40 protein-coding genes are annotated in these 57,671 nt (G+C 53.4%); 26 read left to right on the top strand and 14 right to left on the bottom strand.

Going from position 1 to position 57,671, the window contains the following annotated elements; all coding sequences use genetic code 11:
• The first annotated feature begins 114 nt into the window (after positions 1 to 114).
• The 20 genes from GRF59_RS20545 to GRF59_RS20450 all read left to right on the top strand — a co-directional run bounded on the left by GRF59_RS20545 (position 115) and on the right by GRF59_RS20450 (position 28,978).
• A complete protein-coding gene (locus tag GRF59_RS20545; protein ID WP_237391959.1) occupies positions 115 to 1,038 on the top strand; it encodes an ABC transporter permease in 924 nt (307 codons plus the stop codon).
• Positions 1,039 to 1,056: 18 nt separating this feature from the next.
• Positions 1,057 to 1,920, top strand: a complete 864-nt coding sequence (locus GRF59_RS20540; RefSeq protein ID WP_160499575.1) for a carbohydrate ABC transporter permease — start codon at positions 1,057 to 1,059, stop codon at positions 1,918 to 1,920.
• Positions 1,921 to 2,066: 146 nt separating this feature from the next.
• A complete protein-coding gene (locus GRF59_RS20535) occupies positions 2,067 to 3,647 on the top strand; it encodes an extracellular solute-binding protein (RefSeq protein ID WP_160499574.1) in 1,581 nt (526 codons plus the stop codon).
• Positions 3,648 to 3,722: 75 nt separating this feature from the next.
• On the top strand, positions 3,723 to 4,745 hold the full coding sequence (locus GRF59_RS20530; protein WP_160499573.1) for a response regulator transcription factor: 1,023 nt from the start codon (positions 3,723 to 3,725) through the stop codon (positions 4,743 to 4,745).
• Entirely contained in the window at positions 4,745 to 6,658 is a 1,914-nt protein-coding gene (locus GRF59_RS20525; RefSeq protein ID WP_160499572.1) for a cache domain-containing sensor histidine kinase, read from the top strand. The genes GRF59_RS20530 and GRF59_RS20525 overlap by 1 nt, the downstream gene beginning before the upstream one ends.
• Before the next feature lie 216 nt (positions 6,659 to 6,874).
• A complete protein-coding gene (locus GRF59_RS20520; protein ID WP_160499571.1) occupies positions 6,875 to 8,437 on the top strand; it encodes an extracellular solute-binding protein in 1,563 nt (520 codons plus the stop codon).
• A gap of 48 nt (positions 8,438 to 8,485) precedes the next feature.
• Positions 8,486 to 10,894, top strand: coding sequence for a glycosyl hydrolase family 95 catalytic domain-containing protein (locus GRF59_RS20515; protein WP_160499570.1), 2,409 nt, complete (start codon positions 8,486 to 8,488; stop codon positions 10,892 to 10,894).
• A gap of 59 nt (positions 10,895 to 10,953) precedes the next feature.
• The gene (locus GRF59_RS20510) at positions 10,954 to 12,147 is read left to right on the top strand and encodes a glucuronate isomerase (RefSeq protein WP_160499569.1); all 1,194 of its coding nucleotides are present in this window, start codon (positions 10,954 to 10,956) and stop codon (positions 12,145 to 12,147) included.
• Positions 12,147 to 13,193 carry a glycoside hydrolase family protein gene (locus GRF59_RS20505; protein WP_202128775.1) on the top strand — a complete coding sequence of 349 codons (1,047 nt, stop codon included), beginning with the start codon at positions 12,147 to 12,149 and terminating at the stop codon, positions 13,191 to 13,193. Before GRF59_RS20510 ends, GRF59_RS20505 begins: the two co-directional genes overlap by 1 nt.
• 3 nt (positions 13,194 to 13,196) lie before the next feature.
• Positions 13,197 to 15,347, top strand: coding sequence for a TIM-barrel domain-containing protein (locus GRF59_RS20500; RefSeq protein ID WP_160499568.1), 2,151 nt, complete (start codon positions 13,197 to 13,199; stop codon positions 15,345 to 15,347).
• Positions 15,348 to 15,383: 36 nt separating this feature from the next.
• Entirely contained in the window at positions 15,384 to 16,556 is a 1,173-nt protein-coding gene (locus GRF59_RS20495; RefSeq protein WP_160499567.1) for a glycoside hydrolase family 88 protein, read from the top strand.
• Between the two features lie 74 nt (positions 16,557 to 16,630).
• On the top strand, positions 16,631 to 18,466 hold the full coding sequence (locus GRF59_RS20490) for an alpha-L-fucosidase (RefSeq protein ID WP_160499566.1): 1,836 nt from the start codon (positions 16,631 to 16,633) through the stop codon (positions 18,464 to 18,466).
• A 561-nt stretch (positions 18,467 to 19,027) separates the two neighbouring features.
• On the top strand, positions 19,028 to 22,843 hold the full coding sequence (locus GRF59_RS20485) for a discoidin domain-containing protein (protein WP_237391934.1): 3,816 nt from the start codon (positions 19,028 to 19,030) through the stop codon (positions 22,841 to 22,843).
• Positions 22,844 to 23,081: 238 nt separating this feature from the next.
• Entirely contained in the window at positions 23,082 to 24,098 is a 1,017-nt protein-coding gene (locus GRF59_RS20480; RefSeq protein WP_341480117.1) for an ABC transporter substrate-binding protein, read from the top strand.
• 49 nt (positions 24,099 to 24,147) lie between these two features.
• Positions 24,148 to 25,137 carry a FecCD family ABC transporter permease gene (locus GRF59_RS20475; protein ID WP_423802970.1) on the top strand — a complete coding sequence of 330 codons (990 nt, stop codon included), beginning with the start codon at positions 24,148 to 24,150 and terminating at the stop codon, positions 25,135 to 25,137.
• Between the two features lies 1 nt (position 25,138).
• The gene (locus GRF59_RS20470) at positions 25,139 to 25,930 is read left to right on the top strand and encodes an ABC transporter ATP-binding protein (RefSeq protein ID WP_160499565.1); all 792 of its coding nucleotides are present in this window, start codon (positions 25,139 to 25,141) and stop codon (positions 25,928 to 25,930) included.
• Positions 25,931 to 26,040: 110 nt separating this feature from the next.
• Entirely contained in the window at positions 26,041 to 26,544 is a 504-nt protein-coding gene (locus GRF59_RS20465; RefSeq protein WP_160499564.1) for a HugZ family pyridoxamine 5'-phosphate oxidase, read from the top strand.
• Between the two features lie 145 nt (positions 26,545 to 26,689).
• Positions 26,690 to 27,139: a DinB family protein gene (locus GRF59_RS20460; protein ID WP_160499563.1), complete on the top strand. Its 450-nt coding sequence runs from the start codon at positions 26,690 to 26,692 to the stop codon at positions 27,137 to 27,139.
• A gap of 79 nt (positions 27,140 to 27,218) precedes the next feature.
• Entirely contained in the window at positions 27,219 to 27,455 is a 237-nt protein-coding gene (locus tag GRF59_RS20455) for a DUF6953 family protein (protein WP_160499741.1), read from the top strand.
• A gap of 293 nt (positions 27,456 to 27,748) precedes the next feature.
• Entirely contained in the window at positions 27,749 to 28,978 is a 1,230-nt protein-coding gene (locus tag GRF59_RS20450; RefSeq protein ID WP_160499562.1) for a family 8 glycosyl hydrolase, read from the top strand.
• 199 nt (positions 28,979 to 29,177) lie between these two features.
• Here GRF59_RS20450 and mraY read toward each other — a convergent pair whose 3' ends face one another.
• The 6 genes from mraY to GRF59_RS20420 all read right to left on the bottom strand — a co-directional run bounded on the left by mraY (position 29,178) and on the right by GRF59_RS20420 (position 35,568).
• On the bottom strand, positions 29,178 to 30,119 hold the full coding sequence (mraY, locus tag GRF59_RS20445; protein ID WP_423802972.1) for a phospho-N-acetylmuramoyl-pentapeptide-transferase: 942 nt from the start codon (positions 30,117 to 30,119) through the stop codon (positions 29,178 to 29,180).
• Positions 30,120 to 30,273: 154 nt separating this feature from the next.
• Entirely contained in the window at positions 30,274 to 30,843 is a 570-nt protein-coding gene (locus tag GRF59_RS20440; protein ID WP_160499560.1) for a DUF4825 domain-containing protein, read from the bottom strand.
• Positions 30,833 to 31,513: a hypothetical protein gene (locus GRF59_RS20435; RefSeq protein WP_160499559.1), complete on the bottom strand. Its 681-nt coding sequence runs from the start codon at positions 31,511 to 31,513 to the stop codon at positions 30,833 to 30,835. The genes GRF59_RS20440 and GRF59_RS20435 overlap by 11 nt, the downstream gene beginning before the upstream one ends.
• Complete coding sequence (locus GRF59_RS20430; RefSeq protein WP_160499558.1) at positions 31,510 to 31,860, bottom strand: helix-turn-helix transcriptional regulator; 351 nt, start codon at positions 31,858 to 31,860, stop codon at positions 31,510 to 31,512. Before GRF59_RS20430 ends, GRF59_RS20435 begins: the two co-directional genes overlap by 4 nt.
• Positions 31,861 to 32,020: 160 nt before the next feature.
• Positions 32,021 to 33,826, bottom strand: coding sequence for an ABC transporter ATP-binding protein (locus GRF59_RS20425; protein ID WP_160499557.1), 1,806 nt, complete (start codon positions 33,824 to 33,826; stop codon positions 32,021 to 32,023).
• Complete coding sequence (locus GRF59_RS20420) at positions 33,823 to 35,568, bottom strand: ABC transporter ATP-binding protein (protein ID WP_160499556.1); 1,746 nt, start codon at positions 35,566 to 35,568, stop codon at positions 33,823 to 33,825. The genes GRF59_RS20425 and GRF59_RS20420 overlap by 4 nt, the downstream gene beginning before the upstream one ends.
• A gap of 500 nt (positions 35,569 to 36,068) precedes the next feature.
• Between GRF59_RS20420 and GRF59_RS20415 the strand changes: the two genes are divergently transcribed.
• Positions 36,069 to 36,746, top strand: coding sequence for a response regulator transcription factor (locus GRF59_RS20415; RefSeq protein WP_160499555.1), 678 nt, complete (start codon positions 36,069 to 36,071; stop codon positions 36,744 to 36,746).
• The gene (locus GRF59_RS20410) at positions 36,743 to 37,876 is read left to right on the top strand and encodes a sensor histidine kinase (RefSeq protein ID WP_423802969.1); all 1,134 of its coding nucleotides are present in this window, start codon (positions 36,743 to 36,745) and stop codon (positions 37,874 to 37,876) included. Before GRF59_RS20415 ends, GRF59_RS20410 begins: the two co-directional genes overlap by 4 nt.
• Here the strand turns inward: GRF59_RS20410 and GRF59_RS20405 are convergent.
• Positions 37,782 to 40,394, bottom strand: a complete 2,613-nt coding sequence (locus tag GRF59_RS20405) for a winged helix-turn-helix domain-containing protein (RefSeq protein WP_160499554.1) — start codon at positions 40,392 to 40,394, stop codon at positions 37,782 to 37,784. The genes GRF59_RS20410 and GRF59_RS20405 overlap by 95 nt on opposite strands.
• A 189-nt stretch (positions 40,395 to 40,583) precedes the next feature.
• On the opposite strand from GRF59_RS20405, the gene GRF59_RS20400 reads away from it, so the two are divergent.
• Positions 40,584 to 44,429 (top strand): RCC1 domain-containing protein, encoded by a 3,846-nt coding sequence (locus tag GRF59_RS20400; RefSeq protein ID WP_160499553.1) that lies wholly within the window; start codon positions 40,584 to 40,586, stop codon positions 44,427 to 44,429.
• A 74-nt stretch (positions 44,430 to 44,503) separates the two neighbouring features.
• Here GRF59_RS20400 and GRF59_RS20395 read toward each other — a convergent pair whose 3' ends face one another.
• The gene (locus GRF59_RS20395; RefSeq protein WP_160499552.1) at positions 44,504 to 45,166 is read right to left on the bottom strand and encodes a DUF2642 domain-containing protein; all 663 of its coding nucleotides are present in this window, start codon (positions 45,164 to 45,166) and stop codon (positions 44,504 to 44,506) included.
• Between the two features lie 273 nt (positions 45,167 to 45,439).
• Positions 45,440 to 46,186 (bottom strand): hypothetical protein, encoded by a 747-nt coding sequence (locus GRF59_RS20390; protein ID WP_237391933.1) that lies wholly within the window; start codon positions 46,184 to 46,186, stop codon positions 45,440 to 45,442.
• A 324-nt stretch (positions 46,187 to 46,510) separates the two neighbouring features.
• Here GRF59_RS20390 and GRF59_RS20385 point away from each other — a divergent pair, with 324 nt between their 5' ends.
• A complete protein-coding gene (locus GRF59_RS20385; protein ID WP_160499550.1) occupies positions 46,511 to 47,566 on the top strand; it encodes a CotH kinase family protein in 1,056 nt (351 codons plus the stop codon).
• Between the two features lie 133 nt (positions 47,567 to 47,699).
• Here GRF59_RS20385 and GRF59_RS20380 read toward each other — a convergent pair whose 3' ends face one another.
• The 4 genes from GRF59_RS20380 to GRF59_RS20365 all read right to left on the bottom strand — a co-directional run bounded on the left by GRF59_RS20380 (position 47,700) and on the right by GRF59_RS20365 (position 52,192).
• The gene (locus tag GRF59_RS20380) at positions 47,700 to 49,646 is read right to left on the bottom strand and encodes an FtsX-like permease family protein (protein WP_160499549.1); all 1,947 of its coding nucleotides are present in this window, start codon (positions 49,644 to 49,646) and stop codon (positions 47,700 to 47,702) included.
• Positions 49,621 to 50,391, bottom strand: a complete 771-nt coding sequence (locus tag GRF59_RS20375) for an ABC transporter ATP-binding protein (protein WP_160499548.1) — start codon at positions 50,389 to 50,391, stop codon at positions 49,621 to 49,623. The genes GRF59_RS20380 and GRF59_RS20375 overlap by 26 nt, the downstream gene beginning before the upstream one ends.
• 116 nt (positions 50,392 to 50,507) lie before the next feature.
• Complete coding sequence (locus GRF59_RS20370; RefSeq protein ID WP_160499547.1) at positions 50,508 to 51,491, bottom strand: sensor histidine kinase; 984 nt, start codon at positions 51,489 to 51,491, stop codon at positions 50,508 to 50,510.
• A complete protein-coding gene (locus GRF59_RS20365) occupies positions 51,488 to 52,192 on the bottom strand; it encodes a response regulator transcription factor (RefSeq protein WP_160499546.1) in 705 nt (234 codons plus the stop codon). The genes GRF59_RS20370 and GRF59_RS20365 overlap by 4 nt, the downstream gene beginning before the upstream one ends.
• A 269-nt stretch (positions 52,193 to 52,461) precedes the next feature.
• Between GRF59_RS20365 and GRF59_RS20360 the strand changes: the two genes are divergently transcribed.
• Complete coding sequence (locus GRF59_RS20360) at positions 52,462 to 53,916, top strand: catalase (RefSeq protein ID WP_202128774.1); 1,455 nt, start codon at positions 52,462 to 52,464, stop codon at positions 53,914 to 53,916.
• A gap of 132 nt (positions 53,917 to 54,048) precedes the next feature.
• Here GRF59_RS20360 and GRF59_RS20355 read toward each other — a convergent pair whose 3' ends face one another.
• Complete coding sequence (locus GRF59_RS20355; protein WP_160499544.1) at positions 54,049 to 55,161, bottom strand: glycosyltransferase; 1,113 nt, start codon at positions 55,159 to 55,161, stop codon at positions 54,049 to 54,051.
• A gap of 271 nt (positions 55,162 to 55,432) precedes the next feature.
• On the opposite strand from GRF59_RS20355, the gene GRF59_RS20350 reads away from it, so the two are divergent.
• On the top strand, positions 55,433 to 57,671 hold a 2,239-nt coding region (locus GRF59_RS20350), incomplete at its 3' end, for a collagen-like repeat preface domain-containing protein (protein ID WP_160499543.1).

Here is a 57,671-nt window from a genome sequence, read left to right as displayed (position 1 = left end):
TCAATAAACGTGAAACTGAACCGGCCGCAAACGACAAGCGCCGCGCATTCCGGTTCATAAGCAGAAGGAGCGATGACGATGTCAGGACAGGCGCCCACAGTCAGCCAGAAAAGCATGAAGGCCCGCAAGCCTCTCGGCAAGCAAAGGAGTAATTTCCGCAAGTACAAAGCGCTCTATTTCATTACGATCCCAGGCATTCTCTATTTTATTATTTTCAAATATTTGCCCCTCATGGGCTCAGTCATGGCCTTCCAGGACTACAACATTTTCAAAGGCTTCACAGGCAGTCCTTGGGTAGGATTGGACCAGTTCAAGCGGATGTTTACCTATACGGAATTCTTGAGGATTCTGGAAAACACGGTGCTGATCGGCTTGTATGATATACTCATTGCTTTTCCGGTGCCGATCATCCTGGCGCTGCTGCTCAATGAGCTGAGGAAAGTGCTCTACAAACGGATACTGCAAACCATCGTTTATTTGCCCCATTTCCTTTCCTGGGTCATTATCGGCGGTATCATGATCGGCATTCTGTCGCCGACGACAGGGATCGTGAATCAGATGCTGAACGCGGTTGGCATCAAGTCCATTTATTTCCTCGGCGAAGATTCCTATATCCGAAGCATTTTGGTCGGTACAGGCATCTGGAAAGACAGCGGCTGGGGCACGATCATTTATCTGGCTGCGCTCGCGAGCGTCAATCCGGAGCTTTACGAAGCGGCCCGCATGGACGGCGCCAACCGATGGAAACAGACCTTGTCCATCACCATTCCAGCCATCTTACCAACGATTACGATCATGTTCCTGCTGCATATCGGCAACTTCCTGGACTTCGGCTTTGAACGGGTATTCGTATTCGTCAACTCGCTGAACGAACATAAAGGCGACATCCTTGATACGTATATTTATCGGGTTGGACTTATCGACCAGCAGTACAGCTACACCACCGCCATCGGCCTGTTTAAATCCATTGTCGGTTTGATGCTCATCATGATCGGCAACACCCTGAGCAAGAAGACAAGCGGAGAGGGACTTTACTAGAGAAAGGAGCAAGTCGAAATGAACATCAAAGGACGATGGTTTGACTGGTGCAATACGGTTTTTCTGACGCTTGTCGGCTGCATCATGGTATTTCCGCTGCTCCACGTGCTTGCCAAATCGTTTAGCAGCAGCAAAGCGATCAACGCCGGTCTCGTCAAGGTGATTCCGGTGGACTGGACCCTCGTGAACTATAAAGTAATCTTGGCGGATACTTCGATCTGGCGGGCATTTCTGGTCAGCGTCATCATTACTGTCGGGGGTACGGCGATCAACCTGATCATGACGGCATCGCTGGCCTACCCGCTGTCCCGTCCGGAGTATTCCATGCGCAAGGTCGTCCTGATCTTCATCCTCATCACGATGATTTTTCAGGCGCCGCTGATCCCGAACTACCTGGTCATCAAAAACCTGCACATGCTGAATACGCTATGGGCGCTCGTCATTCCGTCAGCCATCAGCGCATATAACCTGTTCATCATGCGATCGTTCTTCGTCGCGCTTCCGCCAGAACTGATCGACAGCGCGCGGATTGACGGAGCAGGTGAAATGCGCACGATGTGGAGCGTCATCCTGCCGTTGTCCAAGCCGGTCATGGCGACCATGGGGCTCTTTTACGCCGTATCCCACTGGAATTCGTATTCCACGGCACTGTATTTTATCAACAACCGGGCTTTGTATCCGCTCCAGCTCCGGCTGCGGGAGATCGTGCTCAGCAACGATCTTGGTCAGGCGGAAAGCCTGCTGGACGGGGTAAATGAAGTGTCCCCGGCGGGCGTGCAGATGGCCGTTATCATCGTCTCAGTCTTGCCGATCATTATCGTGTATCCGTTCTTGCAGAAATATTTCATCAAAGGGATGCTGGTAGGCTCGATCAAGACCTAGAAGCTGGCTTTAAGAATAAGACTTATGAACCCCATTTTGAATTCGTTTTCATATGGACGAAATATGGTAATATAGAGGTGTTCCAAATCGAATAGCGCCCATCACGTCCGAAAAGTCACAGGCAGGACGAGAAAGAGGGGGAGGCAATGAAAAAGTGGTTCTATCTGATGTTGGCCACGTTGATGACTCTCGCTGGCTGTTCTTTTCCGGAAATCACGTTATCTCCGGGCACCTCTGAACACTCCCCTGGACAAAAAGCCGGCAGCGGCTCTTCCCCGGGGGCTTTGTCTTTTTCCATCGTACTGTCCACCGCCTCCAATCCCTACGCGGCCAAGGTGCCCGATATCGGGGAGGATAAGTGGGTCAAAAAAATGGAAGCGCTGACAAATACGAATATGCAAATAACGATGATCCCGCTCAAGGATGTTGACAAGCGACTGCCGGTGCTCCTGACGGGAGATGATTTTCCGGACGTGATCCAAACCGTGGGCGGGGCAAGCTCGGCGGCGATGTCGGGGACGGTTGAAGCGGGCATGTTCATGCCCTTGGATGATCTGATCCGTACCTATGCGCCGCGCATGCTGGAGCGGATTCCGGAGGAAGCCTGGAAGGAAACCAGCTATCATGGGAAAATATACGGCATTCCGGCCTGGCTGGACAGTCCCTCGCGGCGCGGCACGTATATCCGCACGGATCTGCTCGAGCAGACGGGACTGCCGATTCCGCGGACGGTGGATGAATTCCTGGATGTGCTGCGCGCCTTCAAAAAGCTGGGCGTAGAGAATCCGTACCAAATGCGTGAAAACTTCAAATACGCCGATGTCATTTTTGGGGCTTACGACGTGCTGGGATACCAGTTTGAACTCAAGAACGGCGAGGTCGTGCCGAAGTTTTTTGAGGAAAAGCCCATGATGGAGGCCATCTCCGTGTATAAAACGATGCTCGATGAGGGCCTGATCGCGAAAGATTTCGCAACGGTAAGCTCGAGCGAATATACCCATAACATTTACGGCGGCAAAGCCGGTATCTGGACGGCGAACGCCGCCGGTCTGCTGGATTTCCGGGCTCAAGTGAACGATTCGGTTCCGGAAGCGAAGGTCGACATCATCCCGTCACCGGCCGGACCGGACGGCAAGAAGGGCTACGGGCTGTACAGCTCGGTTATCAATTCCTATTACATCAATAAACATGTCTCCAAAGAAAAGGCCATCGGGATCATCCGGTTTTTCGACTGGATGCTCAGCGATGAAGCCGAGCGGTTCTTTTCCTTCGGAATTCCCGGCGATACCTATACCGTGAGCGGCGGCGCCATCAACTATCGGTTTCCGCAAACGAAAGAGGAGCAGGACGAACAAGGGTTTCGAGAGTTGCTGTGGCTGAGTCATGATTTGACGATCAACCGTGAAAGAACGAAGCTTCTCCCCGGCGGCGGGGACGTGCTCGAAGCGATCGACTCGACGCTTTCCGGGGAAGGGCGGGGCAATATCGTTTTTATCCCGGATCTGGAAGCCTTCAATATCTATCCGGAGCTGGCCCCGAACAATCCGAATCAGCCGCCTCCCTTTATCGTCGACCACATCGTACGGATGATGTACGGCAAGGAGCCAATTTCGAACTGGCCGAAGGTGATTCAGGAATACCGAAGCCGCGGAGGAGACGAAATTATTCGCGAGGCGACGCAGCGCTATCACGCGAACGAGGGCGTCATGGTGCTTCCGGGCCGATAAAGACATGCTTTTGGCAAAACGCAGCACGCTGCCGATTGCTTCTTCAAATTCGGGCGAGAAAAGAGGTTATGATCCATGCGAGTGCTGATTGTGGAAGATGAACCTGTCATTCAAAAGGGTTTGGTGAAAATGGTGCAGCGGTATCCCGCGTCGTTCTCGGCCATCTATACGGCAGATGACGGGGAAACCGCCCTGGAAATGATCCGCAGCGAGGAGCCGCATCTGGTGCTGACCGATCTGCGGATGAAGCGAATGGACGGCCTGGAGCTGTGTGAGCGGATTCATCGCGAATTCAGCCATGTTCAGGTGGCGGTGATTTCGGGCTATAACGATTTTCAATATGCCCAGCGGGCTATCGCCTATGGCGTGAAGCGTTATTTGCTGAAGCCGGTGACTCAGCAGGATATCCATAACGCGCTGCGCGAGATCATTGCGGGGATGAGCGAGAACATTGTATCCTTGCAAAAATACGTGGAGTGGTCGGAGAAGCTGGAGCAAAGCATCTGGATGCTGCAAAAGAGCGATATGCACCGTCTGCTTAAGGAAGGCGAGGAAAACAGCCTGTTTAGCGGGCTGCATGTACTCGGAATGAAATCGGTGTTGGAAGATTGCCTGAACATGATTGTGGGAAGGCTCGTGCAGCGGGGGTGGCAGCCGCAGATCAGCGTGGACAAGAACGGGACCGATATCAGCAAAAAGGAAGCGCTGGAAGCCTTCGGAGCCGTGCTGGACGACATTTTTACGCAACTGCAGCAGACCCGCAAAGGCAAATTCAAGGATCCGATCGAGGAAGCGAAGGCTTTTATCGACCTGCATTTGTCCGAAGAAGTGACGCTGGAGGAGGTCGCGAAACGAGTGGGGCTTACCCGGACTTATTTCAGCGCCTTGTTCAAGAAAATGACGGGCGAAACCTTCGTGCATTACCGCATCAAGAAGCGGATCGAAGAGGCCCGCAAGCTGCTTGCGGTTCCCGCCCTGACCATCACCGATATCGCGGTGCAGGTCGGTTATGAGGATTATCCCCATTTTACGAAGACGTTCAAAAATTTCGTGGGCATGTCGCCTTCCGAATACCGCTCGTCTTTTGGCATTGAATAATGAAAAGGATGAGAATCCGTCTGCGGGTCAAGCTGCTGGCCAGCTTCCTGGTAGTTATTTTGCTCTCGCTTTCCGCGGTGGGCATTGCCTTTTACACCATTTCGGCCAGGCAGCTGGAGCAGAGCACGGAGAACCAAATGACCCAGATCGTGGACAATGCCGTGCATCATACCAATTTATATCTGTCCTCCTATCAGCGCTCGATGGTAGCATTGCTCACCAATCTGAGCGTCAAAAAATACATCGATCTGCCTTCAAACCGTGAGGAATACGAAAATTACCGTTACATGACCGATATCCGAGATTCGATTGTCGATCCGGTCTGGATCCGCAATCCGGAGATCAGCGCGCTTTATATCATCGGGTATAACGGCAATGCGCTTTATTATTTCAACAGCGGGACGGAACCGTCCTTTTCGTCAAAGGATACGGCTGAGCAGATCGACTACTTCAAGTCGCATACCGATGAATCCGGACGCCTGACGATTATCAACCAAACCATTCAGGGGAAAAGTGCGGCGCCGATGCTGACGCTGATTAGGCGCATCCGCGGTCTCAGCTCCCCTGACATGAAGGGCTTTGTCGGCATTGAAGTGAAGTCCGAAGAGCTCTCCACGCTGTGGAAAGGCATCGATATCGGTGAAGACAGCTATTTTTTCATTGTGGACGATAAAGGCCGCATCCAGTATCACACCGATCCATCCAAGGTGGGGAAGCTGATATCCAGTAAGCTTGCGGGCGAAATGTCCGAAGCGGGCACGTCCATGTTCCGCAGCTCCGCGGAAGGCTCGAAACGGGCTTATATCAGCCGCAAGGCCGATTACTCCGGCTGGAATCTGGTGGTGTCCATTCCGAACAGCCAGCTGGTCAAGCCGTTGGAGACGACGCGCATGCTAATCTGGATCGTGGCCGCACTGACGTTTTTATGCGCGCTGTTTCTGGCCAACCGTTTTGGCACATCGATTACGAAGCCAATTCGTTCCTTAATGAAAGGGATGAGTCAGACGGAAAAGGGAAATTGGGAGTTCATTCCCTTACCGAAGCGGCATGACGAAATTACCGAGCTGATCGTCAGGTACAACCTGATGGTGAACCGGCTGTCGGAGCTGGTGGACATTGTTTATCAGTCGGAGCTGAAGAACAGGGAAATGCAGGCCGAGCGGCAGAAGGCCGAATTCCAGTCGCTGCAGCTCCAGATCAATCCGCATTTTCTATATAACACGCTGGAAACGGTCGTCTGTTATGCCGTCATTCAGGACTCGGATGAAATTTCCGAAATCGTCGGAGCGCTTTCCTATATGCTCCATTATTCCGTCCGTACCAACCTGGAAGAGATTACGGTGGCGAACGAGCTGAAGCATGTCATGTATTTCATGGTCATCATCAACCATCGGATCGGCCGGACATTCGAAATCGATATGCGAGTCAGACCTGATCTGTTACTGCGAAAAATGGTGCGTCTTACCCTCCAGCCGCTGGTAGAAAACGTGTTCCAGCATGCCTTCCGCTACGGGGTCGAAGACCATCATGACATCATTATCGATGCTGGCGAGGAGGAGGACAGCTTCTGGGTCAGCGTGGAGGACAACGGCTGCGGGATGACGCCGGAACGCCTGGAAGAGCTGCGTGCCAAGCTGAGAGAGAACCGCCTTGCCGATGACGGCGAAGCAGGGCAGATGAAAGGCGGGATCGGTGTCGCGAATGTGCACCGCCGCATTCAGCTCGTGTTCGGCGAGGAGTATGGGCTCACGGTCGAGAGCAGCCTGGAACAGGGGACGCGGATGATCATGCGGATGCCCCGCTCTGCTGCGGCAGCGAAGCATCAAGCAGGGCAGGCGTCAGACACCGCTTCCACGCCGGAGCTCCTCCCGCCAGGTTTCTCGGCAGAAGGGGATTCGTGGCAGACAGGATAAATGGTTCATATTGAAGTTATGAAAGGCGGCAGAAGGATCTGCTGCCTTTTTTGCATGCGGCAAGCTGGCTGTTAAACAGCCGACTTTCAATGACATACCCTAAAAAAACACACCACCAGCATAATCCGCCCCATGGGTGCTCCCCGGATTTTCGTTTTATCATGAGGTAAGCACAGGTACAGAATGTCTTTCGATAACGGAAAGGGGAAAGGTCTAATGAAGAAATGGGTCAGCCTGATTTTGGCATCAACACTTCTTACAGCAGGACTTGCAGGATGCGGGGGCAGCAAGAAGGAAGAAGCAGCCGACGCCTCGGATGAATCAAAACCGCTTAAATTCTCCATCTCCCTGACAACAAGTGGAAACGCTTACGCGGAAAGCTCCAAGGATGTAAACAGCGACAAATGGGTAAAAGAATTCGAAAAACGGGCCAACGTCGACGTCGACATGCGCATGATTCCACTGAAGGACTTTGACTCGAAAATGGCCGTCATGTATGCGGGCGGGGATATCCCTGACGTGGTGCAAAACGTCGGCGGTGCAACAGATAAATCGATGTCGGGCTCCATTGAAGCCGGCGTGTTCATGCCGCTCGATGACTTGCTTAATGAATACGCACCCAACATCATGAAAGCGGTTCCGAAGGAAGCATGGGCCGAAGTCAGCTATAAAGGAAAAATTTACGGCGTGCCGACGTGGATAAGTAATCCTTCCCGCCGCGCGACATACATTCGTACCGACCTGCTCGAAAAAACGGGGCTTCCGGTTCCGAAAACGATGGATGATTACCTGAACGTCATGCGCGCATTCAAGAAACTGGGCGTTCCTGCGCCGTACCAAGCGCGCGAAAACTTCAAATATGCCGATATCGGCTTCGGAGCCTACGATGCGCTCGGCTATCAGTTCATGGAGAAGGATGGCGAAGTCGTACCGAAATTCTTCAATGCGGAAAATATGGAAAAAGCGCTCACCGTATACAAAACGATGTATGACGAAGGCCTGATCCAGAAGGACTTCGCCACGATCCAAGCACCGCAATATTCCGAGAATATCGAAGCGGGAAATGCAGGAATCTGGACGGCGAATGCCGCTAGCTTGCTTGATTTCCGCACGAAAGTGCAGGCTTCCGTACCGGATGCCAAAGTGGACATCATTTCGTCTCCGGAAGGCGATAGCGGCATGAAGGGCTACGGATTGTACAGCTCAGTCAATACCTCTTTGTATATCAACAGCAAAGTCAGCAAGGAAAAAGCGATCCGGATCATCAAGCTGTTCGACTGGATGCAGACGCCTGAAGCAACGAAATTCTTCAGCTTTGGCATCGAAGGCGAAAACTATACCGAGAAAGATGGCAAAATCGAATACAAATTCCCTACCGACAAGGCGGGCAATGACGAGCAAGGCTTCCGATCCCTGTTAAGATGGGTCGGCGACGCCACGATTAACCGCGAGCGTACCGAGCTGCTTCCTGGCGGGATGGACGTATTGAAAGCACTGGACGAAACACTGGCTGACGAAGGCATCGGCGGTATCGGCTTCGTGCCAGAGCTGGAGTCGTTCAGTAAGAATCCGGATCTCGCGTCCAAGCGTCCGGATCAGGCGCCGAAGCTGATCATCGACCACATGGTGAAAATGATCTACGGCAAAGAGCCGATCTCGAATTGGCCGAAGGTTATCGATGAATACAAGCAAAAAGGCGGCAATGACATCGTCAAGGAAGCTACCGAACGCTTTAAAAACAATGAGGGCATTTTGAACCAATCGAGCCGCCACAAATAAGATGAACCGCAGAATGATCAAGAAGACGGGAAGAAAGGTGTGTGAGGCATGAACACGGAGCATCCCTGGAAGCTGAAGCTAAGGACCCCCGCCTCCTGGTGGGGTGCCAAGTGGCGAGAGGCGCTGCCGACTGGCAGCGGCACCATTGGCGCGGCCGTATATGGAGCGGTGCACCGGGAGACGGTGATGCTGACACATGGCGACTTGTGGTGGCAGAGCCGAACGCCGGAACTGCCCGACGTCAGCGGACGGCTGCCGGAATTGCGCCGGCTAATGATGGAAGGGCAGGAAGCGCAGGCCGAGCCGGTCCTGGTTGATGAACTTCACAGCAAAGGATATGATCCGGTGATGGCTGTTCCGCTGCCGCTGGGGGATCTCACGATCGTGTCGGATGTGGATGCGGGCTTCAAGCACTATTCCCGTGAGCTTGATATGCAGACCGGCGAAGTTACCGTTCGCTGGAAGGACAGGGGGGCCGCTTTCGAGCGGGCCCTGTTCGCATCCCGTCCGGAAGACATGATTGTGATGGAACTGCGAGCGGAGAACCAAGGTTCCATTCAGGCAAGGCTGTCGCTCGGCCTGCACGATCCGGCCGATGTGAAGCGGCCGCCGGAGCGGCCTGAGGCTCCGCTTCCCACGGAGGCGGAAACGGGATCGGACGGCACCTATGTATGGTACGCAGCGCGAAGCGATGACGGTACCGACTTCGGCGCCGTGGCCCGAATCATCCCTAAGCAGGGGAGCTTGACAGCTGACGGGCCTGAGGCAGTGATCAGCGGGGCGGATGGAGTACTGGTGCTGCTGCGCATGTTCGTTCACGGCCGCCGGGAGCAGGAGTGGAAGCGCCTTGTGGCGGAGCTGGCCGCGGAGGAACGCAGCTACGCCGAGCTTCTGACAGCCCATGTACGCAAGCACCGGGAATTGTTCGGGCGCATGTCACTCGACCTTGGTGCCGAAGGACGCGAGCGTTCCAACGAGGAGCTGCTGCTTGAAGCTTATCAGGGCGAGGCGCCTCTGGCCATGCAGGAGAAAATGTGGGCTTATGGCAGATACCTGCTGGTCTCAAGCTCCCGCGAGGGCGGCAGCCCATGCCATTTGTACGGCTTGTGGTGTGGGGAATACCGCGGCTTCTGGGCCTTTAATATGGCAAACGAGAATTTGCAGATGATTTATTGGCAGGCGCTGAGCGGCCGGATGCCGGAGCTGCTGCTGCCGGTATTCGATTACGTGGAGCGTCTAATGGATGATTTCCGGCTGAATGCCAGACATATCTATGGCTGCCGCGGGATTTTCATTCCGGCTCCGACAGCGCCGGATTCGGGCCTGATCAAGACGGTTACGCCGCATATCATCCACTGGACCGGGGCGGCGGGCTGGATTGCGCAGCATTATTACGATTACTACCTGTATACGCAGGATCGCGAATTTTTAAGAGAACGAGCACTACCCTTTTTAAGGGAGGTCGCCTTGTTCTATGAGGATTTCTTCATGACGGGAGAGGATGGACAGCTGATTAGCTGCCCGTCCAACTCGCCTGAGAATAGGCCGGGCAATAGGGCCGGCGGACCGAAGGGAACGACGGTCAACGCGACGATGGATTTTGCGATCGCCAAAGAGGTGCTGACCCGCTTGGTGGACGGAGCCGAGCAAGAGAAGCTGTACCTTGGGGAAGTCCCGGTCTGGAAAGATCTGCTCGGCCGGATTCCGGCTTACCAGATCAATGAAGACGGGGCGGTTCGTGAATGGATGCATGCCTCGTATGCCGATGAGTACCATCATCGTCACCAGTCGCATCTGTATCCGATGTTCCCAGGCAAGGAAATCACGAAAGGGAAGGAGCCTGCTTTGTTTGACGGGTTCCTGACCGCCGTGAAGAAAAGGCTGGTCGTTGGCCTGAAGGAACAGACCGGCTGGTCGCTGGCCCATATGGCCAATCTGTACGCCCGCCTCGGCGAAGGCAACTTGGCGCTGGAATGCCTGGATCTGCTGAGCCGCTCGGCGGTTATCAACAACTTTTATACGCTTCATAACGACTGGCGGAATATGGGCATCGGATTGTCGATGGACTGGGCGCCGTTCCAAATCGACGCGAATATGGGCTGGACGGCCGCCGTGCAGGAAATGCTCTTGTACTCCGAACCCGGACTGATGCGGATTCTGCCGGCGCTTCCTGATCGTTGGACCCGGGGGCGGGCTCATGGAATGCTCGCCTGCGGGAACATCGAAGTGGATGTGGACTGGGACCGGAAGAAGGGCCATTTAGCCGTGAAACTTAGGGCAGCCTCCGCTGGGAGCATAACCGTGGAACTGCCGGCAGGCACCGGGATTTCGGATCGCGCGCCACGCCTTCGGGAAAGTGCTGCAAACGGCATTATGTTGACTGGGGAGGATCCCATCCGCGTGCAGGTAGAACTTCAGGCAGGACAACCGGTTGTGGTTGAAGCGGCTTTTCAATAGCAAGCGCTGGAAGAAGCAACGGAAAATACATGAGCAGGCAACGAAGGAGAGGATTCCGTATGAAGCAAGCATCCTTGCTGGATGACATCATGGCGATGGACGTGATCGATACGCATACCCATTTGGTGGGAGACCATCTGTGCGCGGAGGACTTCTGGAAGATCGCGGACTACTTCTGGTTAAACCGCGAGCTCCAGACCGGAGGCTATCCTGCGGAGGCGGAAAAGCTGCCGGAGGAAAAGCGAATGGACGCCTTTCTGAAGGCATACAAAGCCTCGCGCAACACGCTGATGAACATTGCGTTCACGACTATCCTTAAAGATTTATACGGCGTGGAGCTTACCGATAGGGCATCGATCCTGGAAGCCGATGAACGGATTAGGGCGCGCAGCAAAGAGGCAGGCTGGGCGCAAAGCGTCGCGGATCGGCTGCATGTGCGTCGCTTTGCGGTCAATCATCCCGATCATGCCGCGTTTGCCGGGATGAGGGATCACGCGCTGTTGTTTCCGCGGATTGACGGATGGCTGCCGAAGCTGGTGCAGGAGGTGGCCCAGGCGGATAACCGGGAAGAGGCTCTGGAACAAGCCAAAATGCATATCAAGAAGCAGCTTCGCGGCTATCATGAGACAGGCTGTCCGGGCATCATGACGACGCTCTCCAATTATGAAGCCGCTGCGCATGAGGAGTATGCAATCAGCGGCGCGGCTTCCGATGAAATAATGTTCATGCTTCTGCATGAAATATGCGCCGAGCTTGAAAGCCTGGGCATGTTCCTGCAGCTGTTTTTGGGCGTGGAGCGCAGATGGGGCAGCACGGCCGCAGCACCGGTGAACGATTCGCTGCGGGTGGTCCGGTTGTACGGACTGTTCGAGCGTTACAGCATCCCGTTCGAGCTGGTCACCGCCGCGGAGCTCAGCAACCTGGACGTGGTACAGGCGGCATGGAACTTCCCGAACGTGCATGTCGGCGGCATGTGGTGGTACAACTTCCGGGCAAGTGCATATACCCAGAGCATGCAGTACCGATTCGAAGCGCTGGCACCTTTGAAAAGCTCGCTGATCGTGTCCGATGCCCGCTGCATCGAATGGACCTACGGCAAGATCCATGTCGTGAAAAGATTGCTCGCCGATTTTCTGGACGATCAGGTGGCTAAAGGCTGGATAGACCGGGAAGGGGCGCTCTACTGCGCTTCGGAATGGCTGTATGGCAGCGCGGCCAAACGATATGGCTTAAGCGGGCAGGAGGGAGCGTAATGTCCTTTTCGCTGAAGGAACGCATGCTGCCCGCGCCGGTTGGCGGCGGCTTCCGCATGGAGAACTGGTGGGTGTGGTGCGGATCGGTCGTTCGCGGTGAAGACGGGCGTTATCATATGTTTGCCTCGCGGTGGCCCAAGTGGCTGCCGATGCATCCGGGCTGGCTGATCCGCTCCGAGATCGTGCGTGCGGTGTCGGACACGCCGGAAGGGCCATACGAGTACGCGGAAACCGTACTCCCGGCGAGGGGAGCGGAATATTGGGACGGACGCAGCACCCATAATCCGCATATCATCCGGCATAACGGCAAATTCCTGCTGTACTATATGGGGTCCACGCATCCATTCGCCGAGGCGGAGCCCGGAGATACGGTTGAAATGGACGATTGCCGGGTCATTGCGGCCAGGGCGGGTAAACGGGTCGGCCTGGCAGTGGCGGACAGCGTCCTTGGACCGTGGAAGCGGATGGATGCTCCGATTTTGCCGGTGCGTCCGGGCAAGTTCGACAGCTATTTGACATCTAACCCCGCTCCCTGCATTCGGGAAGACGGATCGGTGCTGCTGATCTACAAGGCGCGGAGATACGAAGGGCATACGTACGGAAAAATGACGCTTGGCGCTGCGGAAGCGGACACTCCTGAAGGTCCTTATCATGTGATCAGCGAACAACCGCTGTTTCCGCCGCAGGTGCATGTGGAAGATCCGTTCATTTGGCGGACCGAAGAAGGATACGCCATGATCGCGAAGGATATGGAAGGTCATCTGTGCGGCGAAAAGCACGGCGGCATCCTTGCGGTGTCGGTGAACGGCACGGACTGGAAGCTCGCGGACAGCCGGAAGGCTTATTCGAGAACCGTGGTATGGGACGATGGTCAGGAACGGGTGATGGGCAGCTTTGAACGGCCGTTTTTGCTGTTTCAGGACGGCAAACCTACGCATATGTTTGCCGCCGTTGCCGATGGACCTGGAGGGTTTCGCCAGGCGGAAAACACATGGAATATGGTCATCCCGCTATCGGCGGCAAGTGACGCGTTCAAGGAGGACTGACCCATGCAGAAAATCAACTGGACTCAAGCGGCGCCGGGCGTTTGGAAGGCAACGGTTGGCAGCCCGGGGGGATTGACCCCGCTGACTTGCCTGAACCGGAAGCCTAGAACTGAAGCGATGAAGGAGCTGCCTGAGGGAAACTGGCCTTTAAGCGAAGAGGAGATCGAGCTGAGAATTCTGACAGCGGGCGGCAGCCTGCTGTCGCTGCCGCTGGATCCCGGGGAGGAGCTGTACGGCACGGGTCTGCAGTTCATGCGCATGAACCAGCGCGGCCGGACCCGGTACTTGCGGGTGAACAGCGATCCGAAGCAAGATACCGGCGAGACGCATGCGCCGGTTCCTTTTCTGGTAAGCGGCCGGGGATACGGCATTCTGGTGGACAGCGCCAGAGCCGTCACCTTTTACTGCGGCTCGGCGCTGCGTCAGCAGGAAGATGCAGCCGCACAGGCCCGCGACCGCAACATGGATCGCGGCTGGAAGGCGACGCCGGTCTCGGACCGGCTGGAAATCCGCCTGCCGCAGGAGGGCGCCGACGTGTACCTGTTCGCCGGACCCGGCATGCAGGATGCGGTGCGGCGCTACAATTTGTTCTGCGGAGGAGGCACCCTGCCGCCCCGCTGGGGGTTGGGCTTTTGGCACCGCGTGCCCACGCTTTACAAGGACTCTGAGGTTGAAGCGGAGGCCAGGGAATTCCGGGCACGGGATATCCCCTGCGACGTCATCGGGCTGGAGCCCGGTTGGCATTCGGCGAGCTATCCCGTCACGTATGAATGGGATGCGGTCCGTTTTCCCGACCCGGCCGGGTTTGTCGGCAGAATGAAAAGGTCCGGCTTTCAGGTCAACCTATGGGAGCATCCGTACCTATCGCCGGAGTCGGCATTGTATGACTGCATGCGGAAGCTGTCGGGCAGTTATTCGGTATGGGGCGGGCTCGCCCCCGATTATACGCTGGAAGAAGCCCGCAAACTGTATTCGGACCAACACGACCGGGAGCACGTCAGCCTTGGCGTATCGGGCTACAAGCTGGATGAATGTGACGGCAGCGAGCTGACCCGCAATTCCTGGATGTTTCCGGCGCATGCCGAATTCCCGTCCGGACATGACGGGGAGCAGATGCGGCAGCTGTATGGCCTGCTGCTGCAGGACATGACGGACCGGCTCTACCGCGGGAAGAACCGGCGAACCTACGGGCTCGTCCGTGCCTCGAATGCAGGAGCGTCTAATTTGCCGTATGTGCTCTATTCGGATTTGTATGATCACCGCCAATTCGTCAGGGCGCTGTGCAATGCTTCATTTTGCGGGCTGCTGTGGACCCCGGAGGTGCGCAGGGCCGACAGCGCGGAGGATTGGGTAAGGCGCATGCAGACGGTTTGCTTTTCGCCGCTTGCGATGCTGAACGCGTGGGGAGACGGGGTCAAGCCATGGAGCTATCCGGAGGCTGAAGCCATCGTCAAGCATTACATCCGCCTGCGGATGCGCCTGCTGCCTTATTTATATACGGTGTTTGCCGAGTACGAGATGAAAGGGACGCCGCCGTTTCAAGCGATGCCGCTCGTTCTGGCTGCTGAGAAGCCGAAGAAGGGCGATCCAACCGGAGCAGGACTCCATGCTTCCACCGAAGGGGAATCCCCTAACGGATTTAATACGACGGAAGGAGCCTACGGCAAGCAAACCGAACGCGAATGGGATGATCAATTTTGCATCGGACGCGATCTATTGGTAGCTCCGATGTTTGCCGGCGAAACGGGACGTGACGTGCTATTGCCGGACGGGGTCTGGTATGAAGCCGAAACCGGCGTGCGGCATGAAGGCGGCCGGATCGTCCATGTGAATTGCCCGCTGGAGCGTCTGCCGCTATTCATACGGGAAGGAGCCGTCATCCCGATGATGCCGGCGCTGGATCATGTGCCTGCAGGCGATACTATGATTCCGATCGAAATGATCCACTTTGGATCGGTGCCCGGCGAAGGGCTGCTGTATGACGATGACGGCGAAACCTTTGATTATGAAAAAAGCGGCGACGGCTGGCGAAAGGTCAGCGTTACCCAAACTGCAGACGGCCGATTTGCGGGAACGGCCGCAAATGGCGGTCCGGAGCGCAGGTATAGCATTACGGGCTGGCGCTTTGCGCAGACCCGCCTGCCGCTGGAATAGATAACGGACTAAAGCACACAGAGGAGGATTTACACAATGAGTGAACAGACTTTAAACCAGACCGCGAAATCCGAGTACGCACAGCTGTCTCCAGCTGTCCAATCCTGGGCTGATGGCGTGTGGAACAAAATCGAGCAAAAGGTCGGGCGGACCAGCCGCCGGATCGGCGTTAGCTGTCCGCATGCTTCCGTGAACGGCGTATATGACGATATGAGGGTATCCTGGTGGACGGCGGGATTCTGGCCGGGCATTCTATGGCATTTGGCGGCGGACGGAGGGCATTCCGAGCTGAAGGCGATCGCCGAACAGTGCGAGGAACGTCTGGATGAGCCGCTGAACGCGCTGGCCGTGCATCATGACTCGGGCTTTATCTGGCTGCTCTCTTCCGTCGCCAATTACCGCATTACGGGCAGTGAGCGCTCGAAGGAGCGGGGACTGATGGCGGCTTCCCAGCTGGCCAGCCGCTTCAATCTGAAGGGCAACTACATCCGCGCATGGCATGACACACAGACTGTGAACCGCGCGGGCTGGTCGATTATCGACACGATGATGAACCTGCCGCTGTTGTACTGGGCTTCGGAAACGACGAACGATCCGCGTTTTCGCCATATCGCCGCCGCTCACGCGGAAACCGTGCTGAAGCATTTCATGCGTCCGGATGGATCAAGCTATCATATTCTCCGCTTTGATCCGGAAACCGGCGAACTGGTGGGTGCCGATGCCGGACAGGGACATGCGGAAAATTCAGCCTGGGCGAGAGGCAGCGCCTGGACGATTTACGGCATGCTGCTTTCGTATCAATATACGGGCAATGAAGAGTTTTTGATCGGATCCAAGCGGGCCGCCCATTTCTTCCTGGCGAATCTGCCGGAGGATTATGTGCCGCATTGGGACTTCCGTGCGCCGCGGAACGCGGACACGCCGCGGGATACATCGGCTGCGGCCTGCGCCGCGTGCGGATTGATCGAGTTGGCGGACTGCCTGCCGGAGGGCGAAGGCCAAATGTACCTGGAAGCTGCTGCGCGTTTGATCCGTGCATTGGATGAACAATACGGCGCCTGGGACCGGGAGGATGAGGAAGGACTGATTTTGTCCGGAACCTCGAACCTGCCTGGCGGAGTGCATATCGATACGCCGCTCATTTACGGCGATTATTTCTTCGTGGAGGCTGTCTCTAAGCTTCGCGGCTCGAAACGGCGGTTCTGGTAAAGAACCCGCGGATACAGAATGCTTTTCACTTGGTAAGGGATATAGAAAAGGACATGGAAAGGGGATCGACAATCATGGGAGATCAGACCGATTTGCAAAAAACGGGTTCCGTTCAACAGGAAGAGAACCTTCTAGACGATCCGCTGCAGGCTCTGAAGGAGGAATCGGGCACCGGACAAGACGATGTTCACGAGCGGCGGATCGCTTGGTGGCGGGAAGCCAGGCTCGGTCTGTTTATCCATTGGGGACCCTACTCGCTTCCGGCAGGCGAATGGAATGGGGAGGAGATCGAGGCTTCTTACAGCGAGCATCTCATGCTGCGGGCCCGCATTCCGGTGCAGGCTTACGAGGAAATGGCAGAGCAGTTCAACCCAACCTCCTTTGACGCCGGCAGGTGGGTCCGGACGGCGAAGCAGGCAGGGCTGAAATATATTATTTTTACCGCCAAGCATCATGACGGGTTCGCCATGTACGACTCGAAGGTTTCCGACTATTCCATCGTCAGGCATACCCCGTTCGGCCGTGATCCGCTGCGGGAGCTGGAGGATGCCTGCCGCGAGGAAGGTCTTGTGCTCGGCATCTACTATTCGCATGCGATGGATTGGCATGATCCCGACTCGCAGGGAAACACATGGGATTATCCGGGAAACATCGGCGCGTATGACGATGTGGAGAGCTGGATTCGCGACGAGGATAAGCGCTCGCGCTTCGACCATTACCTGCATCGTAAATCGCTGCCTCAGGTGCGTGAGCTGCTGACCGAATACGGCAAGGTCGGACTGATGTGGTTCGACTGTGGCGGCAAGCTGACAAGGGAGCAGGGAGAGCTGTTCCTCACCACCGTCCATGCGCTCCAGCAGGATTGCCTGGTGAACAGCCGCGTCTGGAAAAGCCCGCTTGGGGATTATGCCAATACCTCGGATAATCAGCTGGAAACGCGGACAATTCGCCAGGATTGGGAGAACATCATCACGCTCAATGATTCCTGGGGATATAAGAAATCCGACAACAACTGGAAGTCCCCGGTTTCGATCATCCGTCAAATCGTTGACGTGGTCAGCAAAAATGGCAACCTGGTCATTAACGTCGGCCCGACGGGGACGGGGGAATGGGACCCGGTCTCCGAGCAGATTCTGCTGGAGGTGGGAGATTGGCTGCGCGTCAACGGAGACGGCATCTACGGCGCGGGCGCTTCGCCGACCGCCAAGCCATCTTGGGGCAGATGCACCTTAAAGGGACAGACGCTGTATCTGCATGTATTTGAGCCGCCTGCCGATGGCTACTTGGTGGTTCCAGGGTTGCTCAGCCAAGTAAAGCGCATCTATCCGCTTGCAGGCGGAGAAGACCTGGAATACCAGTGGCTGGGAAGCAGCGATCTTGTCGTACGGCTGGTTGCGGGAGAGCTGGAAGCAAAAGACGGCAAGCCTGTTGTGCTGGCCGTGGAATGCTCCGGATTGGTGAACGGGAACGCCGTCAGGCTGCTTATGAACGGTGACGGGGCATCCCATGTTTATGATCTGGGTGTCTTTGAGAGCGAAATCACCGGAACGGCCCTCCGCTACGATACGGGCAAAAAGAACCGCGATAACCTGCTGGATTGGGCTTATCTACAGGATTATGCATCCTGGAAGGTGCGCGTAGCCGGACCTTGCACCTTTGCGGTAAGCCTGGAATACGGCTGCGGTGATGAGGGAGGAGGCTCCTTCCGTCTGGAAGCCCCTGGTCAAACGATTCTTTCGGAGGTTCAGTCGACGGGAGGTCCCTACGAGTTCCGCAGCGTTGAACTTGGCGAACTTCACTTTGCAGAGGCGGGCGAATACACATTGGAGCTGCACGCGGACCGGATTGCGGGAACGTATTTAATGCAGCCGCGCAAGCTGTCGCTTCGGCCTCTACATTCTTCAAATTAAAGAACAAGAAAGAACCCGCCAGAGCATCTTCTGTCGGGTTCTTTCATTTGCCATCCGTTTTCAGCTAAGTCGAATGCCCGGAAAAATCGGAATTTCTAGCAGTCATCGTTCCAGTGTAAGAACAGGAAGACTGCAGGGAATCCTCAGTTTCGTGATCGCCTGCGAACATACCATCTGACATGAAAATCGTACAAACGCGCATCGTCAAAGCCAACAGTCTGACTTATAGTATTGTCACATCTTAATCTCCCCCGTTCGCCCCGATTTGGACACAAATGTTCGGGAGGGCGAACAACTGCGTGCTCTAAGGCGTACAGCATTTTCGATTAACGTTTCAGCTTCAGGCTGCTTAGCCGACTCCCGAAATGTCCTTACAGCACACACACTCCCATCCATCTAAAGATCGACCTGACTTTAACACAAGCTCCTGTTTTGGCACTGAGACGCGCAAAAGGAGGCGATAATAGCGGGGCTGAGGCCAAGCCGCAAAAAAACGAACCTATCAGAACAAGGCAGAAGTATGAAAACGCTTTTCTATATTTGATACCAGGAGGTCCAAGTATGGCTGCAAAGAAAGTTCATGCCTTGAAAAAATCGGTGACAATGTATCTGCTCGTGATGTTGCTTATTCTCGTACCATTTTCCGGCACTTCCGCCGCAATTGCTGATCCCGCTTCACCTGCAGATTCGATTCAAGCTTCTGCAGGAGAATCTGCTGTTTCGGTGCAGCTACCGGAAACCACAATGCCTTCCGCCGATCCACAAAAGGCATCTGACCCCGCCGCGGAGCCGGCATCCGATAATGTTTCCGACCCTGCCGGAGCGAAGCTGACGGCTTCGGATGCCGTTATTGCCGCCGTTGAAGCCGGCAACCTGGCTGCAGGCAAAACGATGACCGCCAGCTCGTATACGCAGACCTATACGGCTTCGAATGCGGGCGATTCCAACGCATCCACCTATTGGGAGAGCAATAACAATGCCTTTCCACAGTGGCTCCAGGTGGATCTTGGCAGCTCATATAATGTGAATAAGGTCATCCTGAAGCTGCCTCCAAGCGGCTGGGAGACGCGCTCGCAGACGCTCAGCGTACAGGGAAGCAGCGACGGTTCGTCTTTCAGTAATCTGTCAGCTTCTGCAAATTATACTTTCAATCCGTCCAGCGGTAACACAGTCACGATCAATTTTGCTTCGGCATCCGCCAGATATGTACGGCTCGTGTTTACGGCCAACACGGCCTGGCCAGCTGGTCAGATTTCCGAATTCGAAGTTTACGGGCAAGCGCCGGCAGGGGACACCACGCCGCCGACGGTTCCGGCAAACCTCGCGTATACTGAACCTTCATCCGGCCAGATTAAGTTGACCTGGACCGCATCTACAGACAATGTCGGAGTCACGGGTTACGACATCTATGCGAATGGGGCCCTCCGTGCGAACGTAGCCGGCAATGTCCTGACTTACACGGACAGCCAGCCTACCACAGCGACCGTGTCCTATTATGTGAAAGCCAAGGATGCGGCAGGAAATGTATCTGCAGCCAGTAACACGGTCACGCGTACCGGTACCGGCGGTGGCGGTGGAACGGGCACCAACTTGGCCCTGAATAAGCCGGTCACCGCTTCCTCGAACGAATACATTTATTACGCCGCCAATGCCAATGACGGCAACCTGACAACCTATTGGGAAGGATCGGGCGGCAGCTATCCGAATACGTTGACCGTAAATCTGGGCGCTAACGCGGATATCTCGTCGATCGTGCTGAAACTGAATCCGGACAGTGCATGGGCCGCACGCACCCAAACGATTCAAGTGCTCGGACACGATCAGAACTCGTCCAATTTCACGAGTCTGGTTTCTTCCGCGCAGTACACGTTCAATCCGGCTTCCGGAAATAGCGTGACGATTCCGGTAAGCGCTACGGCAAGCGCCGTGCAGCTGAAAATCACTGCAAATACCGGTTCCTCCGGTGGCCAAATTGCCGAGTTTCAGGTCATCGGCACGCCGTCCACCAATCCGGACCTGACTATCACCGGCATGTCGTGGACTCCGGCTTCGCCTGTGGAAACAGACGCGATCGTTTTGACCTCCACGGTCAAGAACATCGGCACGTCGGCGTCTGCCGCTACGAATGTAAACTTCTATATTGGCACGACGAAAGTGGGAACGTCACCAGTCCCTGCCTTGGCGGCAGGTGCCTCCGCGAACGTGACCCTGAATCTGGGAGCCAAGGATGCGGGCACGTATGCGGTCAGCTCCAAGGTTGACGAGGATAACACGGTCATCGAGCAGAACGAGGACAATAACAGTTATACGAGTTCAACCTCCCTGGTGATCAGTGCGGTGCAAAGCTCAGACCTGATCGCTTCCTCCGTCAGCTGGTCGCCAAGCAATCCATCGGCCGGTAATACCGTGAACTTCTCCGTCACGGTGAAGAATCAAGGAACGATGGCCTCGGCAGGAGGCGCTCATTCCATTAAGCTAACACTCAGTGATGCTACCACGGGCGCCGTGCTTAAGACGTTGACCGGGTCTACAACAGGCGTTATTGCAAGCGGCGCTTCGGCGGCTCCGGTGAATCTGGGCAGCTGGACCGCAGCCAACGGCAAATATAACGTAAAAACGGAAATCGGCGTGGATGCCAATGAACTGCCTGCGAAGCAGGCGAATAATGTCGCGACGCAATCCTTTTTCGTGGGCCGCGGGGCGAATATGCCATACGATATGTACGAAGCAGAGGATGGCGTGATCGGCGGCGGCGCAGCTATCGTGGGTCCGAACCGCAACATCGGCGATATCGCGGGCGAAGCTTCGGGCCGCAAAGCGGTTACGTTGAATACGACGGGAAGCTACGTGCAGTTTACGACCAAAGCCGATACGAATACGCTCGTCGTCCGTTTCTCCATACCGGATGCTCCGGGAGGAGATGGCATGAATACGACGCTGAACGTTTACGTGAACGGGGTCTTTACGAAGACCATCGATCTGACGTCCAAGTACGCTTGGCTGTACGGCAACGAAACGAATCCGGGGAATAGCCCGTCTGCCGGCTCGCCAAGACATATCTATGATGAAGCCAACATCATGTTCGACTCCAATATTCCGGCAAACAGTACTATCAAGCTGCAAAAAGATGCCGCAAATACTAGCCAGTATGCCATTGATTTCATCAACCTGGAGAAGGTAGCGCCGATTGCGAATCCGGACCCGGCGAAATACGTCGTACCAGCCGGATTTACCCATCAGGACGTGCAAAATGCGCTTGATAAGGTGCGCATGGATACCACCGGCAATCTCGTAGGTGTCTACCTGCCGGCAGGCACGTACCAGACATCGAATAAATTCCAGGTGTACGGCAAGGCCGTCAAAATCACCGGAGCAGGCCCATGGTACACCCGATTTGTGGCTCCGTCCAACCAGACCAACACCGATATCGGGTTCTCGGCGACCTCGTCGGCGAACGGATCGACCTTTGCGAACTTTGCATACTTCGGCAATTATACGTCCCGCATTGACGGGCCGGGCAAAGTATTCGATTTCTCCAATGTCGCCAATATGACCATCGACAACATCTGGGTGGAGCACCAGGTCTGCATGTACTGGGGGGCCAATACCGACTACATGACGATTAAGAACTCCCGGATCCGCAACTTGTTTGCGGATGGCATCAATATGACGAACGGCAGCACCAACAACCTCGTTACCAACATTGAGGCAAGGGCAACCGGCGATGACAGCTTCGCTTTGTTCTCTGCCATTGATGCAGGCGGTGCCGACGAGAAGGATAACGTATTCGAGAATCTGACGTCACTCCTCACATGGCGGGCAGCAGGGCTTGCAGTGTACGGCGGTTACGGCAACACGTTCCGCAATATCTATATCGCTGATACGCTGTGTTATTCCGGCGTGACCATCAGCTCCTTGGACTTCGGCTATGCGATGAACGGATTCGGTGCATCGCCGACGACCAACCTGGAGAACATTTCAATCGTTCGTGCAGGCGGCCATTTCTGGGGCCAGCAGACCTTCCCGGCGATGTGGCTCTTCTCGGCCTCCAAGGTATTCCAGGGCATCCGGGTAAGTGATGTGGATATCATTGATCCGACTTATCACGGTATTATGTTCCAGACGAACTACGTCGGTAACGCGCCGCAAAATCCGATCAAGGATACCATTTTCACCAACATTACGATTTCCGGCGCGCAAAAGAGCGGCGATGCCTTTGATGCCAAATCCGGCGTTGGACTGTGGGCCAACGAGCTGCCTGAGCCGGGTCAAGGTCCGGCTGTTGGCTCCGTCACATTCAATAATTTAAAAATATTGAACACGGTGACACCGATCAAAAATAATACATCGACGTTTACCATCAATGTAAATCCTTAAGAATGAGGAAAGTAAATCTCAAGGCTGTCCCGGGAAGGGGGTTCTCCCTTTCTGCCCGGGCGGCCTTTTTTTTGCGGGGCGGAATATATCGCGGTTGATGTAGTATTTATCCGCATATAGATGAGAATGATAATTTTTCTCATTTAGTATTGTCTTCCCGCCAGCGCCATGTTAGTATGTTTCTTGATGAAACTGATAATCAATATCAATTACATATCTGAGGGAGTGTATCTGCAACGTGAAATACATAAATAGCAAGTGGGGTTACGCAGCTGTACTGATACTTTTAGCGACAACGGTGGCATGTGGCAATGAGTCTTCCACCACAGAAACACCCGTAAAAGAAACAACGGCGGAAGCAGCAACGACCGATACCAAAGCGGATGCGAAAACGGAATCCAATACAACCGACTCTGCGGCCGTGCAAGTAGACGAAACAAAGGCAGCGGAGCTGCAAGCACAGTTTCAAGGGCAGCCGTCCAAAGTCGTAGTAGCATCGGTAGCCATCGCGGAAATCCTGAATGAATTGGATGTGACACCTGTAGGTGTACCGACATCTACGATTGCACTTCCGGAGAAATTCAAAGACATTCAGCCGATCGGTTCTGCGCTGAAGCCGGATGTGGAGCAGGTGACGAAGCTTCAACCAGACGTGGTTTTGGGACCGGAATCGATCAAAGACAGTCTGGAAAAACAGTTTAAACCGGCCTCGCTCAAAACAGCTTATGTGCCTTCCGACTCGCTGGAAGAGCTTAAATTATCCACCGTGGTTCTGGGCCGCGTGTTTAATCAGGAACAGAAGGCAAACGAGTTCATCGCTTCGATGGAACAACAAGAGAAGGATGCCGTAAGCCAGGCTCAAGGGAAAACGGCACCGAAGGTCATGCTGCTGTTCGGTTCGGCGGAATCCTTCATGATGATGAATGAAAATACCTTTGCCGGCAGTATTGCGAAGAAGCTTGGGGCTTCCAACGTCGTAACGGACGTGCTGAAATCGGAAGAAACCTATTTGCCGCTCAATATGGAGAATGTGGTAACAGCCAATCCGGATGTAATCCTGCTTGTGTCACATGGTGATCCAGAGGCTGCCATTCAGAAGTTTGAAGCGGACGTGAAGAAAAACGGCGCATGGGAAAAGCTGAATGCTTTTAAAAACAAACGCGTACAGGCGCTTGATTATAATCTTTTCGGAGTAGCATCCATCGTAAAGGCTTCGGACGCCTATAAAGAAATGTTGGGTCTTTTATACCCTTGATCTAACCTGAGCACATAATGAGACACATTTGAACGGAGGAATAAGAAGGGTGCTGGACACGAAAAAAACAAAAAGCTTTGCCATCAGTACCACCTTTATTCTGCTGATCATTGCCATGATATGTTCCATAGGGCTCGGGAGCGTGAAGTTTTCGCCGGTGGAAATCGTAAAGGCACTCGCCGGATACGGAGAACAGGTATCGGATACGATCTTGTGGGATATCCGTATCCCCCGCGTTTTGCTCGCTGCCGTTATCGGTTTGAACCTGGCGGTATCGGGTGCACTGCTGCAGGCTGTGATGCATAATCCCCTGGCCGATCCCGGACTCACGGGGGTTTCCAGCGGTGCCGCTGTAGCCGTACTGTTTATTTTACTGGTCGTACCGGGGTATTCGTCGTTTATCCCCATCGCCGCGATTGCCGGGGGCGGCGTTGCCGCTGTCATGGTATATGCGCTGGCTTGGAAGAAGCGAGGAATTACGCCGGTAAGGGTTATTTTATCCGGTGTGGCCGTGAACTCGATTTTCGGCGGTATCATCGGCTTGTTATCCCTTCTCTACAGCGATAAGCTTCCAGGGGCCCTTCAGTGGCTTAACGGAAGCATGTCGGGCAAGGGAATGGGAGATTTCACGGTGATGCTGCCTTATTCGGTGATTGGCTGGATTGCTGCTTTGTTTTGCATCCGCAAGGCCAATGTGCTGAGACTGGGAGAGCAGGCGGCGCTGAATCTGGGTGAAAATATCAATCGAATTCGGTTGATAATCTCTTTCGTAGCGGTTTATCTGGCAGCCGTGTCGGTCTCTACAGTAGGTATGATCGGTTTTGTGGGTCTGGTCGTGCCCCATATGGCAAGAATGATCGTCGGATCGGATTATCGCAAAATGCTGCCGATGAGCATGGGACTCGGTGCACTGGTGCTGCTCGTAGCGGATACGGCAGGGCGGACCCTGTTTGCACCACTTGATATTCCCGCAGGGATTGTGATGGCTGTAGCCGGTGGCCCGTATTTTCTGTATTTGATGCGGAAGGGAGACATCTAATTTGCTGGAAGCAACCAACGTAACAATTGGATATGACGGAAAAAGGATCATTCACAATGTGGATTTGCGAATCGGCGAGGGAGAGATGGTGTCCATTATCGGTCCGAACGGTTCGGGGAAATCGACTTTGCTCAAGGGTTTGTCCCGACTGATTCCCTGCGAGAGCGGAACGGTACGGCTTGCCGGCCGTGAACTCAGATCTATGCCCAATAAGCAGATTTCGCAGCTCATGTGCATTCTTTCCCAGTCGAACCAGACGCCTGCGGATATGACCGTGGAGGAGCTGGTGTCTTACGGGCGGCTGCCGCATATGAAATGGTACGGCAGATTATCGCTTGAAGATTATGCGATTATCGACTGGGCAATCGCCCAGACCGGACTGGATGCCTTCCGCAAAAGGTTGGTCGTATCGCTGTCCGGAGGAGAAGCGCAGCGGGCCTGGATTGCCATGGCGCTGGCGCAGCGGCCCAAGGTGCTTCTGCTGGACGAACCGACAACCTATCTCGATATTGCGCACCAGCTAGAGGTGTTGGAATTGGTACGAAGCGTAAACCAGGAATTGGGCATCACAACCGTGATGGTGCTTCATGATCTGAACCAAGCCAGTGCTTACAGCGATTCCATTTGCGTTATTCGCGAAGGACATATTGCACTAACGGGCAAGCCGAAGGAAGTGCTGACTTCAGCGACCATACGGGAGATATACGGCGTGGAGGCAGAGGTAGAATTCGTTCGTAACGCGCAGTATCCGCGCATTCATCCGATCCGCAGGACACAGGTTGCCTCATTATAAGCGAGTGGATCCAAATATCGCTAGAAAAACTTCGCTAAATGCAGCCAGTCTTCTTAAAGAGTTCAATAGAAGCTTGATATACATTACGACTAATGCAGGAGGTATGCATGATGAAAACCATCGATATTGAGACTACTAAGACCCGCTATACGGCTTTTATGGATAGCCGCACCACCTTGATCATCAGCACGCTGGACGAGAACGGGGCGCCTTTTATCAGCTATGCTCCATTTGTGAAAGTGGACGGGAAGCTTTACATCTATATCAGCCAAATTTCTGATCATTACCGGTATGTGGAGGAGAATGCCCAGATTCATGTCATGATGATTGCCGACGAGTCGCAAACGCCGAACACCTTTGCCCGTGAGCGGGCCCGTTTCGCCTGCACGTCGGAAAACATCGGCAATGATGGTTATGAGGATATTTTCGGGGAATTCAATTTGAAGTTCGGCGATAAAATGATGAACATGTTGCGCGGGCTGGATTTTTCACTGTTTGAGCTGACGCCTTTGCATGGAAGATATGTCATCGGCTTTGGTCAGGCATTTGATGTGGATTTGTCCGGGGAACGCTTTGATCATGTAGTGGTCGATAAGAAGAAGGACAAGCAATAGTCATAAGCGAGAAACCGCAAACAGGAATTATTAAAGATCTTAGGCAAGGCTTACTGGCAAGAGTTCACATCATGGTTTTAAGCAAGGGAAAGAGCAAGCAATGAGCAATAAGTAAACTCCAAAATGAGGAAGGAGAGCTGGACTCATGTCGTTTGAAGCCGTACACCCGATTTGGAGAACCGTCCGGGACCGCTTTTATAAATTGGCGCTGGGACTTCGTGAAGAAGAACTGTCTCATAATTTGTCAGGCCAGGGTTCTTCCATAGGCTGGATGCTGCGCCATAATGCCGAGGTAGAGTACATGTTCGCGGAATGGTTTTTTCAAACAGCGCAGCCTGAGGGCGTCGTATATTTAACCAGTGACGGTACGAAGGAGCATCCGGAATACGCGGATCATAAGGAACTGCTTCGATTCCTGGAGGAATCCGACAGACATTTGACGATGGCGATGCGTTCGCTGTCAGAGGAGTCTTGGGATATTCCGGTATCTTCGCCGCTCGGTGTTTCGACCCCGCGCGAGGCACTTGGAAGAGTGCTATACCATAACGGTCTGCACGCAGGCCAAATAGCGCAGATCCGCAAATTTAACGCTTAGTGTCATCCGCCTTGCCAATCGACTTCCGGAACCGATCTGTTATAATAGGTGAACGCAGATGGAAGGGATCGATGTCATGATGGAATATACGCCTCAGCAGGTAGCCGAATGGATGGTTGAGGAGATCAGATTTAAGGGCAATCTGTATCAATCCGATGCTATTCAATATGTGCGCGAAAATTTCGGCGAGGATTTTGTTTTTGTGAACGAGAATGGGAATGCTTCGCTGTCCAAGGAAGTGAAAAAGGCCTTCCGCAAGCTTCATGGAGGCCGGATCGCATGGGATCGCGATGGTTTTATGTGGGCATGGACGTAAGAACGCGGGATGGTTATTAGAAACCCTGGGACATTTGATCCCGGGGTTTTTTCTGTAAAATGTCGATTCGGGACTTTAGATTCAATCTCCCTAAATTCTATTTACAAATATTAGGAATAGTCCTAAACTATGTGTAAGCGTTTTTAAAGTTAAAGCGCTTTAATTTAACAAGGGGGTGAAGGCCGCCATTCATCGTGAATCATCGTCTGATTCATCAGGGTGCAGTACTGCTTTACGGCTTCAAGGTTATGTCATGGATCAAGACCCATTTGAACCTAAAGGAGCGTAAGTTTATGAGAAAAAACAGGAAATTTTCGTTTAGCGGCAAGGCTGTCACGATGTGTTGTCTCGCTTTTCTTCTGATTCCGGCAGGATTCGCTTTCGCCTCTCCTAACAAGCCGTTCCCGCAGCATACGACATATACCAGCGGTACGATCAAACCGAGCAACATCACGCAAAGCGCGATGGACAGCGCCGTCCAGTCCAAATGGGACAGCTGGAAATCGGCTTACTTGAAGCCGGCCGGTACCGGAAAATATTACGTGAAATACGAGTCCAATGGGGATACGGTGTCCGAAGCCCATGGCTACGGCATGCTGGCAACCGTCTTAATGGCCGGTTATGACAGCAACGCGCAGACCTACTTTGACGGACTTTATCAATATTATAAGGCTCATCCAAGCGACAACAACTCGAAATTGATGGCTTGGAAACAAAACAGCAGCTTCCAGAACATCGAAGGAGCTGACTCGGCGACGGATGGGGATATGGACATTGCTTATTCTCTTCTCCTCGCGGACAAGCAGTGGGGAAGCAGCGGCAGCATCAATTATCTCCAAGCGGGCAAAGACATCATTAATGCCATCATGCAAAGTGACGTGAACCAGTCGCAATGGACGCTCCGTCTAGGCGACTGGGCAACGGACAACACTTACAAGAATGCCACCCGCCCATCCGACTTTATGCTGAATCACATGAAGGCATTCCAGGCGGCAACCGGCGATACGAAGTGGACGAACGTGATCGACAAGACCTATACCATTATCAACTCGCTCTATAGCGGCTACAGCTCGTCAACCGGGCTGCTTCCGGATTTCGTGGTTCTGTCGGGCTCAACGTACAAGCCTGCTTCCGCGAACTTCCTGGAGGGATCGAATGACGGCTTCTACGATTACAACTCCTGCCGTACGCCTTGGCGGATCACGACTGACTATCTGATCAGCGGTGATAACCGCGCCCTGAGTCAGCTTGATCAAATGAACACATGGATTAAAGGCAAAGTGAGCAGCAATCCAAGCAGCGTGAAGGACGGTTATAAACTGAACGGTACTGTTACCGGCTCCGGCGGCAGCGGCGCGTTCTACGCACCATTTGGTGTCAGTGCCATGACTTCCTCCGCCAACCAAAGCTGGCTGAATTCCGTGTGGACCAAAACGGCAGGAAGTTCCAATGAAGGCTATTATGAAGACAGCATCAAACTGTTCTCCATGATTGTGATGTCCGGCAACTGGTGGACATATTAAGCGGCATCAGGGAAAATCTCGCATATGCAAGAAGGCCGGGAGAACAGCTCCCGGCCTTCTTTTTTGGTTAAGGAAGAAAAGATGCTCAAAGCATCCGTTGACATCCGATTTCCCAAGTGAACACGGCGATAAGGTAAGAATCTCTTAAGATTCAGCCATTCGGATATTTCTCATATGTATGTTTATCATAGATGAATTTCTACATCAGGAACTTCCAGATCAGCCAGCAGATTAGCACGGATAACCAGGATGTGAAACCGAAAATCATGACGATTTTATTCTCGCTCCATCCGTATTTGAGGCTGAAATGGTAATGGATCGGGGCCATCCGGAACAGCCGCAGTTTGGTCCGTTTGTAATACCACACCTGCAAAATGACCGATAGTTGTTCGGCGAGATACACGAAGAACAGAATGGGAATCAGGATTTCGACCTTCTCAATCACGGCCAAGACGGACAAGGAGCCTCCGATGGCGAGCGATCCGGTATCCCCCATAAAGGCCCGTGCCGGATATATATTGTACAGAAAAAGGCCCAGGAGACAACCGATCATCACAAGCGAGAAGGTTTGCACTTCCGGTTTGTCCGATATCATGAAAAAGAAAAAGTAAGTCGGGATTGCCACATTAATCAGCAGGCCGTCCAAACCATCCGTAAAATTAATGGCATTGGCCGAGCCGACCACGAACAAAAGCATGACAGCTACGTAGGCATACACAGGCAGATGGAGCTGAGTCCCTTGGAAAAATGCAATATCACTGGTCAAACCAAATGAATGAAGCAGCATATACAGAATGACGCCTGTAAAAATGAATTGCAGCACCAACTTCATGCGACCGGAAATGCCGGAGGGATCCTGCCAAGCAGCTTTTTTGAAATCATCCAGGAAGCCAACTGAGCTGAACAATAGGAACGTAACGCAAAGCAGCAGCATCAGCGGTACCGGATGGGATTGCAGCGAGGTCGCTACGCCAATCATCAAAATCAGCCCGGCCATCAGAGGCGTTCCGCGTTTGGCTTGGTGGTCTGCCGGGAGTTCCGAGCGGATTGGCTGCGTGAGCCTCAGTCTTCGAAGTGCCCAAATGAGCATGGGCATAAGCACTGCCACAAGCAAAAAGGATAAGCCGGATATGGCCATCATTCCAAACATGTGAGAAACACCCTATTTCTTCGTTTATATGGTTTTGTTGCCTTATTATATAATTAATTCATCCTGCTGGACAAACATTCCTCTTATGTAGGAAAGATGGAATATCTACGTCCGGCATCATCGTAATTCCATGAGAAAAACCTGTCTACACATCTGTAACGGTAAACAGGTTGTCGATTCCTTTTGTAACATATGCGCGATCTGCGAGAGGTTCCTGGACGGCCGGTTTCCAAATTTTCGGCGAATCGGTCAGAGAGGAAAGCTTCTTGCCGTACCAGTTCTCAAACTTGGTTCGCTTGGCGGTATAAGTGCGGTTATCGAACTTAAACCGGATTTGCTGCAGGTTGTCGATTAGCGCAAACGATGCTGTAGCGTTGTATATCAGTGAGCGTTCAAGCCTTTCTTCATCCAGATCGGCCGTCCCGGCTTGATAGAGAATGTCGGCCGCCAAGCTGTCCGGATGAAGCTCCATTGTGCTTGGAATCTCGTTCAGCGGAAGTGCATGATTAAGGTTGGAGAGATTCGAAAAGTTGCCCATGTACTTGTTCTGATACTTCATGATGCTTTGCAGATCATGCGTCAGCGGGCTTTGCTGCTCGGCAGCATATACCTGCTTGTCGCGGTCCCACTGCGGCAGAACGAAGCCTTGAACCGCGGTAAAAAGCAAAATTCCGGCTGCTGCAAGCAGCAGAATGGTTTTATTTTTAGTCCACATGCCTGCCACCTGCCTCATGTTTCATTTTGAGCCGGAGAGAGGCGCTAAAGATTAGCGGGATGATTATGGTCACTAATGGCCAGGCATAGTGTGCGGCAAGCGTGCCAAATTGGTAAGGGCCTGAAATATGCAGCGGCCTGCCGAACCAGATGTTGCTGCCCATATGAACCGCCGTCGTAGACATCGTCATCGCCAGTACGAATATGCCCCATATGATCCAAGCCAGCGTACGGGAGCGTACCGCAGATGTATGATTGAAACTTGCTGTCTTAGAATCGGCTCCGGCAGCGGAACCGCGGACCAACAAGTAAAGGATGCCCAGTACAACTGCGATGAGCGGCAGCAGGAGGCTGAGATTCTCCGCAACCTGGAAGAGCCGCATCGGAATCGTGATGATCCAGGCGATCAGGCTGTACAGCAGCGCTGTTTGCAGCAGCTCGCTCCGATATTTAACTACCTCATAGGAGGCGGGCTCTTCAACCAATCCTTCAACGCTCGTTATATTGGATTTAGCTGCTTCCACGGCCAGGCTGTATTCCATGCCATCCCCGGTCAGATCCGCAACCTTGGCTTCCAGATTACTCAGAATCTCAGCCTTTAACTCCCGAACCTGCGGCGTGGGCTTGTATCCCGCGAATAATTTTTCCACATGCTCCTGTAATGGATTCAAATCGATTCCTCCCCGGATTCAATCAGCTGATCGATCAATCTTTTGGCGATTTTCCAAGCCTCGACGCTGCGGTGGTACGTTTCTATTCCATGCGGCGTAACCGTGTAGTATTTGCGGCGGCCGCCCTGACTTTCGTTTCCCCAGTAGGATGTGATATAGCCTAGGGATTCCAGCCGCTTCAGGCTCGTATAAAGCGAAGGTTCCTTGAGTTCGTATTGGCCTTGACTGTATTTGAAGATGGATTTAATAATTTCATAGCCGTAATTGTCACCCTCACACAAAATGCGGAGGATAATCGTATCGATATTGCCGCGGATCAGATCACTGCTGATACTGCTTTCGCCCACTCGCGTTCACCTCGTGAATATAATGTAACACATATTACTATGTGTGACAATGTAATATGGCAACTGGCGTTCTGATCAGCAGCAGACCCTACATATGTCATTTGGAGAAAAAGAAAAGGCAGGCCAAGAGGGTTCTCTTGGTCCTGCCTTTATCAGTGGCTCAGTTGATCGAGGTCGTGGTCACGAGGCTTTCATTCGAAGCCGTGTCCTCCGCCTCAGATGTCTCACCCTGCCAGAGGAGCTGCATCTCGGAGTTTGTTGCGAGCAGATCGGACAAGGCACCTTCTGCTTCGATGCGTCCGTCCTTCATGACGATGATATGGTCAGCCTGTGCCAGTGCCGCTTTACGGTGGGAAACGGCGATACAGGTGACGTCCCGTTCCTCGAAGAGCCGTTCCCAAAGTTGTTTCTCTGTCTCTACATCCAGGGCGCTCGACAGGTCGTCGAAGATGAAGAGATCTGACTCTGTCATCATCATCCGCGCCGTGGCTGCGCGCTGGATCTGACCGCCGGACAGCATCACCCCTCTTGGGCCGACAAAGGTCTCAAGGCCTTTGTCCAGATCCTCAATATCTTTCTCCATGACGGCTAAACGAACCGCCCTAGCGAGTATTTCGTCGCTTGAAGGGCTTCCCTGAATGATGTTCTCCCGGAGTGTATCGCTGAACAGCCTTGGTACCTGCGGCGTATAGGCCGCCCGAGGCGGAATAAGGAATGATGCCGGGTCCACCTCTTGGCCATTCCAATGTACGGCTCCGCCGGATTTAGGCAGCAGCCCGAGCAATGTACGAACCAGCGTCGATTTACCCGAGCCAATCCTGCCGGTAATGACCACGAATTTGCCTCGCTCCATCGTAAAGCTCACATCGGCGATCCCATTTTCAGAGTTTGGATAGGTGTAGGAGAGCTCCTTAACTTCAAGCGTTTGAAGCCGCTCTTGGGGATCTTTCTTGATCACCGGCGGTTCTGGGGGGTCCCCGTAAAGATGGGTTTCGCTGAACTCCATGATTCGCTCCTGTTCGCCGGGACGGAAGAGGATGCTCATCCGATCCAAGGATACTTTTAAGCGCTTATGCTGGAACACCATATATCCGAACAACGAAATACTGAAAGCGATATTCGACAAATATGAAGTGAAGAGGGCGAAGTCGCCAACGGTAAACTGGCCCGCCTTCATCGCCGATGCGCACATCAGCAAAATGATGCCGGTGCAGATACTTAACACATACTGATTGAGCGAGCGCATCCACTGCTTGAACAGATTATCCTTTAGTGCTGCCTGCCGACGCGATTCGTTGAGCTCGACAAACCGCTTGTGGACATGCTCTTCCGCCTGGCCCAATTTCAAGGCTTGCACGGCGCCGAAGGACTCGGCAATAAAGCTGGTAATGCGTCCTGTTGCTTCGCGGTTTTGCTGGCCGTAGCGTCTGGCGCGGTTGCCCGAAAGATTGTTCAGCAGCGTCACTGCGATGAGCGGGAGAAGAGCAACCAGCGTGATCTGCCAATTGATCTTGGCCATGATGACGAGAGAAATGACGGCGAACGCGAGCCGGCCCCAGAAGTCGACCCAGGATTCCACGTATTCGACGACTTCATCCACGTCCTCACGGAATCGGCTGACCGCTTCCCCCGGGGAAGCAGGCAAGTTGCGGCCCGGCCAGCGCATGATTCCTTTGAGCATATTGGTACGCAAAATGGCCTGGATATCGTAAATGTAAGTAACCCATTTGAAGAAGGCCCAGAAAAAGACGCCTACCCGCGATACCCTTACGAGTGCAATGAAAATCAAAGGAACCGCGAGCCAGAGGTAGTCATGGGACTGCACCGGGACTCTGTCAAAGAACCACTTCATGCCAAACCCCAGGAGCAGCGGCAGAGAGTGGAACAAGCCCCAGAGCAGGCCGTTTACGATAAAAAGCGATATGTTATAGGTAAACAGGCGTTGTATAAATCGGGATACGGTCATGCTAAATCCTCCTCTCTGCCTGTGATCAGGAGCTGGGCGTAATGCGAGGATGGATCTTTGGCCAGTGCCTCCCTCTCGCCAAATTCAAGAATTCGTCCATCCCCAAGTACCATGATGTGATCCACCTGCTCCAATGTAGAGAGCCGATGCGCGATGACGATGCCGGTGCATTGCTTCATGAGCTGATCCACGGCGGACTGAAGCATGGCTTCGGTAGCCGCGTCCAGGCGCGAGGAAGGCTCATCGAGAATTACCAGACTAGGCTCGGTCAGGAAGACGCGCGTCAGGGCAAACAACTGGGCTTCACCGGCGGAGAGAGAAGCTCCTCCTGCCTTTAGATGCGTATCGAGGCCTTCAGGCAGCGAGTCGATCCACTGCTTAAGACCAAGCCGACCGGTCGTCTCCAGGATGTATTCATCCGAAATGCTGCCGTCGAACAGCGTAAGGTTATCGCGAAGCGTGCCGTCAAACAGCTGCACATCCTGCGTGACCATGCCAACCCGGCGGTACAAGGCTTCAAGCTTCAAATCCTGGATATCCGTTCCTCCGACCCGAATGGCACCGCTGTTAATATTGTACAGCCGGAGAAGGACGCGGCTGAGGCTGGATTTGCCGCTGCCGGTGCGCCCGATGATGCCAAGTCTTTCGCCTGGCCGGACTTTGAACGTAATATCATGCAGCACCGGCTTATCCGGGTTGTAGCTGAAGTTTACGTGATCGAATTCGAGGCCTAGCGCCCCTTCCGGAAGTTTCGTTTGGTTTCCTTCCATGATTTCGCTGCGGTTGCCCAGCAGCTCCTGCGAACGCATCATGCCGGATTTGGCTTTCTGAAACTCTTGTACCTGATCCCCGAGTTGTTCGATCGGATCGTTCAGCATTTGGGTGTATTGATAGATCAGAAACAGCGTCCCTATCGTGATTTGGCTGGTCAGATAATAATGGACGCCGAGCAGCAGCACGACCGTGACGGCGATCGCAAAGAGAACGACGGTTGTATTCCACGGAATGACGCGGAGCATCCAAGCCTTGCGGCCTTTCAGGAACACGTTCCGCATTGCCCGGTGGAAGCGGTTCATGACATACGGCACGTTGCCGTTGGCCTGAACGTCTTCGATGCCCGCTATCCGTTCCTCGATGAAGCCGAACAAGGCGGCGCTTGCGCCGCGTTCGTCTTTGGAGGACTTTACGCCGAGATCGCGGATGAACACCATGGCGCCGATGGAAGCCAGCGTAAATACGGTCATCACTGCAGCGATCGGCCAATTAATGGTAAACATGAAGCCCAGTATGCCGGCGAGGAGAACGAAGCTGCCGATGACCTTGATGATGAACATGGCGAAGAAGTTCGACATGTTGGTCACGTCGCCATCGATCCGCTCGATCATCTCGCCGGGCGTTTTTAAATTGTGAAAACGCATATCCAGGCGGAGACAGTGCTTCAAGAGATCGCCGCGAAGCTGATTCGTGGCACGCCAGGAAACATCATTTCCGAGGTAGCTGATCGCAACGGATACGACCTGGTTCAATATGGCAAATAGCAAGTAATATCCGGCCAGCACCAGCAGCTTGGAAACGATGCCGTTATCTGCGGCCGTATCGATAAAGCGCTGGACAATCTGCGGATTCACGAGCTGGGCCGCGGTGGAAGCGAGCAGCAGCACCAGCAGAATGAGCAGCCGGCCCTTGACCGGACGCAGATACCGGAAGAGCCATGACATCGATGGCTTGTTAGGTTGTTGCATGTGAAAACCCCCAATTCCAAAACCATAACAATATGTATTTTTAAGAATTATAGTCTGCGTCTGGCCGCAACCCAATTAATTGACCAGATGCAAATAATATCCATCATACAATAATTCGGAAGCGATTCAAGATAAAGTTCGGCTAAAAGAAAACTTTATCCATGACAGTTATTTTCTCTCCGTTCATATTCAGTTCATATTGGACGTTTAATCTATGTACCGTAAGCTGATTTCGGATGTTCCTGATTTGCAGCTCGCCGAGTATTTTTTTCATCGGAATGGTGAAGGACAATAAAACGGTGAATATCTAACAGATACGGCTGCGTATGCCATCCGCATGGACCTTTGTCACGAGATTGGAGCGCAGATCTTCAAAGAAATCGATTATAGCTGAACCTTTTCTGGCGATATCGGGGTATGATGGCTTAGATGTTTAATGCGCTCTGATAAAATACGAATAAAACGTTCGCTTATACAATTATGGAAAGGAGAGGGGAAGAATGCCACTCATTCTTGTGGTCGATGACGATCCGCATATTCGCGAACTGGTCAGCCATTTGCTCAAAAGCGAAGGCTTCCACACGGCGGAAGCCGCTGACGGACATGATGCCCTGAAGGTGCTCGAAACGACGCGGGCCGATCTGGTCGTGCTTGATGTCATGATGCCGGGCATGGACGGATGGGAGCTGTGCAAGGAATTAACGGAGAACTATGAGGATCTGCCTGTCTTGATGCTGACGGCAAAAGGCGAGACTGTCCATAAGGTCAAGGGTTTTGAGCTGGGTACCGACGATTATTTGGTGAAACCCTTTGATCCACCGGAGCTGATCGTCCGGGTCAAGGCACTTCTGAAGCGCTACCGAATTTCCGCTTCTCAGCAGATCCAGATCGGTTCGCTCCGGCTGAACCGTAAAAACTACGAATGCTATAGCGGAGATGAAGCCATCACTCTGCCCCTGAAGGAATTCGAGTTGCTGTTCCTTCTGGGAAGCTATCCCGGGAAGACGTTTGCCCGCGACCAACTGATCGAGCAAATCTGGGGATTCGATTACGAAGGCGACGAGCGCACGGTCGACGTGCATATCAAACGTCTCCGGGAGCGGTTCCCTCCGGAAGAACAGGCCTTCCAGATTCGGACGATTCGCGGGCTTGGTTACCGGATGGAGGTGACTTCTTGAAGCATACAGGGATCTGGATGAAGCTAAAGGTCGTGTTTTTCATGCTGCTCGTACTCATCGCGCTCAGTCTCTGTTGGACGGCGGCCTACTTTCTTATGCATTGGTTAAGCTGGCCTCAAGCCCTTCTTGCGAGGCAGCTGGCGGTTTCCATCGCTGGATTCTTCATTTTCGGCTTGATCATCTCGATCATATCGAGATTTGGCCGGAGAAAGGAGATGGAGTTCTATCAGAGCATCATTGATGCTTTTCGGCGGATTGCCAGAGGCGACTTTACGGTTTCGCTGCCCTTGGAAGGCATGGATAACGGCCGTTTTACAGACATCATCCAGAGCATCAACGACATGGCCGCCGATCTGAATAAGCTCGAAACGATGCGTCAGGGGTTCATCTCGGACGTGTCGCATGAAATTCAGTCTCCGTTGACATCGATCAGCGGTTTTGCTCGGGTGTTGAAGGAGAAGGAATTGAGTGCGGAAGAGCGGGAGCATTACCTTGATATCATCGAGCAGGAAAGCGTGAGACTCTCTCGCCTGTCGGAAAATATGCTGCGTTTGGCTTCGCTGGATTCCGAGCAGCATCCGTTCCATCCGGCTCCGATACGGCTTGATAAGCAGCTGCAGCAGCTGATTCTGGCCTGCGAACCGCTGTGGCTGGAGAAGGATCTGGACATGTCGGCCGATCTGAGCCCGGTCACGATTGAAGCGGACCCGGATCTGCTGAGCCAGGTATGGGTGAATCTGCTTCATAACGCGATCAAGTTCACGCCGCATGGGGGAACCGTTGAAGTCCGGCTGGAAGCGGGCGAAGACGCGGTTCGCGTTAGGGTGGAGGACTCAGGCATAGGCATCTCGGAAGAGGATCAGGCGCATATATTTGACCGGTTTTACAAGGCCGATAAATCAAGAACCCGCTCGGGCGGGGGGAGCGGGCTCGGATTATCCATTATTCAAAAAATCGTGCAGATGCATCAAGGTAGCGTAACGGCTACCAGCCGTCTGGGCGAAGGGACGACGATGACCGTTCAACTGCCTTGGGTTACGGCAGCAAGCCCAGCTCCTGTGCAGCCAGCAGCGCCTGCGTCCGCGAAGAAACGCCGAGCTTCTCATACAGCCGCGAAAGATACACTTTAACCGTTCCTTCCGACAAAGCGAGCTCGGAAGCGATCAGCTTGTTGCTGGCACCTTTGCGGATGAATTGCAGAAGGACGGTTTCGCTCCGGCTTAGCTGCTCGATCAGAGCCGCCGAAGCCTCGCGTATGACATCCGCTTCAGCCGGCGAAAACTGCTGCAGCAGGCTGTGGACGTAATCGGAAGATACCCTCGCCCGTCTGGGTTCGCCCTCTTGCGCGGTATCTAAAGGTCCGATGCCGGCTTCTGCTGCATAACGGGTAAGCAGGGCACGCAAGGGCTTCCCTTCGTCAAGAAAGCTTCGGACATAACCGTTACGCTCTCCGATCAGCAGCGCCTCATGTAGTGCATGAAGGGCTGCTCTTCGCTGTCCCCGCTGCTCTTCCAACAGCGCCTGCAGAATCGATATCTCCACGATGCTGGAGAGGAGCTGTTCTCGTACCGACTGGGGCTTCAGCTGCTCCAGCAGCCGCAGCGCCTCTGCTTCCTTCCGCTGGCGCCCCAGCAGCCGCACATACGACAGATATTCGTATTCTCGTTGAAAGGTGGGCCGGTCCTTTGCCGAAAGGCACAGCATCGCGGCGATTTTTTTGGCGGCGGACATCTTGCCTTCCTTGACGTGAAGTCGCATTCTACGGGCCAGCAGCAGGGAGTTCCACGGCTGGTTCCATTGAACCCGGGCATGTTCGAGGCCTTCCTGAATCAAATCATGGGCAAGACGGCTGCGGCCCTCGAGCAGATGCAGCTCGATGCGCATTAGCAGCATCGGCAGCAGCAGGCCGGGCAGCTCGGCATCAGAGGCGACCGGAAACATGGCTTCCATGGCCGCACGGCAGTCGTCGATTCGGTTCCATTCATAATAGCCCTCTACAAGAGATTGCTTCACGTAATAGTAAACGAGCGATTCCTGCAGCCCGTGCGAGGCCAGCACCCCGAGATACAGCCCTCCGATGTTCTCCATGTCAGGCGACAAAGCCCCCTTCAGACCAAGCGCCGTACGCCGGATGAAAGGCTCCCTTACATTGAAGTTAAATTTGTAAAAGGTAGGATCCGCAGGCAAAATATCATCAAGCATCGTACCGATGAACGCATACCAGTTCCCGAAGTCGCCGCTTGCGAACATGAGATTCGATCTGACGAAGAGGATGCCGCTCTGCAGCTGCTTCCATCGATCGGGATGACCGTCTTTTTGTTCGTTCTCGAAGTGCTCCAAGCGCTGCTCAGCCAGAACAAATCGTCCGGTCAGCACCAGCACGAAGGCGTAGAACAGCTCGACTTCCGGCTTCAGCGCGTAGGAACGGGGAAAGCTGTCGAGCCAGCGCAGCAGATTGCCGAGCTCTCCGCTTTTCAGCAGAGCCGGGATATGATTTTCCAACAGCGTCTCCGCCATATGAAAGTCTTCAGCAATGACCGCGTACTCTATGGCCTCATCCATGTAACCTCGCTGCGTGAAAGCCTCGCTTGCCAGACGGTGAAGCCTGTCCCACGATTCCGGGCGGTGTCTTTTGAAGTACTCGCGTATAGAGCCGGTAAACAGATGGTGATACCGGAACCATTCGTTGGTTTCGTCAAGCGGAATCAGGAAAAGATTCAGCTTCTGGATCTGCATAAGCTTCGTGCGGCTTTCCTGATCCTCCGTGACCGCTTCGCATATTTCCGCGTCAAATCGCTCCAATATGGATGTCTTCAGCACGAATTGATATAGTTCATCCGGCAAGCCCGAGATCACTTCATGAAAAATGTAATCCGTCACGTTGCGGTGACTGCCTTGAAACTGCCCGATGAAATGGTCAATGTCTTGTCCCGACTTCAAAGACAGCAGAGCCAGCTGCAGACCGGTAGCCCACCCCTCCGTCCGTAGGTTCAGCTCGTTGATTTGTCTATGCGTCATTCCTGGACCTAACCCTTCGCGGCATAAAATTTCGGTTTCGTCAGGGGTGAACTGCAGCCCGGCAGCACCGAGTTCGCGGCTCTCGCTTTTGGAAAGCCATTTGACGGTGGCAAAAGGAAGCTCATTGCGGCTCGCCACCAGCAGATGCAGCGGCTCAGGCATATATTCGATGAAATAGGAGAGGCTCTCGTGAATGCGTGGGTCCCCGATTACATGGTAGTCATCCAAAATCCAGGTGAGCGGCTCCGTCAGTTCATAGAGCTCGTTCATCAAAGCATCGAGAAAGGATATGAGAGACAATCCGTTCAGTTCTTCGGCAAGAACGGTGATTTTAGGTTTAAGGGCAGGAGGGACGACGGCTGCAAGCGAGTGCACCGCGTAACGCCAAAAGCGGAGCGGGTCATTATCGCGTTCATCCAGCGTCAGCCATGCGCCTTGCATGTGCCTTGCATGTACCCACTGGATAAGCAGCGTCGTTTTGCCGAACCCCGCGGGGGCGCACACGAGGCTGATCCGTCCGCGCACGCCGCTCTGGATCCAATCCAGCAGTCTTGTCCGTTCGACGAGCCCCTCTTTGCAAAGGGGCGGGGTGATTTTGGTCTTCAAAACGACAGGAGTGGTCAGGCTCATTCTTCATTTCCTCCAAACTTGCGACAAAATCCTATGGTTTCACCCGTTTTACCACATTATATAAAAAAATTCGCGGTCCGTTAACTTTCGTTAATTCATTTCGGACTTTTATTTTTTTAAGATTGGGAGGTGTGAGAGACGGATCGTCATCGCCAGGACAGGGATGACGGCAAGGAGGAGCAAGAAGAAATGAAAAAATGGGGAAGAGCAGCGGTCTGTCTGCTTCTGGTGTTGACTCTGTTTCCCGGGTATTCGAAAACCGATGCGGCTTCGGGAGTGCAGCCCTGGACGGCAGTTCCGCAGATTTCGGCCGGATATCAGTTCGGACTTAGCCTGATAAGCAGCGGCACGGTGTGGACTTGGGGTGCGAATAACTATGGGCAGCTCGGCGTGGGAGACAATAAAGGAAGACTCACGCCCGTACAGGTCAAAAATCTGGATCAGGTTACCTTGATCGAGGCGGGTATCAAAAGCGCCTACGCCATGAAAAAGGACGGAAGCGTCTGGGCATGGGGAGACAACGAACATGGTCAGCTTGGGATCGGCACGACAACGGATGCAGGTGTCCCGCAGCGAATTACCGGATTGAACGATGTGATATCCATGTCCAGTCGAATGGGATACCACGCGCTTGCCTTGAAAAACGACGGAACCGTGTGGGCATGGGGTCTTAACAACGCCGGGCAAGTTGGCGACGGAACGATGGAGATACGCACAGCACCTGTTCAGGTATCCGGTCTTAGCGATGTGGTGGCGGTCTCCGCGGGAGGCTATCATAGCCTTGCACTCCAAAAGGACGGAACCGTGTGGGCTTGGGGCTACAATGGAGAAGGAGAACTTGGCAACGAAACGTTAACGGACAGCCCCGTTCCGGTTCAGGTTCATGGTCTCACCCGGATCAAGGCAATTTCGGCAGGGAATTATCATAACATCGCTTTGGACGAGGATGGTCATATATGGACTTGGGGGCGGAATAGCAATGCATCGCTTGGACCTGGCTTTAATGGCTATAGGCAGCCCCTTGCACAGCTTATGGACAAAATGAATAATGTAAAAGCAATACAAGCGGGTATGTATCACAGTTTGTTTCAACTCGAGGATGGTACGGTAATGGCCTTCGGACTCAATAATTACGGCCAGCTAGGTAACGGTGAGAGTACCGGAAGCGCAGCAAATCCTGTTAAAACAATGAATTTAACCGGCGTTAAAGGCCTGGCGGCAGGCGGATTCTCCAGTTATGCGTTGACAGCCGACGGCAAAGTATGGGGCTGGGGCTATGGCAGCGACGGAGAGATGGGCAATGGGGGAAGGGCTGATAAAACCCCTTTGCCCATGCTTAGCCGTGCCTCTTTGGATACTACACCGCCCTACCCGGCTCAGCCGGAAATCACGGTCACCAACGTTACAAAGACAGGCCTGACGCTGTTCTGGAACCAAGCAGCGGATAACTGGAACGATCCGGAGCTTTTGGAGTATCAGGTTTATCAATCCGATAAGGCGGATATTCAGACCGCGAGTGCCATGAAGTCGAAGGGGGTTCCCATCGGAGATTTCCAGGCGGATGTGGGCCATTTGGAGATCAAGGGACTTGAACCGGGCAAAACTTACTATTTTAACGTGCTGGTCCAAGACCTTGCGGGGAATCAACAGGCCTATGCCATGCAGCAGGCAACCACGCAGGCTCTTCCCAAATACCAGGTAAGCTACAACGGAAGGGACAGCACATCCGGCAATCCACCTCAGGATGCTAACGGTTATGAGGAAGGAAACACGGTCATTGTGCTTGGCAATACCGGGGATTTGCAAAAGGAGGGTTTCTCCTTTACCGGATGGAGCATGAATGAAGATGGGAGCGGCACGATCTATGCACCGGGCGATTCGCTAACGATCGGCTCAGCTAACATGATGCTGTATCCCGTGTGGACTTCCGTACCGGATACGGCGGCTCCCCGGGTTGCTGCATATTTTCCCGAGTCCGGGGCAGGTAACATTCGGGTGGATCAGCCGCTGCAGGTAACCTTTAACGAAAAGGTCCAGGCGGTTACGGGCAAACAAATCACGATTCGGAAATCATCCGATGGCATGATCCTGGAAACCATATTGGCGGATGATGCACAAAAGATCGGAATATCAGGCACGGGGGTCGTGATTACGCCTGCGGCACATTTGGAGTTTAATACGGCGTATGAGGTGCAGATCGAAGCGGGCGCATTCCAGGATGAGGCGGGAAATGCGTTTGCGGGAATTGCTCCGGGAGAGTGGCATTTTATGACCGCCGGCCCCGAAGCGCCAAGCAGCGATGCGCGTCTTGGATCGCTCCGCTTCATAGCGGATGATGCGCTTGCCATACTTACGCCGGCTTTTGATAAGGACATACCGGAATATCAATCCGAAATGAGCAGCGGCGATGACCGGGTCAAGCTGATGGCTGAACCACTTGAGGAGCATGCCAGCGTAACGGTCAGCGTATATGATGCCCAGGGGGGAGAAGCCGGGGCGCCGATTCCTTTGGATCTGACGGAGGGGAACATTCTTACCGTACCGGCAGGTAATTTCGGAGTGAAGCTGAACGTTACCGCGCAGGATGGGAGCACGAAGGTCTACGTGCTGAACGTCTCAAGAAAAGGGACCAGTCCGGGAGGCAATCCAGGAGTGCCAACAGAGCCTGGAGGCAGCCCGGGTGAAGGAAATCCAGGCTCATCGGGAAGCGGGAACACAGCAGTAAGCGAATCTCAACCGCCCACTCCCCTTATAACGAAACCGGATATTCGCATAAACGGCAAGGTTTCCGGAGCAGAGCTTTCGAATTATGCCGTGACGCGCCAGAACGGGCGAAGCCTGGCAGAGCTTGAGCTGAATACGGCGGCCCTTCTCCAATCCGTTGCGAAGGAGAACGGGGCACCGGAAATTGTCGTGCGGTTTGCAGATAATGCTGCCGATGATCTGACGCTTCGGGTGACCGGGGGAGCGTTGATGGCGCTAGAAGGCAGGGATGCGAGGCTTACGGTGGAGACGATGAAAGGCAATGCAAGCTTCAGCGCTGCGGGCCTTCGAGTAAGCAAGCTTCTCTCCAAGCTGGAAAAGCAGCTCGGAAGGCCGGTGCAGCCTGCTGATGTCAGCATACGGCTGAGCTTGTCCGGCACGTTGCCAAGCTTCTGGGAGCAGACCTCAGACGACCGTGTGAAATGGCTATCCAATCCTGTTGGCATAAAGATGACAGCCGCTAGTAGGGATGCTTCCGGCCGCTTGGTTTCGGTGGAGGCCGGTCCGCTGTCTCGGCACGCGGAGCTTCTCATTCCTATTCCGCAGGGGACGGACCTGACTGTAAAGTTAACGGCAGCATGGGTGGATGCCAGCGGAACGATACGCTCCGTACCGACCCGGATGACGAGTGTGGAGGGTAAATGGTATGCTGCCGCCAGCATTCTAAGCGGAGGCGAATACTCGCTGCTGTACCATGAAGCGGACGCGCCGTCCGACATGAGAGGGCATTGGGCATCAGGAGTCGTCCAGGACCTGGCTTCACGCCTGATCCTGCAGCCTGAGGAAGAAAAGGCATTCCGTCCCGATCTGCCAAGCACACGCGGGGACGTGATATCGCTTATGGTTAGGGCGCTCGGGCTGCCGGATTCCGCCGAACCGGTACCTTATGCCGATATCCGTGAAGGCAGCGGGATGGCCAGGGAAGCAGCCGCGGCGCAGCAGTATGGCTTGATTACCGGCTACGGGGACGGCTTATTAAAACCGGATCAGCCCGTGACCCGGGAAGAGGCCTTCGTATGGATTGGCCGAATGCTGGGCGCGGCAGGCCTCGATTCTGAAGGAACGGAATCCGAGGCGGCGGAGGACCTTTCATCCTTTTCGGATGAGCAGTCGCTTAGCCGTTGGGCACGGTCTGGTACGGCAGCTGCATATCGCTATCATATCATTCAAGGCGACGGAGGAAGGCTTCTGCCAAAGCGGTATGTTACCCGCGCCGAGCTTGCCGCCATGATTCAGCGGGCGCTGAACGCAGCCGGCCGGATCGACGGCTAAAAAAGGACATAACAAGTTAAGGGCTGTCCGTAGAAAATATTCTGCGGCAGCCCTTTTTTTGACACGTATACCGTTTAAGGCAGATGAACCGATTTGACGTGATCGCAGTGAAGGAAGATGGTGTTTCCTCCAGCCTCCACCAGTTCCATGATTCGATTATCTACCTTTTTTAACAACCCTGCCTTTAACGGGGATTCCCCCAGGTCAAAAATGACAAGCTCATTCTGAAATTTCTCCAGCTGCTGTTCTAATGTACGGGAGAGTGAGACAGCAGGCTGCTGGAGCTGGAAATGATGCTGGCTGAGATAGAAGGGAGTCATGTTTGGCGGAAGAGGGCATATATACTTCACATGATGCAGGGGGATATAGACAGAATGATATAGAGGAGAATAGAAGATAAAGTAATCATTCATAATGCTTGTTACATATCCGTGAAGGGGGCTTGGGCCGCCCAGATCGATTTCCGTAAAGATACCTCTGGAATTCATCAGCATTTTTCGATAAGAGATATTCGTATGATCTACTAAAGGCTCCTTGCCATCCGAAGAGGAATCTTCTCCGTCCTGGGAGAGTCTCAAATGCTGCAAGTGATGAATGGGTACGTACATATATCTGGTTTCGGAGAAAATGACGATAATATCGCTGCCAAGATCTACGAGCTCTCCGGCGATGGGGATTTTACAGCCTGATATTTTAAGCTCCACATATTTTCCGAGGAGAGAACGTATAGACTCCATAAACTTCCTCCTTTCACACTTCAATCGGACCCAATATACAGAAAGAGAGGGTTACAAGCCCAATTAGTGTCACAATGAATCCACCAAGCATATAATGCGCTAAACATTTCATTAATCTCGATGAAGTGCAGGTTAAAGGGACGACCCCTGCGGCCGCAAGAATCCATATGCCTTTTCGTCTAGGGAACAGATTCATAGACTCCGCAGGGGGCGTTATATTTTTGAGCATATTTAATTCTTGATTTCTTCTGCAGGATTGGCGTGTCCTATCATTTATTCACCGCTGCTTCGTCCACTGCGGTTACCTCTACGACGATTACCCGTGCGATTGCCGCTACGGTTGCCAGTACGGTTACGGCTGCGGTTGCCAGTGCGATTGCCAGTGCGATTGCTGCTGCGGCTGCCCCAAGATTGATTGCCCCCTGTCCGGTTGCCCCGGGTCTGGTTACCGCCACTTTGGTTGCCACGGGTTTGATTACCGCTGCGGTTGCCCCCGCTTTGGTTCCCCCGGGATTGGTTTCTTCCTGATCTGTTACCGCCCGAGTTGTTACCACCAGATTTGTTGCCACCGGAATTATTTTTGTTGTTACCGCTGCTGCTGTTACCGCTACTGCTGTTGCCGCTGGAGTTGACGAGTACCGAAACGGATTTGACGTGGTAGATTGGAATACGGACAACTTCCTCTCCTTTTACGGCCAGCATGAGATAGCTTTGATTGGCATCTGCTACAATCCCTTCAAGCTTCTCGGGTCCGCCACGGTTGATCTGCACATGACGGTAACGCAAGGCTTGCAGAAGTGAAGCAAAGTTGTAGGCGCTGATCGGACTTGCCATGGTTCCCTGTGCGCCCCCGGATTTGCCGGTGGCCGTGATGGACTTGATGTGCGTCGTGCTGACATATACGATACTGCCTTCCTTGCTCCATACTGCCAGGTAGTTGTTCTGCACGCTGAGCAGCACACCTTCTACCGAGTCGGGTCCGCCGCGGTTGATTTTCACAGTCTGGCCGACCAAGCTCATTAAATCATTACCGGATAAAGACATTTCACATTCCCCTTCCTCAAGATCATTAGGTAGACGAAGAAGAGCGTTCATTCGTCCTTCAAGTCTATCTATGCTCTATTTATATGTGTCCTCGAGCGAGCAGGGACTAGCCGAATATACTAGATTACCAAAATTGAGCTAATATCCTCATATAAATTGATAGGAGAGACATGGAAGAGAAAAATGGAAAAATCCTTGAAGCACAAGGGCGTCTGCCCTGACGGCATCCGCTGATGTGGCATAGAATGGTGCAAAGCCCGCTATGGGCTACTCTTCCTGTTGGAAAGGCGGTTTTCGTGCATGGGTCTGCCCGTTTACCGGATCGTGATCAAGGAAAGGGACTTACAGCAGATGGAGAACCAAATTTGGTCCGACAAATTTCTTCCGGCGACATTTTCGAACGGAAGCGGATCCCAATCTGTCCAAATCCGTTATCGCGGCGGTCATACCCGCGAATATCCCAAGAAATCCTATGAGATTCGTACCTCGCGCGCGACGTATCATTTTAACGCGGAGCATGACGATCCTTCTTTGCTCAGAAATGCGCTCTCATTTCATTTCTTTAATAAGATCGGAGTCCCCAGTCCAGCGACGCAGCACTGCGTTCTTCAATTAAATGGAGTGAACCAAGGAGTATATTTGAGGATCGAGGCGGTCAATCAATCCTTTTTCCGTGCCCGTAAAATCCAGGTGCGAAGCATTATCTATGCCGTAAATGATAATGCCACTTTTGAGCTCAAGGATATAGATACGGATAAATCCAAAAGCTCCCTGTTCTCAGGGTACAGCCTGATGAAAGGAACAGGAGAGGATCGCATGAGATTAATTCGCTTCATTAAAAATATTCATGCCAAACGGGGGAAGACACTCCAGAAATACCTAAATGGACGTTTGTACATGGACAATTATTTAAAGTGGCTGAGCGGGGCTGTACTTACGGGTAATTATGATGGATTCCGGCAGAACTATACGATATTTGAGTATAAAAAGAGGAAAGCGTATGGCATTCTTCCGTGGGATTATGAGGGAACCTGGGGACGCAACTGTTATGGAAAGGCAGTCGCATCCGATCTCGTCAAGATCAGGGGAGACAACAGACTGACTGCGAAGGTCATGGCTTACAGCGCCTACCGCCAGCAGTATAAGAGGCGTTTAGAGGATATCCTCGCTTCTGCGTTTACCACTCAGCAGTTGATGCCAGTGGTCAGAAAAATGTTTCACGAGATTGAGCAAGACGTTTACCGGGATCCGAAATATAAATGGCCGCTCGGCATGTTTGTTAACGAACCGGATGTCATCCATGCTTATATTGAGAATCGACGGAAGGATATCAGGCGAGAGCTGCAAAATTTATGAAATCTCCGAAACTGAAAAAAGACATCTGCAAGCCGTATTCGAACAACGGACAGATGTCTTTTTTAAATCAACAGGTATAATAACGTTTCAACCAAACTTCTGTAAAAGTACCATAATAGATTTCAATAGAATGTTACATTACCTTTTGATATAAATGGTTCAGATACCTCCAGCGCGTGACGAAAAAGTAGATGATCTGGATCGCCAGGAATGAAGCGAAAATCGCCAGTGTGTGAGAGGCGACGGAAAAATCAACGAGCTGCTGCAGTGCCAGAAATGCCACGCTGCTATGAATGAAGGCGACCAGGAGCGGCAGAAAGAACATGAGGACAAGCTGCCTCGTCACGGTTTTGGCCAGCTCCTTGCGGCTGAGACCGACTTTGGAAATCATCCGGTACTGCTCCTCGTCCCTGGAAAGATCGGCGTACAGCCTGAAATAGATAAAGCTGGCGGCAAAGGTAAAGAACACGATGCCGACAAGCCCGCTGACGATGAGGAGGATGCCGTTCGTCTGCCGTGATTCCACCCACTGGGTGACCAGGGCGCTGAATTGAAAAGGAGTATATTGCAGCGAACCGGTATCCGTACCCTTATATATGGCGTCGGTTAATTCCCGCGTTACGGCGCGCGTATCATGCCACTTCGGCACGACAAATTCTACATAGTTTACTTTCATTAAATTGCCGGCATTAAACCTGTCATAGTCCGAATCGGTAACGATATAAACTTCGTAGGGTTCCGGAATGACGATATGCTGAAGAGCTTTTTTGATATGCATAGTCATTTCCCAACTGCCTTCGAATTGTACCATCCTAACCGTATCGGTGCCTGCCCCCTCCAGCTTGTATTTGCTGTTCTGGGATATGGTTGAGGGAGCTGCCAGCGTCTCCCCGTGTTGGAGCATTTCCGGGTCATAACCAAGTGCTGATGCCAGACGGTTGTAGTCGCTCAGCTTGACCAGCGTGAATCCCTCTTGGGTATGGGCCGGGGTATATGAGGCCATCTGATAAGCGAAACCTTCACGCTCCAGCGTCTCTTCGATCAGACGGATATGCTTTTGTTCGAAATCATTTTTATAATCGGATTCATTAAAGGAAATATACGAAAAGGCATATGGATTTTTCATCGCGGCAAGCCCTGGATCACCAATGGCCAGGGAAGTGCCGATGCCCGTGAAGGCGATAGCCGAAATAATCGATACCATGAAGAACATGACCGCATTGTCTCTCATCCGGTAGACCATCTCGGAAATGGTTAGCAGATTCGTGCGGTTGAAGAAGATGTGAGGTCGTCTTTTCAAGGCTCTCATGATATAAACACTCAGCTGGGTAAACAGGAAATAGGTGCCGATAATAACCAGCAGCACGCCTCCAAACAGCAGGGCAAACGAAAGGATACGCCCAATCACGAAGATGAACACACAGGCATAGCCAATTGCGATGAGCAGCACCGACAGCAGGGACAACAGAACGGAGGCCTTTGGCTCCGGCTTCGGCTTATCCTCGGCTTTGATCAGCTCGGCCAGCGTTCCCTTCTTGGTCATAAAAGACGTAAAGGCGGCGACAATGATGAACAATGCCAGATACGCCGCTGCCGTCAGCAGAATGGCATTCCCCGGCAGGTAGAACGGCAGTCCATGTTCGACGGCCAGCATCGTGGCGCAGATCAGCAGAATCAGCTTGGAGAATACGACACCCACTAGAATGCCGGTGACAATAGCTGCAACGCCGATCACGATGTTTTCGACGAAGAGCATGCGGTTGAGCTGTTTGCGGGACATACCGAGCAAAAGCAGGATGCCGAACTCTTTTTTGCGCAGTTTGATGAAGGCGCTCACCGAGTACAGCAGGAACAGAAATGAAAAAACAAAAATGATCACCTGCGATATCTTCATACCCATCGTACCCAATACGCTTAGCGTCGTGCTGCCGGAAACGATCTCTCCCCGAAGGTTGGGATGGAAGGAGAGCAGGGAATACGTGAAGAAAATCATGACCGAAAAGGCGCTGCTCAGAAAATGGGCGACGTAGGTCCGCTTGTTCCGGAAAACGTTGTTAGATGCGAACTGACGGAAATTCATGCCCGTTCCCTCCCAGCAGCGACAAGACATTGATGATTTTTTGATAGAAGGAGGCGCGGTTGTCCCCGTAGTAGATTTCGTTATACAGTTGTCCGTCCTTAATGAAAATGACGCGGCTGCAGTAACTTGCGGCGACCGGATCATGCGTCACGAGCAGCATGGTCGACTGATCCTCCCGATTGCGCTTCTCCAGGATTTCCATGACGTCGCGTGCGGATTTGGAATCCAGGTTGCCTGTCGGCTCATCCGCGAGCAGCAGCTTGGGCTCATGGATCAGGGCGCGGGCAATCGCCGTGCGCTGCGCTTGTCCGCCGGAGATTTCGTAGGTTCGCTTATCGAGAATAGACGTAATGCCAAGCTTATCCGCGAGCGCTTCGACACGTGCATTCATTTCCTTGATTCCCACTCCGTCCAGCGTGAGCGGCAGCAGGATGTTTTCCTTAACGGTTAACGTGTTCAGCAGATTGAAGGATTGGAATACAAAACCGAGCTCGCGCCGGCGGAACATCGCCAGCTTATTTTGCGACAGCGTGTAAGGGTCCTCGCCGGCGATGTGTATTTCTCCCGAGGTAGGCTTGTCGATGGTGGAAATCATATTGAGCAGCGTCGTCTTGCCGCTTCCCGAGGGACCCATGATCCCTACGAACTCGCCTTGATTAATGGACAGGTCAATGTTGGAGAGGGCCTCGTATGAGACCATGCCTTTGTATATTTTGCCGAGGTTTCGGACTGATAAAATTTCCATGGGCTTAGCATGCCTCCTTATGAGTCTTTATCCCAAGTGTACCTGCCCGGGAACGAATCTCCTATCGACGCAGCTTTCACCTCTCTTACAACGTTGTAAGGAACCGCTAAGGGGCATCAGTTTGCATAAGGAAAGCGAATTCGCACGAGCGTGCCTTGGCCCACGGCCGATTCCAGCTCGATCCGGTGGTTCATTTTGCCGATGACCTCTTTGACGAGATACAGCCCCATGCCTGTGGACTCTTTGAAGTGGCGGCCGTTTTCACCGGTATAAAAGGGACGAAATACCCGTGGGAGATCGGCCTTCGGAATCCCTGCGCCGCGGTCCTGAATATCGAGTATAACGGCGCGGCCCTCTTGCTTAGCTGAGACGGTGACCTTTTGTCCGCTGCCCGCCGAGTATTTGATGGCATTGTTCAGCAGCTGTCCGAGCACAAACTTCATCCATTTGGCATCGGTTTGTACCGTCAAGCCTTCGTCAATGAGTACCTCGGGATAGACATGGCTCCGGATGAAGTACCGCTTCAGCTCATGCACTGTATCCTTCACAAGTTGTCCGAGAGCAACCTGTTCTACGTTGAAATCTTGTTCAAACGTATCCAGCCGCGCGACATACAGCACCATCTCCAGGCCTCTTCTCAAACGGTCGGTTTCTTCCGAAATGCTGGTAAGCCGGTGGTCCTCTTCTTCCTGCGTCACCATCTCGATAACCGATAACGGCGTCTTCATCTGATGAACCCACTGGTTCATGAAGGTCAGGTAGTCCGCGTTTTTGCGTTCCCAGCTTTGCAGCATGTTCTGGTACTGCCTGTACTGGGTTTCCAAAAGCTCGCTGAGAGCCGCAGGCAGGGGTGAGGCCTCATGGCTTTGTACGGAATCCGCCAAAGTGTCCAGAGGGCGGGAGAGTGCCCGGTAAAAGCCGCGATGGGTTGCGTAACGGAAAGCAAGGTATCCCGCGAATAGGAATAGTCCGAGAAACAGGGCGTAAAGGGCCGTCAGCGGATGGTCGTAGCCGTCGAACCAGAACACCATCAGCACGCCGAGCAGCTCAAGCAGCGTAAATATGAGCAGGGGAAGATGCTCCCTCAAAAATAATTTCATGACAGCGATAGATCCTTCCATGTCGCATTCAGGCGGTAACCGAGTCCGCGCACCGTTTCCAAGGCATCCCCGATTCCAAGCTCCGCCAGCCGCTTTCGTACCCTTGTAATGTTCACGCTCAGGGTGTTGTCGTCGACGAAAGCGTCATCCCACAGCTTTTCCAAAATGACCTCCCGGCTAACCACCCGCGGGCTGCGTTCCAGCAGGGTCTCCATCAGAATGGCTTCTTTTTTGCTCAAGGCGACCGTTTGAGCCCCTAGCTTCAGTTCCATGCGTTCCGCATATAGAACCAGGCCGTCTTTTTCGACGGTGCGTTCCTCATGTTTAGCAGCGAACTCGCCGTACACGCGGCGGAGCTGACTGCGGATTTTGGCCATCACGATTTCGTAGTAGAACGGTTTGGTAATGAAATCATCAGCGCCGTTTTCGAGCGCCATCACCTGATCCATTTTCCCGCTGCGCGCGGATATGAAAATAATCGGGCAGGTTGAAATCTGCCGGATCTGACGGCACCAGTAATACCCGTCAAAGCTCGGCAGATTGATATCCAGAAGAACAATATGTGGCTCAAGCGCCTCAAATTGTTCCAGTACATGATCGAAATCATGAATAACGATGCCATTGTCCCCGTACTTTTCAATATGGGACTTCAGCAGGTCCGCGATCTTCGGATCATCTTCAACGATAAGGATTTTATACATAAGGATAGCTCCTTCAAATATTGATGGATGGGAAGCCGCTATTACCCCTTTATTATACACAGCGCGTGCGGCTTCACGAAAAGAAAGGACAGAGTACAGTAAATAGACGTGATTTTGGAGCATAACACTGCAAAAACAATCATATAAATTACCAGATTATAATTATTATAATTTAATATTGATTTTCATTATCAGCTAGGATACAATGAATCACATCAGTTACTTATTTATAATTATTCTAATTTAATATATGAGGGGGAAAAGTGATTATGGCAAAACTCACGACAAATCAAGGCGTTCCGATCGGGGACAATCAAAATTCAAGAACGGCGGGCCAGAATGGTCCGACGCTGCTGGAAGATTATCAACTGCTGGAGAAGCTTGCGCACTTTGACCGCGAACGCGTTCCGGAGCGGGTCGTTCATGCCCGCGGGGCAGGGGCGCATGGCGTCTTCAAGCTGACGAATAGCATGAAGCGCTATACGAAAGCGGCCTTTTTGCAAAATGAAGGGCAGGAGACGCCGGTGTTCGCCCGCTTTTCCACGGTCATTCATGGAACGCATTCGCCTGAGACGCTGCGCGATCCGCGCGGCTTCGCGGTGAAGTTCTACACGGAGGAAGGCAACTATGACTTCGTCGGCAACAACTTGCCGGTGTTCTTTATCCGCGACGCCATGAAGTTCCCGGACATGGTTCACTCGCTGAAGCCCGATCCGCGCACGAACTTCCAGGATCCGGATCGTTACTGGGACTTTATGTCGCTAACGCCCGAGTCGACGAACATGATGGTGCATCTGTTCACGGATGAAGGCATTCCTGCAAACTACCGCCAGATGCGGGGTTCGAGCGTCCATGCTTACAAATGGATCAACTCGTTCGGCAATACAGTATACGTGAAGCTGCGCTGGGTGCCGAAGCAAGGCGTGAAAAATTTGAGCGGGACGGAAGCATCCGCCATTCAGGCGAAGGATTTCAACCACGCCAGCCGTGATTTGTATGAATCGATCGAGCGCGGAGATTATCCGGAGTGGGATTTATACGTGCAAGTTCTGGATCCGGCGGATATGGACCGATTCGATTACAATCCGCTGGATTCGACGAAGGACTGGTTCGAGGAGGATATCCCTTACCAGCTGGTGGGTACGATGTCGTTGAACCGCAATCCGGACAATATTTTTGCGGAAACGGAATCCGTCGGATTCAATCCGGGCGTGCTGGTGCCGGGGATCGAGCCGTCGGAAGATAAAATGCTGCAGGGGCGGCTGTTCTCCTACTCCGATACCCAGCGCCACCGCATCGGACCGAACTACTTGCAGCTTCCGATTAACTGCCCATTCGCTCAGGTGAATAACAATCAACGTGACGGCGCCATGCCCTTCAAGCAGCAAACGGGCCGGATCAACTATGAACCGAACCGTTATCAGGATACACCGAAGGAAGATCCGGCATACCGGGATGTGCCGCAGCCCGTACAAGGCGTTATATCAAGGGAAAAAATCGATAAGCCAAATGATTTCGGGCAGGCCGGTGAGGTATTCCGCAAATACACGCCGGAAGTGAAGGCGCAGCTGATCGGCAATCTGGCGAACGATTTGGCGAATGTGGCCGAACAAACCAAGCTGCTTGCCATATGCAACTTCTACCGCGCGGACGAGGAGCTGGGCAAACGCCTGGCGGAGGCCCTTCAGGTGGACTTGGCACCGTTCCTGTCACGCATGTCTTAATGTTGTAATAAGCCTATTATTGTCTAAAACTTTTGGACACTGCACCTAAATGCAATATCACACCCTTTAATATAAAAAGCCGAGGACGAAGTCCCCGGCTTATTTTTTATGGAGCGATGTTTGTTCGTTGTGTCATGAAGTACTTGATACTGCGGCGGTTTCGGCTTCTTGGACAAGCCCCAGCTTTTCCTCCAGATATACTTTGTTACTGATGACGGACGGGTGATCCGGCTGATACTGGCGCGCTGCTTCATTATGCCGGTAAGCCAGGTCATGCAGGCCAATGCGGTCATAGCAGACGCAGAGCTGAAGATGGGGCAGCCAGGTGGAGCAGCTTAGGTTCTGCATGCCCCAGGAATTTTCGGGAACAGGAATTTCGATGGCCTGCTTATACCAGTATAATGCGGCGTGATAGTCGTTTTTTTGCAGAAAGCGGTACCCCATGCGGCAGCAAAAATCGGGGCGGGGCGGTCCATACTCCAGTGACTTTAACATGCTCGCAAGCTCCATCGCAGGCTCCCCGAGTTCATGATAGCAATCGGCGAGCTTGCCGCAGGCCGCAATATTGTCCTCGATCCATCCTTTCCCGTCATTCAGGAACTTCTCATAATACACGGCGGCCATCTCAAAAAAACGGTGATCCTTCAATTCATTCGCAAAATAGTAGACGTCTCTCGGTGAAAAATTTTCGCCGCCGGATTGTCTCTTCATATATATTTTCAAATTCCGGTCGCTGTCGCGGTCATCTCCCCGGTGCGTCACGGCAATATCGCTGTCCATGATGCGTCCCCCGACTTCCAGATATTCATGTACGGCTCCGATCCAGCGAAATTGGTTGCTTCTCTTCACAAGGCGGTTGCGCCGCAAGCTTGAAATCACGTTTCCCTGGTCGTCAAAAGCCAGATGGTACTTCATGGTTACCGAGTCTATGCCCGAATCCAATGCGTTTTTCAATTCGAGCAGCTTCGAAAGGTCTTCCTCCAGGAAAACATCGTCCGCATCCAGCCACAAAATATAATCCATCTCCGCCTGCTGAAAAGCAAAGTTGCGCGCAGCCGCAAAATCGTCGATCCATTCAAAATCGAAAATATGGCGGGTGAATTTGCGGGCGATCTGTTTAGTGCCGTCCGTTGAACCGGTATCGACAATGATGATCTGATCGGCTGCCTTCTGCACGGAAGAAAGGCAGCGCTCAAGCGTGTTTTCCTCGTTTTTGACGATCATGCACAGGCTGATGGTTATCATTTTTTTATCACTCCTTGGCATGTTAAATCATTTAAATATGAATTTTGCAAGATCCCGAATAAGAATAATTCCCAAAACCTAGTAAGTGGTACAAATCTCATGAATACATTAGGTATTGGGCTGCGAAAAAACTCGAACGGCTTCAGTCATATGTATGACATTAAACCGAAAAGCAGACCGCGAATGGCACTTAGAACACATGAGTCCAATGTACTCGAAAAAAAGAAATACAAATGGTTCGCATCAATGGAACATGAAGGAGGAAAGATGCATGAGCATGAATGAAGACGATGATAAGAAAGGATGGGGACCAGACGAAGATGAGGTAGGCATCATTCCGATTACTGCCCATCAAACGGAACAGCTCATCGGTCTGTTGTCCCGTTTGCTGCAGACGGTTCCGCCCGCCTTGCTCAGGCAGGATCCGGCATCGGTAGCGGCATTGAAGGAAGTATTCAAGAGACTTCAAACCTTTGTCACGGACACGGAATTTCCTGTGCGAGACAAGGCCTTTCTTCAGTCTGCGCTTGAGCTCGCAATAACCATGTGCGAGGCGATTCCCGCATCAGGCGTGGGATTGCTCATCAATTTGGAGGAAATTCTGGATGATCTGCTTTCGACGATTCTGCTGCTCCGCGTGAAGCCGGTTATTAAGGACACGCTGGTTGAGCTGATCCGGCAAATTCAGCGCACAATCGCAGACATATTGCCATCGGTTTCATTGGGGACATCCGGTACGCAGGGACCTCCAGGACCTCCAGGGCCATCTGGTCCGGCAGGAAGCCAGGGGCCGCCGGGACAAAATGGAGCTCCGGGAACCGTGGGTAATACCGGACCTGCTGGACCAACCGGCGCGACAGGAGCAACAGGAGCTGGACTAACCGGAGCCATCCCCTATGATGCCGCTCAAGGACCTAGTTATCTGGAAGGCCAGGTAGTTACCTATGAGGGCAGCACCTATTTGGTTAACGTTAATTTTCCGACTGGGACTCCGGATACGTCACCTGACTACACTTTACTGGCGGCCGCAGGTGCCATTGGAGCAGCGGGTCCAACGGGCTCAACAGGGCCAACAGGAGCAACGGGCGTAGGATTAAGCGGCATTGTACCTTTTGACCCGGCGCAAAGTCCGGGATATCCAGCAGGGCAAGTGGTAACCTTCAATGGTAGTACGTATATTGCCAATGTGGCTGGGCCTGCCGGAACGCCGGGAAGTTCGCCGGATTACACATTGCTTGCTGCATCCGGTACAACAGGTGCAACGGGATCGACAGGAGCCACGGGAGCGGGCGCAACCGGTGCGACAGGAGCAACGGGCGTGGGATTAAGCGGCGTTGTACTTTTTGACCCTGCGCAAAGTCCGGGGTACCCAGCAGGGCAAGTGGTGACCTTCAATGGCAGTACGTATATTGCCAATGTGGCTGGGCCCGCCGGAACGCCGGGAAGCTCGCCGGATTACACATTGCTTGCCGCATCCGGTACAACAGGCGCAACCGGCGCAACGGGAGCGACAGGAGCGGGCGCAACCGGTGCGACAGGAGCAACGGGTGTGGGATTAAACGGCGTTGTACCTTTTGACCCGGACCAAAGTCCGGGATATCCAGCAGGGCAAGTGGTAACCTTCAATGGCAGTACGTATATTGCCAATGTGGCTGGGCCTGCCGGAACGCCGGGAAGTTCGCCGGATTACACATTGCTTGCCGCATCCGGTACAACAGGCGCAACAGGCGCAACGGGAACGACAGGAGCTACGGGAGCGGGCGCAACGGGAGCCACGGGAACCACGGGAGTTACCGGTGCCACGGGAACCACGGGAGCGACAGGAGCCACGGGAGCAGGTGAAACGGGAGCCACGGGCGATACCGGGGCCACGGGAGTCACCGGCGTAACGGGAGCTACCGGAGCGACAGGAACCACAGGGGCAGGTGCAACGGGAGCCACGGGCGATACGGGGGCCACCGGAGTCACCGGAGTCACCGGCGCAACGGGAGACACCGGAGCGACAGGAGCCACGGGAGCAGGCGCAACGGGAGCAACAGGCGATACGGGAGCCACGGGAGTCACCGGCGCAACGGGAGCTACCGGAGCGACAGGAGCCACAGGGGCAGGTGCAACGGGAGCCACGGGCGATACGGGGGCCACCGGAGTCACCGGCGCAACGGGAGACACCGGAGCGACAGGAGCCACGGGAGCAACCGGCGCAACAGGAGCAACAGGCGCAACGGGAGCCACGGGAGTTACCGGAGCAACGGGAGCTACCGGAGATACAGGCGCAACAGGAGTAACAGGTGCGACAGGAGCTACCGGAGATACGGGAGCCACCGGAGTCACCGGCGCAACGGGAGGCACCGGAGCGACAGGAGCCACGGGAGCAACCGGCGCAACAGGAGCAACAGGCGATACGGGAGCCACGGGAGTTACCGGAGCAACGGGAGCTACCGGAGATACAGGCGCAACAGGCGTAACAGGTGCGACAGGAGATACAGGAGCAACGGGAGCAACAGGAGCGA

This window comes from Paenibacillus dendrobii, assembly GCF_009807035.1.
Classification (GTDB): Bacteria; Bacillota; Bacilli; order Paenibacillales; family Paenibacillaceae; genus Paenibacillus_AQ; species Paenibacillus_AQ dendrobii.
Note: the sequence above shows the minus strand (reverse complement) of the source record. Positions and strands in the feature narration are given on the sequence as shown.

Coding starts and splice junctions, on each gene's coding strand:
- GRF59_RS20545 (WP_237391959.1), top strand. CDS start 115: ATGAAGGCCCGCAAGCCTCTCGGCAAGCAAAGGAGTAATTTCCGCAAG.
- GRF59_RS20540 (WP_160499575.1), top strand. CDS start 1,057: ATGAACATCAAAGGACGATGGTTTGACTGGTGCAATACGGTTTTTCTG.
- GRF59_RS20535 (WP_160499574.1), top strand. CDS start 2,067: ATGAAAAAGTGGTTCTATCTGATGTTGGCCACGTTGATGACTCTCGCT.
- GRF59_RS20530 (WP_160499573.1), top strand. CDS start 3,723: ATGCGAGTGCTGATTGTGGAAGATGAACCTGTCATTCAAAAGGGTTTG.
- GRF59_RS20525 (WP_160499572.1), top strand. CDS start 4,745: ATGAAAAGGATGAGAATCCGTCTGCGGGTCAAGCTGCTGGCCAGCTTC.
- GRF59_RS20520 (WP_160499571.1), top strand. CDS start 6,875: ATGAAGAAATGGGTCAGCCTGATTTTGGCATCAACACTTCTTACAGCA.
- GRF59_RS20515 (WP_160499570.1), top strand. CDS start 8,486: ATGAACACGGAGCATCCCTGGAAGCTGAAGCTAAGGACCCCCGCCTCC.
- GRF59_RS20510 (WP_160499569.1), top strand. CDS start 10,954: ATGAAGCAAGCATCCTTGCTGGATGACATCATGGCGATGGACGTGATC.
- GRF59_RS20505 (WP_202128775.1), top strand. CDS start 12,147: ATGTCCTTTTCGCTGAAGGAACGCATGCTGCCCGCGCCGGTTGGCGGC.
- GRF59_RS20500 (WP_160499568.1), top strand. CDS start 13,197: ATGCAGAAAATCAACTGGACTCAAGCGGCGCCGGGCGTTTGGAAGGCA.
- GRF59_RS20495 (WP_160499567.1), top strand. CDS start 15,384: ATGAGTGAACAGACTTTAAACCAGACCGCGAAATCCGAGTACGCACAG.
- GRF59_RS20490 (WP_160499566.1), top strand. CDS start 16,631: ATGGGAGATCAGACCGATTTGCAAAAAACGGGTTCCGTTCAACAGGAA.
- GRF59_RS20485 (WP_237391934.1), top strand. CDS start 19,028: ATGGCTGCAAAGAAAGTTCATGCCTTGAAAAAATCGGTGACAATGTAT.
- GRF59_RS20465 (WP_160499564.1), top strand. CDS start 26,041: ATGAAAACCATCGATATTGAGACTACTAAGACCCGCTATACGGCTTTT.
- GRF59_RS20460 (WP_160499563.1), top strand. CDS start 26,690: ATGTCGTTTGAAGCCGTACACCCGATTTGGAGAACCGTCCGGGACCGC.
- GRF59_RS20455 (WP_160499741.1), top strand. CDS start 27,219: ATGGAATATACGCCTCAGCAGGTAGCCGAATGGATGGTTGAGGAGATC.
- GRF59_RS20450 (WP_160499562.1), top strand. CDS start 27,749: ATGAGAAAAAACAGGAAATTTTCGTTTAGCGGCAAGGCTGTCACGATG.
- mraY (WP_423802972.1), bottom strand. CDS start 30,119: ATGATGGCCATATCCGGCTTATCCTTTTTGCTTGTGGCAGTGCTTATG.
- GRF59_RS20440 (WP_160499560.1), bottom strand. CDS start 30,843: ATGTGGACTAAAAATAAAACCATTCTGCTGCTTGCAGCAGCCGGAATT.
- GRF59_RS20425 (WP_160499557.1), bottom strand. CDS start 33,826: ATGACCGTATCCCGATTTATACAACGCCTGTTTACCTATAACATATCG.
- GRF59_RS20420 (WP_160499556.1), bottom strand. CDS start 35,568: ATGCAACAACCTAACAAGCCATCGATGTCATGGCTCTTCCGGTATCTG.
- GRF59_RS20415 (WP_160499555.1), top strand. CDS start 36,069: ATGCCACTCATTCTTGTGGTCGATGACGATCCGCATATTCGCGAACTG.
- GRF59_RS20405 (WP_160499554.1), bottom strand. CDS start 40,394: ATGAGCCTGACCACTCCTGTCGTTTTGAAGACCAAAATCACCCCGCCC.
- GRF59_RS20400 (WP_160499553.1), top strand. CDS start 40,584: ATGAAAAAATGGGGAAGAGCAGCGGTCTGTCTGCTTCTGGTGTTGACT.
- GRF59_RS20395 (WP_160499552.1), bottom strand. CDS start 45,166: ATGGAGTCTATACGTTCTCTCCTCGGAAAATATGTGGAGCTTAAAATA.
- GRF59_RS20390 (WP_237391933.1), bottom strand. CDS start 46,186: ATGAGCTTGGTCGGCCAGACTGTGAAAATCAACCGCGGCGGACCCGAC.
- GRF59_RS20385 (WP_160499550.1), top strand. CDS start 46,511: ATGGGTCTGCCCGTTTACCGGATCGTGATCAAGGAAAGGGACTTACAG.
- GRF59_RS20380 (WP_160499549.1), bottom strand. CDS start 49,646: ATGAATTTCCGTCAGTTCGCATCTAACAACGTTTTCCGGAACAAGCGG.
- GRF59_RS20375 (WP_160499548.1), bottom strand. CDS start 50,391: ATGGAAATTTTATCAGTCCGAAACCTCGGCAAAATATACAAAGGCATG.
- GRF59_RS20370 (WP_160499547.1), bottom strand. CDS start 51,491: ATGAAATTATTTTTGAGGGAGCATCTTCCCCTGCTCATATTTACGCTG.
- GRF59_RS20365 (WP_160499546.1), bottom strand. CDS start 52,192: ATGTATAAAATCCTTATCGTTGAAGATGATCCGAAGATCGCGGACCTG.
- GRF59_RS20360 (WP_202128774.1), top strand. CDS start 52,462: ATGGCAAAACTCACGACAAATCAAGGCGTTCCGATCGGGGACAATCAA.
- GRF59_RS20355 (WP_160499544.1), bottom strand. CDS start 55,161: ATGATAACCATCAGCCTGTGCATGATCGTCAAAAACGAGGAAAACACG.